This is a genomic window from Pseudomonas sp. St290, from assembly GCF_018325805.1.
Lineage (GTDB): Bacteria > Pseudomonadota > Gammaproteobacteria > Pseudomonadales > Pseudomonadaceae > Aquipseudomonas > Aquipseudomonas bijieensis.
The window spans coordinates 6,062,205-6,118,546 of record NZ_AP014703.1; the positions used below are offsets into that span (position 1 = coordinate 6,062,205).

Annotated in this window: 61 protein-coding genes and 4 tRNA genes (2 of these 65 cut by a window edge); 9 read left to right on the forward strand and 56 right to left on the reverse strand. The window is 58.1% G+C overall.

The annotated features are described in order from the left end of the window. Positions 1-361, reverse strand: partial view of a mechanosensitive ion channel family protein gene (locus tag PBDP_RS26555; protein WP_109756424.1) — the beginning only. 1,730 nt of this gene lie to the left of the window's left edge; the window shows 361 of its 2,091 coding nt (coding positions 1-361); its start codon is at positions 359-361; its stop codon lies beyond the left edge, outside the window. 276 nt (positions 362-637) lie between these two features. On the opposite strand from PBDP_RS26555, the gene PBDP_RS26560 reads away from it, so the two are divergent. The 4 genes from PBDP_RS26560 to PBDP_RS26575 are packed head-to-tail and all read left to right on the forward strand — an operon-like array spanning position 638 to position 4,656. Continuing rightward, a complete protein-coding gene (locus PBDP_RS26560) occupies positions 638-1,564 on the forward strand; it encodes a DUF72 domain-containing protein (protein ID WP_212801533.1) in 927 nt (308 codons plus the stop codon). Continuing rightward, positions 1,561-2,373 carry an endonuclease/exonuclease/phosphatase family protein gene (locus PBDP_RS26565; protein ID WP_109756422.1) on the forward strand — a complete coding sequence of 271 codons (813 nt, stop codon included), beginning with the start codon at positions 1,561-1,563 and terminating at the stop codon, positions 2,371-2,373. Before PBDP_RS26560 ends, PBDP_RS26565 begins: the two co-directional genes overlap by 4 nt. Then, positions 2,370-3,668 (forward strand): cardiolipin synthase ClsB, encoded by a 1,299-nt coding sequence (gene clsB / locus PBDP_RS26570; protein WP_116833581.1) that lies wholly within the window; start codon positions 2,370-2,372, stop codon positions 3,666-3,668. The genes PBDP_RS26565 and clsB overlap by 4 nt, the downstream gene beginning before the upstream one ends. Then, positions 3,655-4,656, forward strand: a complete 1,002-nt coding sequence (locus PBDP_RS26575) for a lysylphosphatidylglycerol synthase domain-containing protein (protein WP_212801534.1) — start codon at positions 3,655-3,657, stop codon at positions 4,654-4,656. The genes clsB and PBDP_RS26575 overlap by 14 nt, the downstream gene beginning before the upstream one ends. A gap of 138 nt (positions 4,657-4,794) precedes the next feature. Here PBDP_RS26575 and PBDP_RS26580 read toward each other — a convergent pair whose 3' ends face one another. The 3 genes from PBDP_RS26580 to PBDP_RS26590 all read right to left on the reverse strand — a co-directional run bounded on the left by PBDP_RS26580 (position 4,795) and on the right by PBDP_RS26590 (position 7,978). Continuing rightward, complete coding sequence (locus tag PBDP_RS26580; protein WP_109756419.1) at positions 4,795-5,553, reverse strand: alpha/beta hydrolase family protein; 759 nt, start codon at positions 5,551-5,553, stop codon at positions 4,795-4,797. After that, positions 5,543-6,646, reverse strand: coding sequence for a DUF3182 family protein (locus tag PBDP_RS26585; protein ID WP_212801535.1), 1,104 nt, complete (start codon positions 6,644-6,646; stop codon positions 5,543-5,545). Before PBDP_RS26585 ends, PBDP_RS26580 begins: the two co-directional genes overlap by 11 nt. A 333-nt stretch (positions 6,647-6,979) precedes the next feature. Then, positions 6,980-7,978, reverse strand: a complete 999-nt coding sequence (locus PBDP_RS26590; RefSeq protein ID WP_109756417.1) for a GlxA family transcriptional regulator — start codon at positions 7,976-7,978, stop codon at positions 6,980-6,982. Positions 7,979-8,076: 98 nt separating this feature from the next. Here PBDP_RS26590 and PBDP_RS26595 point away from each other — a divergent pair, with 98 nt between their 5' ends. After that, a complete protein-coding gene (locus tag PBDP_RS26595) occupies positions 8,077-8,631 on the forward strand; it encodes a cysteine hydrolase family protein (RefSeq protein WP_109756416.1) in 555 nt (184 codons plus the stop codon). Between the two features lie 90 nt (positions 8,632-8,721). On the opposite strand, the gene PBDP_RS26600 is transcribed toward PBDP_RS26595, so the two are convergent. Further along, positions 8,722-12,021, reverse strand: a complete 3,300-nt coding sequence (locus PBDP_RS26600; protein WP_212801536.1) for an AAA family ATPase — start codon at positions 12,019-12,021, stop codon at positions 8,722-8,724. 210 nt (positions 12,022-12,231) lie between these two features. Here PBDP_RS26600 and PBDP_RS26605 point away from each other — a divergent pair, with 210 nt between their 5' ends. The 3 genes from PBDP_RS26605 (at position 12,232) to PBDP_RS26615 (ending at position 15,953) form a co-directional block, all read left to right on the forward strand. Next, a complete protein-coding gene (locus PBDP_RS26605; RefSeq protein WP_212801537.1) occupies positions 12,232-14,157 on the forward strand; it encodes an MAC/perforin domain-containing protein in 1,926 nt (641 codons plus the stop codon). 186 nt (positions 14,158-14,343) lie between these two features. Beyond that, positions 14,344-15,198: a hypothetical protein gene (locus tag PBDP_RS26610; protein ID WP_212801538.1), complete on the forward strand. Its 855-nt coding sequence runs from the start codon at positions 14,344-14,346 to the stop codon at positions 15,196-15,198. A gap of 128 nt (positions 15,199-15,326) precedes the next feature. Continuing rightward, positions 15,327-15,953 (forward strand): hypothetical protein, encoded by a 627-nt coding sequence (locus PBDP_RS26615; protein ID WP_176689036.1) that lies wholly within the window; start codon positions 15,327-15,329, stop codon positions 15,951-15,953. 127 nt (positions 15,954-16,080) lie between these two features. On the opposite strand, the gene PBDP_RS26620 is transcribed toward PBDP_RS26615, so the two are convergent. Continuing rightward, entirely contained in the window at positions 16,081-16,596 is a 516-nt protein-coding gene (locus PBDP_RS26620) for a single-stranded DNA-binding protein (protein ID WP_024778338.1), read from the reverse strand. A gap of 9 nt (positions 16,597-16,605) precedes the next feature. Then, on the reverse strand, positions 16,606-18,003 hold the full coding sequence (locus PBDP_RS26625) for an MFS transporter (protein WP_109756411.1): 1,398 nt from the start codon (positions 18,001-18,003) through the stop codon (positions 16,606-16,608). 179 nt (positions 18,004-18,182) lie between these two features. Between PBDP_RS26625 and uvrA the strand changes: the two genes are divergently transcribed. After that, entirely contained in the window at positions 18,183-21,017 is a 2,835-nt protein-coding gene (uvrA, locus tag PBDP_RS26630; protein ID WP_109756410.1) for an excinuclease ABC subunit UvrA, read from the forward strand. Between the two features lie 71 nt (positions 21,018-21,088). Here uvrA and bfr read toward each other — a convergent pair whose 3' ends face one another. From bfr to PBDP_RS26875, 49 genes are all read right to left on the reverse strand, one after another. Next, a complete protein-coding gene (gene bfr / locus PBDP_RS26635; protein ID WP_014340470.1) occupies positions 21,089-21,553 on the reverse strand; it encodes a bacterioferritin in 465 nt (154 codons plus the stop codon). A gap of 158 nt (positions 21,554-21,711) precedes the next feature. Next, complete coding sequence (locus PBDP_RS26640; RefSeq protein WP_109756409.1) at positions 21,712-23,160, reverse strand: catalase; 1,449 nt, start codon at positions 23,158-23,160, stop codon at positions 21,712-21,714. A gap of 225 nt (positions 23,161-23,385) precedes the next feature. Then, on the reverse strand, positions 23,386-23,772 hold the full coding sequence (rplQ, locus tag PBDP_RS26645) for a 50S ribosomal protein L17 (RefSeq protein WP_003176402.1): 387 nt from the start codon (positions 23,770-23,772) through the stop codon (positions 23,386-23,388). Between the two features lie 42 nt (positions 23,773-23,814). Then, the gene (locus tag PBDP_RS26650) at positions 23,815-24,816 is read right to left on the reverse strand and encodes a DNA-directed RNA polymerase subunit alpha (RefSeq protein WP_003186012.1); all 1,002 of its coding nucleotides are present in this window, start codon (positions 24,814-24,816) and stop codon (positions 23,815-23,817) included. Positions 24,817-24,838: 22 nt separating this feature from the next. Continuing rightward, positions 24,839-25,459 (reverse strand): 30S ribosomal protein S4, encoded by a 621-nt coding sequence (rpsD, locus tag PBDP_RS26655; RefSeq protein WP_003176404.1) that lies wholly within the window; start codon positions 25,457-25,459, stop codon positions 24,839-24,841. 18 nt (positions 25,460-25,477) lie between these two features. Continuing rightward, entirely contained in the window at positions 25,478-25,867 is a 390-nt protein-coding gene (gene rpsK, locus PBDP_RS26660) for a 30S ribosomal protein S11 (protein ID WP_002555466.1), read from the reverse strand. 30 nt (positions 25,868-25,897) lie between these two features. Beyond that, entirely contained in the window at positions 25,898-26,254 is a 357-nt protein-coding gene (rpsM, locus tag PBDP_RS26665; protein ID WP_003186020.1) for a 30S ribosomal protein S13, read from the reverse strand. Positions 26,255-26,384: 130 nt separating this feature from the next. Next, positions 26,385-26,501, reverse strand: a complete 117-nt coding sequence (gene rpmJ / locus PBDP_RS26670; protein WP_002555468.1) for a 50S ribosomal protein L36 — start codon at positions 26,499-26,501, stop codon at positions 26,385-26,387. A gap of 30 nt (positions 26,502-26,531) precedes the next feature. After that, positions 26,532-27,860: a preprotein translocase subunit SecY gene (gene secY, locus PBDP_RS26675; protein ID WP_003186029.1), complete on the reverse strand. Its 1,329-nt coding sequence runs from the start codon at positions 27,858-27,860 to the stop codon at positions 26,532-26,534. After that, the gene (gene rplO / locus PBDP_RS26680; protein WP_003186032.1) at positions 27,861-28,298 is read right to left on the reverse strand and encodes a 50S ribosomal protein L15; all 438 of its coding nucleotides are present in this window, start codon (positions 28,296-28,298) and stop codon (positions 27,861-27,863) included. A gap of 3 nt (positions 28,299-28,301) precedes the next feature. Next, positions 28,302-28,478, reverse strand: coding sequence for a 50S ribosomal protein L30 (gene rpmD, locus PBDP_RS26685; RefSeq protein WP_003186033.1), 177 nt, complete (start codon positions 28,476-28,478; stop codon positions 28,302-28,304). 2 nt (positions 28,479-28,480) lie between these two features. After that, positions 28,481-28,981 carry a 30S ribosomal protein S5 gene (rpsE, locus tag PBDP_RS26690; RefSeq protein ID WP_003186035.1) on the reverse strand — a complete coding sequence of 167 codons (501 nt, stop codon included), beginning with the start codon at positions 28,979-28,981 and terminating at the stop codon, positions 28,481-28,483. Positions 28,982-28,984: 3 nt separating this feature from the next. Then, positions 28,985-29,335 (reverse strand): 50S ribosomal protein L18, encoded by a 351-nt coding sequence (rplR, locus tag PBDP_RS26695; RefSeq protein ID WP_003186037.1) that lies wholly within the window; start codon positions 29,333-29,335, stop codon positions 28,985-28,987. 10 nt (positions 29,336-29,345) lie between these two features. Then, positions 29,346-29,879: a 50S ribosomal protein L6 gene (gene rplF / locus PBDP_RS26700; RefSeq protein ID WP_053125864.1), complete on the reverse strand. Its 534-nt coding sequence runs from the start codon at positions 29,877-29,879 to the stop codon at positions 29,346-29,348. Positions 29,880-29,891: 12 nt separating this feature from the next. Continuing rightward, positions 29,892-30,284, reverse strand: a complete 393-nt coding sequence (gene rpsH / locus PBDP_RS26705; protein WP_017848802.1) for a 30S ribosomal protein S8 — start codon at positions 30,282-30,284, stop codon at positions 29,892-29,894. A gap of 210 nt (positions 30,285-30,494) precedes the next feature. Continuing rightward, positions 30,495-30,800, reverse strand: coding sequence for a 30S ribosomal protein S14 (rpsN, locus tag PBDP_RS26710; protein ID WP_003186042.1), 306 nt, complete (start codon positions 30,798-30,800; stop codon positions 30,495-30,497). 13 nt (positions 30,801-30,813) lie between these two features. Beyond that, complete coding sequence (rplE, locus tag PBDP_RS26715) at positions 30,814-31,353, reverse strand: 50S ribosomal protein L5 (RefSeq protein WP_003186044.1); 540 nt, start codon at positions 31,351-31,353, stop codon at positions 30,814-30,816. A gap of 20 nt (positions 31,354-31,373) precedes the next feature. After that, positions 31,374-31,688: a 50S ribosomal protein L24 gene (gene rplX, locus PBDP_RS26720; RefSeq protein ID WP_003186046.1), complete on the reverse strand. Its 315-nt coding sequence runs from the start codon at positions 31,686-31,688 to the stop codon at positions 31,374-31,376. An 11-nt stretch (positions 31,689-31,699) separates the two neighbouring features. Then, positions 31,700-32,068 carry a 50S ribosomal protein L14 gene (gene rplN / locus PBDP_RS26725; RefSeq protein WP_002555479.1) on the reverse strand — a complete coding sequence of 123 codons (369 nt, stop codon included), beginning with the start codon at positions 32,066-32,068 and terminating at the stop codon, positions 31,700-31,702. 23 nt (positions 32,069-32,091) lie between these two features. Continuing rightward, complete coding sequence (gene rpsQ / locus PBDP_RS26730) at positions 32,092-32,358, reverse strand: 30S ribosomal protein S17 (RefSeq protein WP_003194644.1); 267 nt, start codon at positions 32,356-32,358, stop codon at positions 32,092-32,094. A gap of 2 nt (positions 32,359-32,360) precedes the next feature. Continuing rightward, entirely contained in the window at positions 32,361-32,552 is a 192-nt protein-coding gene (rpmC, locus tag PBDP_RS26735) for a 50S ribosomal protein L29 (RefSeq protein ID WP_002555481.1), read from the reverse strand. Next, a complete protein-coding gene (gene rplP, locus PBDP_RS26740; protein WP_003186052.1) occupies positions 32,552-32,965 on the reverse strand; it encodes a 50S ribosomal protein L16 in 414 nt (137 codons plus the stop codon). Before rplP ends, rpmC begins: the two co-directional genes overlap by 1 nt. Positions 32,966-32,977: 12 nt before the next feature. Beyond that, positions 32,978-33,664 carry a 30S ribosomal protein S3 gene (gene rpsC, locus PBDP_RS26745; protein ID WP_003176422.1) on the reverse strand — a complete coding sequence of 229 codons (687 nt, stop codon included), beginning with the start codon at positions 33,662-33,664 and terminating at the stop codon, positions 32,978-32,980. Positions 33,665-33,677: 13 nt separating this feature from the next. Then, the gene (rplV, locus tag PBDP_RS26750; protein WP_003103908.1) at positions 33,678-34,010 is read right to left on the reverse strand and encodes a 50S ribosomal protein L22; all 333 of its coding nucleotides are present in this window, start codon (positions 34,008-34,010) and stop codon (positions 33,678-33,680) included. Between the two features lie 11 nt (positions 34,011-34,021). Further along, entirely contained in the window at positions 34,022-34,297 is a 276-nt protein-coding gene (gene rpsS, locus PBDP_RS26755; protein ID WP_002555486.1) for a 30S ribosomal protein S19, read from the reverse strand. 16 nt (positions 34,298-34,313) lie between these two features. Then, positions 34,314-35,138, reverse strand: coding sequence for a 50S ribosomal protein L2 (rplB, locus tag PBDP_RS26760; protein ID WP_003186055.1), 825 nt, complete (start codon positions 35,136-35,138; stop codon positions 34,314-34,316). 14 nt (positions 35,139-35,152) lie between these two features. After that, on the reverse strand, positions 35,153-35,452 hold the full coding sequence (gene rplW, locus PBDP_RS26765; protein WP_002555488.1) for a 50S ribosomal protein L23: 300 nt from the start codon (positions 35,450-35,452) through the stop codon (positions 35,153-35,155). Beyond that, on the reverse strand, positions 35,449-36,051 hold the full coding sequence (gene rplD, locus PBDP_RS26770) for a 50S ribosomal protein L4 (protein ID WP_003186057.1): 603 nt from the start codon (positions 36,049-36,051) through the stop codon (positions 35,449-35,451). The genes rplW and rplD overlap by 4 nt, the downstream gene beginning before the upstream one ends. A gap of 12 nt (positions 36,052-36,063) precedes the next feature. Continuing rightward, complete coding sequence (gene rplC / locus PBDP_RS26775; RefSeq protein ID WP_003186059.1) at positions 36,064-36,699, reverse strand: 50S ribosomal protein L3; 636 nt, start codon at positions 36,697-36,699, stop codon at positions 36,064-36,066. 80 nt (positions 36,700-36,779) lie between these two features. Continuing rightward, positions 36,780-37,091: a 30S ribosomal protein S10 gene (gene rpsJ, locus PBDP_RS26780; RefSeq protein ID WP_003186070.1), complete on the reverse strand. Its 312-nt coding sequence runs from the start codon at positions 37,089-37,091 to the stop codon at positions 36,780-36,782. 158 nt (positions 37,092-37,249) lie between these two features. After that, positions 37,250-38,443, reverse strand: a complete 1,194-nt coding sequence (tuf, locus tag PBDP_RS26785) for an elongation factor Tu (protein ID WP_003186103.1) — start codon at positions 38,441-38,443, stop codon at positions 37,250-37,252. A gap of 31 nt (positions 38,444-38,474) precedes the next feature. Then, the gene (fusA, locus tag PBDP_RS26790) at positions 38,475-40,580 is read right to left on the reverse strand and encodes an elongation factor G (protein WP_109756658.1); all 2,106 of its coding nucleotides are present in this window, start codon (positions 40,578-40,580) and stop codon (positions 38,475-38,477) included. A gap of 30 nt (positions 40,581-40,610) precedes the next feature. After that, positions 40,611-41,081 (reverse strand): 30S ribosomal protein S7, encoded by a 471-nt coding sequence (rpsG, locus tag PBDP_RS26795; RefSeq protein WP_003186074.1) that lies wholly within the window; start codon positions 41,079-41,081, stop codon positions 40,611-40,613. A 102-nt stretch (positions 41,082-41,183) separates the two neighbouring features. Next, positions 41,184-41,555: a 30S ribosomal protein S12 gene (gene rpsL, locus PBDP_RS26800; protein WP_003186084.1), complete on the reverse strand. Its 372-nt coding sequence runs from the start codon at positions 41,553-41,555 to the stop codon at positions 41,184-41,186. A gap of 216 nt (positions 41,556-41,771) precedes the next feature. Continuing rightward, positions 41,772-45,971 carry a DNA-directed RNA polymerase subunit beta' gene (rpoC, locus tag PBDP_RS26805; RefSeq protein ID WP_109756659.1) on the reverse strand — a complete coding sequence of 1,400 codons (4,200 nt, stop codon included), beginning with the start codon at positions 45,969-45,971 and terminating at the stop codon, positions 41,772-41,774. Between the two features lie 63 nt (positions 45,972-46,034). Further along, a complete protein-coding gene (rpoB, locus tag PBDP_RS26810; protein WP_109756660.1) occupies positions 46,035-50,108 on the reverse strand; it encodes a DNA-directed RNA polymerase subunit beta in 4,074 nt (1,357 codons plus the stop codon). A gap of 220 nt (positions 50,109-50,328) precedes the next feature. Further along, positions 50,329-50,694 (reverse strand): 50S ribosomal protein L7/L12, encoded by a 366-nt coding sequence (gene rplL, locus PBDP_RS26815; RefSeq protein ID WP_007970414.1) that lies wholly within the window; start codon positions 50,692-50,694, stop codon positions 50,329-50,331. Between the two features lie 78 nt (positions 50,695-50,772). Further along, on the reverse strand, positions 50,773-51,273 hold the full coding sequence (gene rplJ, locus PBDP_RS26820) for a 50S ribosomal protein L10 (protein WP_003206099.1): 501 nt from the start codon (positions 51,271-51,273) through the stop codon (positions 50,773-50,775). A 198-nt stretch (positions 51,274-51,471) separates the two neighbouring features. Then, on the reverse strand, positions 51,472-52,167 hold the full coding sequence (rplA, locus tag PBDP_RS26825) for a 50S ribosomal protein L1 (protein ID WP_003186095.1): 696 nt from the start codon (positions 52,165-52,167) through the stop codon (positions 51,472-51,474). After that, the gene (gene rplK, locus PBDP_RS26830) at positions 52,167-52,598 is read right to left on the reverse strand and encodes a 50S ribosomal protein L11 (protein ID WP_003176435.1); all 432 of its coding nucleotides are present in this window, start codon (positions 52,596-52,598) and stop codon (positions 52,167-52,169) included. The genes rplA and rplK overlap by 1 nt, the downstream gene beginning before the upstream one ends. 117 nt (positions 52,599-52,715) lie before the next feature. After that, positions 52,716-53,249: a transcription termination/antitermination protein NusG gene (gene nusG / locus PBDP_RS26835; RefSeq protein WP_010443972.1), complete on the reverse strand. Its 534-nt coding sequence runs from the start codon at positions 53,247-53,249 to the stop codon at positions 52,716-52,718. 9 nt (positions 53,250-53,258) lie between these two features. Beyond that, positions 53,259-53,627, reverse strand: a complete 369-nt coding sequence (gene secE, locus PBDP_RS26840) for a preprotein translocase subunit SecE (RefSeq protein WP_003206102.1) — start codon at positions 53,625-53,627, stop codon at positions 53,259-53,261. Positions 53,628-53,672: 45 nt separating this feature from the next. After that, positions 53,673-53,748 (reverse strand) — tRNA-Trp (locus PBDP_RS26845). Positions 53,749-53,801: 53 nt separating this feature from the next. Further along, entirely contained in the window at positions 53,802-54,995 is a 1,194-nt protein-coding gene (gene tuf, locus PBDP_RS26850; RefSeq protein ID WP_003186103.1) for an elongation factor Tu, read from the reverse strand. Positions 54,996-55,079: 84 nt separating this feature from the next. Beyond that, positions 55,080-55,155: transfer RNA gene (locus PBDP_RS26855), tRNA-Thr, on the reverse strand. 26 nt (positions 55,156-55,181) lie between these two features. Further along, a tRNA-Gly gene (locus tag PBDP_RS26860) sits at positions 55,182-55,255 on the reverse strand. Positions 55,256-55,279: 24 nt separating this feature from the next. Then, a tRNA-Tyr gene (locus tag PBDP_RS26865) sits at positions 55,280-55,364 on the reverse strand. A 142-nt stretch (positions 55,365-55,506) separates the two neighbouring features. Further along, positions 55,507-55,962: a hypothetical protein gene (locus PBDP_RS26870; protein WP_109756662.1), complete on the reverse strand. Its 456-nt coding sequence runs from the start codon at positions 55,960-55,962 to the stop codon at positions 55,507-55,509. A 7-nt stretch (positions 55,963-55,969) separates the two neighbouring features. After that, positions 55,970-56,342: the final stretch of a pantothenate kinase gene (locus PBDP_RS26875; RefSeq protein WP_109756661.1), read on the reverse strand. It continues 377 nt past the right edge of the window; 373 of the gene's 750 nt are visible here — the last part of the coding sequence; the start codon falls outside the window, past its right edge; its stop codon occupies positions 55,970-55,972.

Here is a 56,342-nt window from a genome sequence, read left to right on the forward strand (position 1 = left end):
GCCGCGCCCCCGACCAGATCAACGCAAAAACGCCGATCCAGACGCCCGACAACAACAGGAAATCCCCCGCCACGCGCCAGGAGGAACGGGACGTCTGGTCTACCAGCCGGTCCATCTCATCCGCCGCCCGATCCGCCCGCAAACGCCAGGCGTCCACCAGGCTCTGGTTGAGGTCGAGCTTGTCCTGGACGTCATCGATGCTCGAGCTGATCGCCCCCAGCAAACCGCCCTGTACCAGCGGCGCGGGCTCGGCGGGCGGTTCGTCGGGCTTGGAGGTGCCGGGGACAGCGGCGGTCCCGTAGGCGCTGGTGCCGCTCATCGCCAGCAAGAACAGCAGCAATACAGTGCTCAATCGAGACAAAACGCGAGGCTCCTTCACACGGGATCGGTAAGGAACTGATCAATATTGGGCCGGCAAGTTCGCTCCGAAGGTCAATACAAAACCTTGTGGCGAGGGAGCTTGCTCCCGCTGGGCTGCGCAGCAGCCCCAAGACACAGGGCCGCTGCGCGCCCCAGCGGGAGCAAGCTCCCTCGCCACAAGTTCACTGCCGCCGGGCACTCCATCGAAACTTTCCAGCGCGCGCGGCGGTCATCAAAAGACACAGGCTGCACGAGGTCATTGGCACGGGAGGGATACATGACGGCGATCCACATTGGTATTTCCGGCTGGCGCTACACGCCTTGGCGGGGGGACTTCTACCCCAAGGGGCTGACCCAGAAACGGGAATTGCAATTCGCCTCGCGCGCGGTCAACAGCATCGAAATCAATGGATCGTTCTACGCCCTGCAACGTCCCGAACGGTATGCCCAGTGGTACGCCGAAACGCCGCCCGGCTTCGTGTTCAGCGTCAAGGCCCCGCGGTTCATTACCCACATCAAGCGCCTGCGAGATATCCACAAGCCGTTGGCCAATTTCTTCGCCTCCGGCGTGTTGGAGCTCAAGGAAAAACTCGGCGCGATTCTCTGGCAGTTTCCCCCCAGCTTCAAATTCGACCCCGAGCTGTTCGAAGACTTCCTCAAGCAACTGCCCCACGACACCGAAAGCGCCGCCGCCCTGGCCCGCGAGCACGAACCACGCCTGGACGGCCACGCCAGCACCACGACGGACAAAAAGCGCCCGCTGCGCCACGCCGTGGAAATCCGCCACGAGAGCTTCATAGACCCGCACTTCGTCACGTTGCTCAAGCGCTACGACGTGGCCCTGGTGATCGCCGACACCGCCGGCAAATGGCCCTATCGCGAAGACGTCACCAGCGATTTCGTCTACCTGCGCCTGCACGGTGCCGAGGAACTGTACGCCAGTGGCTACACCGACGCAGCGTTGAAACGCTGGGGCGAGCGGATCGCGGCCTGGAGTCATGGCAAACAACCTGCCGACGCCCACTTGATCGACCCAAACAAGAAACCCCGGGCACGCAAGCACCGGGAAGTGTTCTGCTATTTCGACAACGACATCAAAGTCCGCGCGCCCTACGACGCACGGCACTTGCTGGAGCACTTCGATCTGGACAAAGACCTCGCTACCGCGCCCGGCGTGCGCCCGGCCGAGGGAGTATTGCCATGAGCATTCCGGAATCCACCGAAGCGAGCCGCGACCCGATCCAGCACTTGGGCCAGGACCTTGACCGGGTCAGCCGCTTCACCGTCCTGACGGTCAATACCCACAAGGGCTTCACTGCCCTGAATCGCCGCTTCATCCTGCCGGAACTGCGCGAGGCGGTGCGCAGCGTGTCCGCCGACGTGGTGTTTTTGCAGGAAGTGCATGGCACCCACGAACATCACCCCCAGCGCTACAGCAACTGGCCGAGCATGCCGCAGTACGAGTTCCTCGCCGACAGTCTCTGGCCGCAGTTCGCCTATGGGCGCAACGCGGTCTATCCGGCGGGCGACCACGGCAATGCGCTGTTGTCGAAATTCCAGATCATCCGCCACGACAATATCGACGTGTCCATCAGCGGCCACGAAAGCCGCGGCATGCTCCACAGCGTGCTGCGCCTGCCGGGCGCCGACGGCCCGCAAGTCCACGCCATTTGCGTCCACCTGGGGCTGCGCGAAGGGCATCGGGTCGAGCAATTGCAACTGCTTTGCCAGCGCTTGAGCGAGCTGCCGCCCGAGGCTCCCGTGATCGTCGCCGGGGACTTCAACGACTGGCGCGGCAAGGCCAGCGAGCTGCTCAAGCCCTGCGGCCTGCGCGAAGTGTTCGCCGAGCGGTTGGGCAAGCCAGCCCGCAGCTTTCCGGCCCGCCTGCCCATCCTGCGCCTGGACCGCATCTATGTGCGTAACCTCAAGGCCCATCATCCCAAGGTGTTGAGCGTACGACCCTGGTCGCACCTCTCCGACCATGCACCGCTGTCGGTGGAGATCGAATTATGAGCGCGACGGTGAACAAGGCGACGGTGGAGCAAATTGAAGTTCCGCCCACCGAGCGCAACCCGGCACTGGCCGATATCGAATACGGCTGGCACGGCAACAATCGCGTCAAGCTGCTGGAAAACGGCGAGGAATATTTCCCCAGGGTTTTCGAGGCCATTCGCCGGGCCGAGAGCGAAATTCTCCTTGAGACCTTCATTCTGTTCGAGGACAAGGTGGGCAATGAACTGCGGGACCTGCTGGTGGAGGCCGCCCAGCGTGGCGTGCGCATCACCGTCAGCCTCGATGGTTTCGGCTGCGGTGAGCTGACCACCGAATTCCTCGCCTCGTTGAGCGATGCCGGGGTGCGCTTGCAGATGTTCGACCCGGCGCCCCGCTACTTGGGAATCCGCACCAACTGGTTCCGCCGCCTGCATCGCAAGATCGTGGTGGTGGATGGGGTAATTGCGTTTATCGGCGGGATCAATTTTTCCGCCGACCACCTGGGCGATTTCGGTCCCGAGGCCAAGCAGGACTATTCCGTGGAGGTCAAAGGCCCGGCGGTGGTGGATATCCATCACTTCGCGCTGTTGCAGAGCGGCCGGCCCGCCCGGGCCAAATACTGGTGGCAACGCCGCCGCAGCCGTCGCAACGAGCTGGCGTTCAGCGACCATGACGGCCAGGTGCGCCTGGTCTATCGGGACAATCACGAACACCAGACCGATATCGAAGAGGTCTACCTGCAAGTGCTGCGCAGTGCCCAGCGGCGGGTGGTGATCGCCAATGCCTATTTCTTCCCCGGCTACCGGTTGCTGCGCGAGATCCGCAACGCGGCGCGGCGTGGCGTGCAGGTGCGGCTGATCCTGCAGGGCCAGCCGGACATGATGATCGCCAAGCTCGCCGCGCGCATGCTCTACAGCTACCTGCTCAAGGCCGGCGTGGTGATCTACGAATATTGCGAGCGACCGCTGCACGGCAAGGTCGCCCTGGTGGATGAGGACTGGAGCACGGTGGGGTCGAGCAACCTCGACCCGCTGAGCCTGTCCCTGAACCTGGAAGCCAATGTGCTGATCCGCGACCGGGCGTTCAACCGCGAGCTGTTCGAGCGCCTCGATTACCTGAGCCGCAACCATTGCACCGTCATGCCGGAAAACCACGCGCCCCGGGGCCTGTTGTGGCGCATGACCATCGGTTTCATGGTGTTCCACTTTTTGCGCCACTTCCCGGCCTGGGCCGGCTGGCTGCCGGCCCATAAACCGCGTCTGAAACCTTTTTCGCCGCCGACGGCGGTCCGGAGCGAACCCCATGAACCACTCTGAAGCGCATGCTGCGCCGAGAGATGCCCATGCGCCGGAGCAGGCCAAGCCCAAATCCCGCTGGAACCGCTGGAAAAGACCGCTGACCCTGGCGTTTTTCCTGCTGTTGATCGTGCTGTTCACCGCCCTGGCCCGGCGTATCGATTGGTCCGAAGTATTCGCCACCCTGGCCGACTTCAAGGTACGCACCTTGATCATTGCCGCCGCGCTGACCATCACCAGCTTCATCACTTATGCCTGCTTCGACCTGATCGGTCGCACTTACATCCGCCAGAAACTGGGTTGGCGGCAGATCTTGCCAGTGGGGGTGATCAGTTACGCGTTCAACCTCAACCTCAGTGCCTGGGTCGGCGGCATCGCCATGCGCTATCGGCTGTATTCGCGGCTGGGGGTCAGCACCGGCAACATCGCCAAGATCCTTGGCCTGAGCCTGGCCACCAACTGGTTCGGCTACATGACCCTGGCCGGGGCGGTGTTCAGCAGCGGCCTGGTGACAATGCCGCCGGGCTGGAAACTCAGCAGCGATGCGCTGCAAGGCGTCGGCGTGCTGTTATTGCTGGCGAGTGCCGGTTACCTGGCGGCCTGTCGGTTTTCCAAGCGTCGGGCCTGGACCGTTCGCGGCATGGAAATCAATCTGCCGTCCCTGCGCATGGCGGTGCTGCAACTGGCGTTGGGCGCGCTGAACTGGTCGTTGATGGCGGCGGTGATTTTCACTTTGCTGCCCAGCAAACTGGATTATCCAATGGTGCTCGGGGTATTGCTGATCAGCAGCATTGCCGGGGTCATCACCCATATTCCGGCGGGGCTTGGGGTACTGGAGGCAGTGTTCATCGCGCTGCTGCAGCACGAGGTGTCGCGGGGTAGTCTGCTGGCGGGGCTGATCGCTTACCGGGCGATCTACTTCATCTTGCCGTTGTTGATCACAGTCGTGATGTACCTGGTGATCGAGGCGAAGGCCAAGGCGTTGCGGGTCAAGCCCGGGCTTAAATGATTGGGTGCCTAGTCGGGCCCCATCGCGAGCAGGCTCGCTCCCACAAGGGATAGGTGGTGATCATCAATTTTGTGCTCACCGCTGATCCAACGTGGGAGCGAGCCTGCTCGCGATGACGCCCGCCTGAACGCCACACATCTACCGTTCCTGGATAATGCTCAACCGCTCTCCCACCACCATTTCCGTGATCCAGCCCACCAGGATCGAGGTGTAGGCCTGTTGTGACACAGGGTCGCTCAGCGCATGGTCGGCGCCGTCGATGATGCGGTGGGTCAGCGAATGGGTCTGCTGGCACGCCGCCCGGTAGCTCATGATCGTGGCATGGGGCACATGGTCGTCGGTCTCCGATTCCACCAGCAACACATCGCCGGTGAACTGCGAACACGCCTGCAAGGCACGATTGGTGCTGGCGTGTACCAGGGTGCTGCGGTAATCGAGCAGGTCGCTCTTGTCCAGGTCGCGCTTGGGCGTGTGCCATTGCTCGTCGCGGTACAGCGCCGGCACCCGCAGGGCCAGCCAGCGCACCGGGCGCAGCGAGGTCAGGATCGAGGCCAGGTAACCGCCATAACTGGTGCCCACCACGGCAATCGCCGAGGTATCCAAGGCTGGGTGGGCGAGCAAGCGGTCGTATGCCGCCAGCAGATCCCGCAGGTTGTCCTCGCGGGTGACCCGTGACAATGGGATCCCCGCCCCGCCGGTGTGCCCGCGCAGGTCGAAGGTCAGGCACACGCAACCGAGGCCGGCGATGCCTTTGGCCCGTTCCAGGTCCCGCTCCTGGCTGCCGCCCCAACCGTGCACGAATAACACGCCAGGGACTTTCGACTTGGGGCTCAGGAACGTCCCGTTCATGCGTTCATCGTCGATCTCGATCTGAATGGTTTCACTTCTAGCCGTCATAGGATTGAACCGTTACATATTTGAGAAGGAAGTCGCTGTTGTGCGCCGCGCCGCGATAGACCTCCCTGGCGCCGGTCGGCAGCGCTTGGTCGAGGTAGGTTTCCACCGAGGACACTCGCACCGCGCTGGTTTCAGGCGTTTCGACGAACACCTGCAACGCCGCCAGTTCGGCGCTGCTGGCGCCGCCCATGCGCCACGACTGCTCCAACACACCGCCACGAGGCTGGCCGGCAGCATCCAGGCCCTGGGCGATGTCGTAATTGCGCCGCGACGCAAAAAAACTCGGATAGGCCTGGTTGGCGGCGTCATCGAACACTTGCGCCAGGCGCACCGCCTCGCGCACATCGTCGGGCAGTTCGAGCCTGAGCAACTCGATATAGCCGCCCTGCACCACTAGCAAATCCGACCCGCCGTACACCTCCAACCCTTCGCTGTCGTGGGTCAGGTGCTGCACGCCGCAATAGCTCAGGACCTTGCCGTTGATGAAGCTCTGGCCGACGCTCTGGGTCTTGACCTCGTTGAGGTGCTGTTCCAGCACCACCCCTTCGCGAAACAGCGCCTGGGCGTCCGGCGCGGCGGCTATTTCATCGAACTGGGCCAGGCTCTTGATCAGCCGTTGGCCACGTCCGGCACAAGCATGGATCGGCTTGAGGCGGATGGGCCCGGTGTACAGCAAGTGCTCAGCGGCCGGGCGCGCATCCTTGAGCGAAAAAACCGTCACGCCATCGAGCACCGCGCCTCGGGTGAGCTTGGCAAACAGAGGCGACCAGCCTTTGGGTGCCACGGCGTCCTTATTCAACAGACCATGGGTAATCGCCTTGGTGCAGATAAAATCGTGCTCGACATACCCACCCCACACATCCTCCGGCCCCTTGACCGCCAGGCGCATCAAGGCCTCGGGCCCGATCAGGGTTTGCGTGGGCAATAGGTATGGATCATGACCGCCATCGGGGTCATGACTGTCGCCATACTCCCACCCCAGGATCTGTGCCAGCCACTGGGCCAGCGCACGATTGGTCTCGACCTCATGGCGCGGCGCTTGTGGATTGACCGAATAGACCACGACTTGTTTGTTGCGATTGACTGATGTCATGCGTTGCCCTTTTTCCTGCGCTCGATGGCTGTAGATAAGGGAGGGTGCAGAGATCAGGCCAACGGGGGCATGGACAGCGGCGGGTCAGCCAAGCGGGCGTATCGTGCGCAGTTGATAGCACCTGGCCCGTTTCATTCTGCACGACATACGGTCGGCATCCCGCAAATTGCACGATGCCCAGCAGCAGACGTCACCCCCTGTGGCAAGGGAATTTATGTGGGAGCAAGGCTTGCCCGCGATGCAGGCGCTGCGGTCTTTCAGAAATTGAGGCGCCTGTTCGCGGGCAAGCCTTGCTCCCACATAGCGGGGATAAATCCCCTCGCCACAAAGGAGTCACTGCTGTTTGGGAGAACCCAGCGGGTTCACCCCAAACCTCGCCCGATAATCACTCGGCGCCAATCCGGTGATTTTCTTGAATGTCGTGCGAAAGGCACTCGGGTCCTGGTAACCGACGGTCCAGGCAATGTGGTCGATGGTGCCATTGGTGAACTCGAGCATTTCCCGGGCCTTGCCGACTCGAAGGTGCTGGCAGTATTCGGTGGGCTTGAGCCCGGTGGCGGCGCGGAACCTGCGCAGGAAGGTACGTTCCTCCAGCCCGGCCCGCTCGGCCATCGCCCCGAGGGAAACCTCTACCGCGCCGCTGCTTTGCAGCCAATGCTGGACCTTGAGAATCGCCCCGTCGCCATGGCCGAGGATAGGCGCAAAGTTGCTGCCGCACTGGCTCGCACTGTCGCTGTGCTCGATCACCAGGAACTGCGCCGTACGCGTGGCGATGCTGGGCCCGAGCAGGCGGTCCACCAGGCGTAGCCCCAGTTCCGACCAGGCCATCAGCCCGGCGGTGGTGATCAGGTCGCCGTCGTCGACGATGGGTTTGTCGGCGTTGAGCTTGATCTTCGGGTAACGAGCGGCGAAGGACTTGGCCGAGGTCCAGTGGGTGGTGGCGCTGCGCCCATCGAGCAGGCCGCTTTCGGCCAGCAGGATCGAGCCGACGCACACCCCGCCCAGCACGGTGCCGCCCGCATGCTGCGCCCGCAGCCAATCCATCAGCGTTGGCGATGCCAGGTCGTCGTCGAAACCAGCGATGGAGGGCGGAATCAGCAACGCCACCAACGGACCCGCCGGGCCGGTTTCGCTGTCGAAGACCCGCCGCGGCGCCTCGTCGCTGCCGGCCTGCCAATGACTGACCCGCAGCCGCGGCAACTGCACGCTGGCGTGCTCGGCCGCGATCCGCTGGGCCACACCGAACAGATCGGTCAAGCCATGCACCGCCGCCAGTTGGGCGCCGGGGTAGATGAGCACCCCAAGTTCGGCAACTGCCCTTTGCTGCGTCATTGTCAGTTTTCCCTCGCTTATTGTCGTTGCGGCCAATCCTCGAAGCGGCGACAAAAGCCAATACTGGCCTCACACCCAATCTGATCGAGGAAGCCCCCATGTCCAAGCAAGCGCTCATCGTAGTCGATATCCAGAATGACTACTTCCCCCAGGGCAAATGGCCGTTGGTCGGTGCCCAAGCCGCCGCCGATAACGCCGCCCGCCTGATTGAAGCCTTTCGCCAGACCGGCGACAGCGTGGTGCACATTCGCCACGAATTCACCTCCGACGACGCGCCATTCTTCACCCCTGGCTCCGAAGGTGCACAGTTGCACCCCAAGGTGCTCAACCGCGCCGACGAGCCGGTGGTGCTCAAACATTTCGTCAATTCGTTTCGCGAAACCGAACTGCAAGCCATCCTCGATCATCAGGGCATCGAGCAACTGGTGGTGGTCGGCAGCATGAGCCACATGTGCGTCGATGGCGTGGTTCGGGCGGCGGCGGACCTGGGCTACGGCGTCACCGTGATCCATGATGCCTGCGCCACCCTCGACCTGGAGTTCAACGGCGTCGTCGTGCCTGCGGCCCAGGTGCATGCGGCGTTCATGGCCGCGCTGGGGTTTGCCTACGCGAGTGTGGTGAGCACCGAGCAATTCCTGGCGGCCAATGGCTAAACACACGGCCCCTCTAAGAAATCGCAAAAAAACCGCGCTTCGACGAAGTGCGGTTTTTGTCTCGAGTCTCTACGGTGTGCAGGGAAACGATCAAACATCCAGTGCCTGCAACAACCTCGGCATCGTCGCCACGAATCCCATCTGCTGCGCTTCGCGCGCCACCCCTTTCAACTTCTCGCCGCTGGCTCGATCGGCGCTGCGCAGCCACTGCCCCGCCACATCGATCAACCGCACGTGATGGTTGATCCAGGCGCACGACGCCGACTCGGGCAACGCCGCCATCTGTTGCCCATGCCAGATCGCTTGTTCGGTATTGCCCGCCAACAGGCAGGTTTCAGCAGCGGCCACCCGAAAGCGCAAGGCATTATGGGCCAGGCAGGCCAGGGTGAGTTGGGCTTCGCCCGTCGCCAAGGCCTGTTGGCTGAGCTGCACATCCTCGCTGATCATCGCCAGGCTGCCGTAGACCCAGGGCCCGATGTAACGCTGCAGCTCGAAGCGTTCCACCAGGCTCGCCGCCTCCATGATCAAAGTCTGCGCCAGCCCGCGTTCGCCCTGGCGCAACGCCACCCGCGCCAACCCTTCCAGCAGGATCGCTTCGAAACGGCTGGCACCAAGGTTGCGCGCCAGCGCCAAAGCGCAGGTCAGCTCTTGTTCCGCCAAGGCATCCTGGCCGCCCGCCACCAGCACCCAGGCCGCAGTGAGTCGCGAGAACACCTGTGCCCGATGATTGCCCAGGCGGGTGCTGCATTCGATGGCCTCCATGGCATCGCGCAAGGCTTGCTCCGGCTGGCCCAGGTAGAGCTGCGCCGAGCCACGGGCGCTGCGATTGCCCGCCTCCACGTGTGCCCAGCCATTGCGCTCGCAAAGGCGTACGCATTGATCGAAAACCTCGTAGGCGGTCTGCATGCGCCCTTGTGCGTAATAGGAGTCGCCAATGCCACTCAAGGCCTTGGCCTCGGTTTGCAGGTCCCGGCCGATGCGGGCAAAGGACAAGGCCTCTTCATGGAGCCGGCGACATTCGGCGTAATCGCCCCGTGGAAAATAGATGTTCCCGCGCAAGTGATTCAGCCGCGCCAGCGCTGTATGGGCCTGCATGGCTTGGGCGATGGGCAGCATGGCCTCGATCAGGCGCTCCTCCTCGTCCAGGCAATCGAGGGTATTGAGGACAGCTGCCAACCCCAGCGCGGCCTCGATCTGATCCTGTGGTTGCTCGGCCAATGCCAATGCCCGCTGCAAATGCGCCCGTGCCTCCACGGTCTGGCCCAGGCCCGAGCACGCCTGGCCGCATAACAACGCAAAGGAAAAATTGCCCTGGGCACGCTCGGCATACGCCGAGCCTTGCCGGGCCAGGGCAAGAACGCTGTCGTACTGGCAGGCCAAGCGCTTTTCGGCCATGGCGAGCAACAGCGCGTCGAACGCCGCCGGATCGTTGGCTCGCAGCAAATGCTGGGCATAAAGCACCCGATCACGCTCGCGGTAAAGGCTCGCCACCTCACCGTGCAATTGCTCGCGAAGCAGCGTGGGCATCGCGTCGTAGAGACAGTGCATGACCAGGTCGTGAACGAACAGATAGCTGCCTGGCTCGACTTCCCGCAGCAAGCCCTGGCGCATGTCCGTCGTTGGCAGATAACCAGGCTGCCCCAGCGCTTCGCGCCACAGCGTCAGCTCGAAGCGATTGCCCAGCACGGCGGCGTAATGCAGGGCGCGACGTTGCTCGGGGGCCAGTTTGTCAAAGCGGGTCTGGACCAGATGCCGCAGACTGTCGGGAAAAACACCTTGCTGGCTGGATAACAGTTGCGTCAGGTACAGCGGATTGCCTTGGGCGCGGGCGACACATTCGGCCCGGTAGCACGGCTCGACCTCGGTGAATTGCTCCGCCAGGAGCGTGGCCTCCCGCGCCCGGATCGGCGCGATGTCGAGCAGGCTCATGGGGCTGGAGGAATGCGCACGAATCTCACCGTCCAGCGGATCACCTTCAGGGCGGGACGTCAGCAGCCAGACGACCGGTGCTTCGTCAGTAGCATCGAGCAGCTTGCCCAACAGCGTAAACAGCGCGGTATCGCCCCAGTGCAAGTCTTCGAGGCAGATCAACAAGGGCTGTTGCACCGCGACGCGCAGCAACACTTCGAGTAAAGCCTGGAACAGCCCCTGGGTACGGGCCTGGTTGCTCATCGCGCCATACAGGATCGGAGGCTCGACAGACGACACGCCCGTCAGCACTTGCAAGAACATTCGATGTTCGGCGGCCACTTTCAGGCGCGACAAGGCAGCGTCCAACAGTGACGCGCTGATGGGCGGCGCGCTCCCCAGGTTGAGCAGGCTGGCCACCAATTGACCCAAAGGCCACAGGCTGTTGTCCATGCCGAAATCCAGCACATCGCCGCGATGGCAGGCGAAACCACGCTGCCGGGCCATTTCGAAAAACTCGCTGACCAGGCGAGTCTTGCCAATGCCCGCCATGCCGCGCACATAGACGATGTGCCCATCCTGGCATTCCTGGGTGGCCTCGATCACCGCCTTGAACTGCAATAATTCGATGGCCCGTCCCACCAAGGGGCGTGGCGCGTTTTCGTCGAGGCTGCGCGGGCGCAGGCATTTACGATAGGCCCGAAACTCATCGTCACTGGACGAAAACTCAAACCGTGCTGCGAGTTGTTCCAGCAGGTTCTGCGCAACATACACCGGCGCGTGCCCATGACGATCCAGCAGCGGCTTTTGCGCGAGCAAGGCCGGCACGGCCGCAGGCTCCGTGGTTTCGGCACTCAGGCGCACAAGCCGCAGCAACAAGGCATGGCCGGGCGTGACGAAGTGTTCCCGGCTCAGCGCCAACGCGCAGAGCAGGCCCCGCTCGCTATCACTGCGATACGCTTGTGGAGAGCCGAACTGGGCAATCATCACCTCCTGCGTAATCCCCAGTGGAACGCCTCCGAACTGACGCACCAGACGCTCGATTTCCTCCGTCAACGCCGCTGCGGGCAGCCCATCGATCCGAAAGGACAGTTCAAGCACATAGCGGATAACGCTGTCATCGACCTGTTTCAGCGCCTGTTGCGCAAAGGCGGCCTGGTGCAACTCGCTCATCGTCTGTTGGATGTGGGCCAAAGCCGCCGAGGCGGGATCGCCCAGCAGCGCGCTCACATCGACCCCGAAGGCCGTCGCCAGGTGCCGAGCGGTGCGGTAAAGCACTGGCTTGCCGGTTTCGGCGCGTTTGATGGAAGCGATCGAGACGCACAAATGCCGGTTCAGGCACGCCTCGGCCAGGGTTTCCTGGCTCAGGCCATGCTGTTTGCGCAGGCCTTTCAACGACACGCCGTCCAGCAGGACACGACCATCGGATATCGAGGCATCGCGCTTGGGCAGGGCAGCAAAGGTGTTGTGTCGGGTGTCCATGTCGATAGCCCTCTACCCTGGGACAACGGCAGCCGATCGAGTGTACTCCAGCGTCTCCTCCGGATTCACGAAAAGATGGCATTTGGCCTGATACCAAACTGATACCGGACTGACACCGCTCTGGACTGTCCGGTTATCCCTCGCCTCCAGATACTCGCTCCCATCAATTGGCACCCAGTTGACACAAACCTGAACGATGAGAGAAAGGCGATGAACGATGGACTGAAGGGCAACGCAGGCGACGAATTGCGGGATATCGGCGGTTCGCAACTGCTGGGGCGCGGACTGAACCGGCTCGACTGGGCCGACGACAGCAAGGAGTGCCAGAAGGTTGGTGATACCGAGTCAGGCAAACGCGCCGTGCCGTACCGGAAAACGGCCTACAACGTGGGGAAAAACGTCACCATGTCCACGGTCGTGGCCAACGACAATTTCTCGACCGAGACGTTTTCCTCCCGCGACGAATACGAAAAGCATACCCGGACCAGTGTCGAGGCCTCCGGCAAATATGGCGCCTTTTCCGCCGGCTTCAAAGCCACCTTCGGCAGCGACATCAAGACGCTCGAAGAACGCGAAGCCGCGCTCTACAGCCACACGGTGCGGTTATGGAAACTGACCTTCGAAGTCAACCCCGCCAATGCCACTGAAGCGTTCAAGAAGCGTGTCGATGACCTGCCCAAGACCTTCGATCCAGGCAACCCGACGCCGTTCTTCAATTTTCTCGTCGATTTTGGCGTCGATATCGTCAGCGAAGTGACCGTCGGCGGCTCGCTGAACTATGCGATGACCGCCCTCAAGCACTTCCTCAGCCAGGCCAACACCCTCGATGCGATGGTCAAGGCCGAATACGGCGCATTCGTCAGTGGTAGCGCGACGACGTCGATCTCGGAAACGGTCAAGAAAAACATCGCCCATCGCAACGCCAACCTGACCACCCAGGGAGGCACGCACGCTATCGCTTTCAACGCAGTGGCCCCCAGCAATTGCAACGCGGAGTTCGGCAAATGGCGTGAATCGCTGCCCGACGATCCGACGGTGGTGGAGTTGAAAATCGCGCCGGTCTATCGCTTCGTCAAGGAAGGCGAGACCCGTTCAGCCCTGGAGCAAGCCTACCAGTGGTACACCAGCTACAAAGCGGAAATTGAAGGGACTTGGCAAGAGTCGGTGGTTGTCCTCGGCCGCTCCGGACGGCAAACCACCCCCAAGGGCACGGCAACCGGCCCGGCCTTGCGAATGGTGTTCGTCGACAACAAAAGCAAGGAAACCAGCGATAGCTTTCACTACCCACCCGCAGCGACTGCATCTGCCACGGAGTTTGACCAGTTCTGGGATGCACTGGCCCTGCTGCTGAGACAAAAAAGCGGGCATAAATTGCTCCTGGCCACCGAGCGCTGGCCGCGCGACTCACGCTACTACCCGGGGTACGCCATGCGTGAAGCCCTGCTGTCCAATGGCGCCAGTGAGGTTTCACTCAAGCGCTGGGAAACGCTGACCAAGCACATGCAACCCAACCCGTTGTCCGGCCTGACCTATGTACTGGCGGGCAATGACGTCGAGGCGCCCGGTGTCGATGGACTCATTGCCGGTTTTGGCCAGGCGGGCAAGGATCTCAACCCGACGGTGAAGATCAAGGCGCGTCTTGCCCACGACTCGTTCGGCAAGGTCAAGCTGGTCAAAATGGATAAGACCGAGGAAGACCCTCGCACCGCCTTGTACATCGTGCGTAACAATACCGGCGACAAACCGGCACTGGCGGTCGATTCGCAAAACAAAACCCGTATTGCCATGCAAACGCCCGACAGGCACAACCCCGGGCAATTCTGGTACATGCCCGAGCTGGAAAAACCTTATCCGGAAATCAACCACCCGGTCCTGTTGATCAATTACGAGACGGGGGCCTGTTTGCAGGGCATGCACGACCAGGGCGACTGCCGGCTCAAGCCCATCGAGCCGGGTCGCCAACAGGACGATGTCATTTGGGACCGGCGCGGCGATGAGGTGTTTCACCTGTTGATGGTCTACTACTGGATGGACGCTTTGTGCCTGACCCAGGTTGAAAAGCGCGCCGCCGTCCGGCCTTGGCGCCAGCCTCACGGCATGGATTGGTTACGCGAGCCGCATCGTCCGTATAGTTGATAGCCGATAGTTACCCCCTGTAGGAGCGAGCTTGCTCGCGATAGCGGTGGTTCAGCGTGCTTCAATGTTGAATGTGCCGCCGCCATCGCGAGCAAGCTCGCTCCCACGGATTCATGATTTGATTGACTGGTATTGGGCGACAGAACGCCCTTCCTCTAGCCCTCTTGCGTGCGTGGTCCCTATCCGATGCAAGTCTTCAACTGTGTCCCCTTTATCGGCGACGGCGTGGAAACAGCGCTCGATCCCCGTCGCTTCCCCTATCTGTTCAACGATCATGGGTTGGCACAGCCGAGTGCCCAGGTGCGTGGCAACCTGATCCCGCTCAACCCCGAGAACCCGGCCCTGTCCCTGGGCACTCGCTACTCCGGCATCAGTTGGAGGGACCGTGAGGTTCCCACGAGCACCGGTTCCTACTGGATCAAGACGTTCGATTTCCACGCCAGCGAAGTGCACTACGAACCGATCTGGGCAACCCGGGAAACGGCGCAAGCCTTCGGCATGACCCTGCTCGGCAACGGCGAATGCCTGCACTTCGAGTACGACCAACTGATCCTGGGCCAATACACCTACGGCAAATGGGCCGGCCACCAATCGCCCTACCTGGGCCCGGCGCGCCAGCGCGAACTGCTGACCTACAACCCGACCGACCTTGAATACCACAACTTTCCCCACGCGTTTTTTTCCCGCTACGGGCGCTTGCCGCTGGTGATCAGCGTCGCCCGCTGGCGGCCCGCGTCGAGGGAGATTCATTTGGCCGACCTATGGGTCAAGCCCGGCGATGCGCTGGTCCTGCCGCCCAAGCATTACCCTGACATTGCTCCCAGTGACGCCCTTGGCGTCGAAAACTGGCCGACCGTCGTGGACATGCATGGCAATCGAAACTCGGCATTGGCCTGCTGGTTCGGGGACGGTGAGGACTGTTTGCTGACGGAGACGATCCTGGCCAATTCAACCTTGATGAACTCCCCCCAGGGCAAACCGCACTATCACGAAGAGAAGACGCCGACGCGGCATGAGTTGCCAGCCAATTATCGTCCTTGAAAGGCATGGGCATGGGACAAAACAGCCCCCGGGGCTTACGCGCCCTGGGGCCATGGTGATTTTTACTAGGCATATTTGAGCAATAACGATAAGAATGGCCAGGTAGCGTCCCCCCAAGAGCCAGCCGCATGAAACGCACTCCCCCGTCGCGCCTGGTCTGCTCCCCGGGCCCGACCGACACCGTCGCATCGGCACCACCGCATCCCCCCACCTGGGATTACCCAAGCGAAATCCCCAGGACGGGATACCTGGGTACCATGTTGTACACCGTGGCGTTATTGCTTGCCTTGCCGCTCTACGGGTTGGCGGTGTTATCGATCAACCTGTTCTACGACGGACGAGGCCTGCCGAGTATTCATACAAAAGTGCTTGAAGACCCTCTGGTCTTGACGCTCATGTTCGTCAGCGCATTGGTGGCCATGGGCGTCATTCGCTGGCTCGCCGCCGGGCCTGAAGTGCTCGGCTTCTGTTTTGACGAAGACCAGCAATGCCTCACCTTCACCCAACGGCGCCCGGCCCGAGAAGCCAGCGAAGTATGTGTGCCATACAGCGCCATCCACTCCATCAGGCCCTACATGGCGAATGCTTTCGCCAATGGCTGTCACTTTGAGGTGTGCTTCGCCGGGGACAATGGCAAGCCGATCGAACGTCGATTTTGGGTGCATGTACCGGTGCAGGACATGGCGTTCCATGCCGCGTGGTTGAGGCAATCAGTTGGCGAGAGGATGCATGAAGTCGTGGTCTTGGATTTGTGAGCGGCCGAAGTTGCCCATTTCTCAAACCACGAACATACCTGCCTGTGCCAAATGCCCAATAAAAAGCCCCAAGCGCAGAACGCTTGGGGCTTTTCAGGAAACTACCTGGGCAATTCCCAAGTAGGAATCAGAACGGAATATCGTCATCAAAGCTGTCGAAATCCGGAGCCGGTTGCGGCGCGGCCTGTTGTGGGGCCGGGCGTTCGCGTTGTGGCTGTGGAGCGGACTGCGGACGAGGCGCCTGCTGACGCGGAGCCGACTGCTGGTAGTTGTTGCCACCTTGTTGCTGGTCGCCCTGTGGACGGCCACCCAGCAGTTGCATGGTGCCTTGCATGTCGACCACGATTTCGGTGGTGTAGCGCTTGATGCCGTCTTTTTCCCACTCGCGGGTCTGCAGCTTGCCTTCGATGTACACCTGCGAACCCTTGCGCAGGTATTCGCCGGCGATCTCGGCCACCTTGCCGAACATCGACACGCGGTGCCACTCGGTCTTCTCGACCTTCTGGCCGGTCTGCTTGTCGGTCCACTGTTCGCTGGTCGCCAGACTCAGGTTGGTCACGGCGTTGCCGTTGGGCAGGTAGCGAACTTCAGGATCCTGGCCGCAAGTACCGACCAATATGACTTTGTTAACCCCACGGGCCATAACGTTCTCCTAGGCTTCGCACGTGGTCGGGGCCGGGTTGTTCACCAGGCGCTCGAGCGTCGCGCGATCCAATAATTCGGTGTCGAGTTTGATATACACGGCCGCCTCGTCGGCGACCACCACTGCATCGGTTACTCCAACGACGGCCTTCAGACGCTCGGTCAGGCCAGCCTCACGAATCGCCTCGGGCGATAAGGGCAAGCGCAGGCTCGTCACATAGGGAGGTTCGCGCATGGTAACAGCAAAGGCCAGCCAAAGTGCAGCCAGCGCGGCACATCCCAGGAACACAACCGACAAACCGCCATGCTGGAACAGCCAGCCACCGAGGATCCCGCCCAGTGCCGAGCCGAGGAACTGGCTCGTGGAGTAGACCCCCATCGCCGTACCCTTGCCGCCCGCCGGGGAAACCTTGCTGATCAGCGAAGGCAGCGAAGCCTCCAGCAGATTGAACGCGGTGAAGAACACTACGGTGCCAATCACCAGGGCCCGCAGGCTATCGCCGAACTGCCAGAAGAATAGCTCAGTGAGCATCAGCGTCACGACGGCGCCGAGCAAAACTCGTTTCATTTTGCGTCGTTTCTCGCCATAGATGATGAATGGAATCATGGCGAAGAACGAAATCAGCAGCGCGGTCAGGTAGACCCACCAGTGCTGCTCCTTGGGCAGGCCGGCCTTCTCGACCAGGGCCAGCGGCAGGGCTACGAAGCTGGACATCAGCATGGCGTGGAGCACAAAAATACCCAGGTCCAGGCGCAACAGGTCCGGGTGCTTGAGCGTCGGGATCAACGCCTGGCGCGCCACCCCGGACTCACGGTGCTGCAACGGCCCGGTGGCACGCGGCACCATGAACGCGACGATCAGGATCCCTACCAGCGCCATGGCCCCGGTCGCCAGGAACAGGCCCGACAGGCCAAAGGCACGGGTCAGCAAGGGACCGACCACCATGGCCACGGCGAACGACAGGCCGATGGTCATGCCGATCATGGCCATGGCCTTGGTCCGATGTTGTTCGCGGGTCAAGTCTGACAACAGCGCCATGACGGCCGCGGAAATGGCCCCGGCGCCTTGCAGGATTCGTCCGGCGATCACGCCCCAGATCGAATCGGCATTGGCCGCCAGCACACTGCCGAGGGCGAAGACGATCAGCCCCAGGTAGATGACCGGACGTCGGCCGATTCGGTCGGAAATGATCCCGAACGGGATCTGGAAGATCGCCTGGGTCAGGCCATAAGCGCCAATCGCCAACCCGATGAGGGCCGGGGTCGCGCCCGCCAGGTCCATGCCATAGGTCGCCAGCACCGGCAACACCATAAACATGCCCAGCATACGGAAGGCGAACACCAGGGCCAGACCGCTTGCTGCGCGCGTCTCGCCGCTACTCATGCGTTCGCTGTGGGGATCTTGCATGGAAAAACCTCATGTGAACCGGCGGCGATTCTACCAGTCCCATCGATTGAGAGGGTATATGGCGACCGTTTGCCGCGCAGTCTTCATGTATGGCTGCAAACTCACTTTCAATAGTGTGCATCCATCCAGTATTTGCCCGTATACTCCTACGTTTTCGACGCCCGCCGAGCGAGGCCACTTTGGACAAGATCCTGATTCGTGGGGCCCGTACCCACAACCTGAAGAACATCGACCTGACCCTGCCACGGGACAAGCTGATCGTCATCACCGGCCTGTCCGGATCCGGCAAATCATCCCTGGCCTTCGACACCTTGTATGCCGAAGGCCAGCGACGTTATGTCGAATCGCTGTCGGCCTACGCCCGGCAGTTCCTGTCGATGATGGAAAAACCCGACGTCGATACCATCGAAGGCCTGTCGCCGGCGATTTCCATCGAACAGAAGTCGACCTCCCATAACCCCCGGTCGACGGTCGGTACCATCACCGAGATCTACGACTACTTGCGCCTGCTGTATGCGCGCGTCGGTATTCCCCGTTGCCCCGATCACGACATTCCCCTGGAAGCCCAGACCGTCAGCCAGATGGTCGACCTGGTGCTGGCCCAGCCGGAAGGCAGCAAGCTGATGCTGCTGGCCCCGGTGGTTCGCGAGCGCAAGGGCGAACACCTGATGGTCTTCGAAGAACTGCGCGCCCAGGGTTTCGTGCGGGCCCGGGTCAACGGCAAGCTCTGCGAGCTGGACGAACTGCCGAAGCTGGATAAACAGAAGAAGCATTCGATCGATGTGGTGGTCGACCGCTTCAAGGTCCGGGCCGATCTGCAACAGCGGCTGGCTGAGTCCTTCGAGACCGCGTTGAAGCTGGCCGACGGCATCGCCCTGGTCGCACCGATGGACGACGAGCCTGGCGAAGAAATCATCTTCTCCGCACGCTTCGCCTGTCCGATCTGCGGCCACGCCATCAGCGAACTGGAACCCAAGCTGTTCTCCTTCAACAACCCGGCCGGCGCCTGCCCGACCTGCGATGGCCTGGGGGTCAAGCAGTTCTTCGACACCAAGCGGCTGGTCAACGGCGAGCTGACCCTGGCCGAAGGGGCGATTCGCGGCTGGGACAGGCGCAACGTCTATTACTTCCAGATGCTCGGTTCGCTGGCGGCCCACTACAAGTTCAGCCTGGACAAGCCGTTCAACGAGCTGCCCGCCGACCAGCAGAAATTCATCCTGCAGGGCAGCGGCTCGCAGAATGTCGACTTCAAATACCTCAACGACCGCGGCGATATCGTCAAACGCTCCCATCCGTTCGAAGGCATCGTGCCGAACCTGGAACGACGCTACCGCGAGACCGAGTCGGCCAGCGTGCGCGAAGAACTGGCCAAGTTCCTCAGCACCCAGCCCTGCCCCGATTGCCGAGGCACCCGTCTGCGCCGCGAGGCGCGGCATGTGTGGGTCGGTGAAAAGACCCTGCCGGCGGTGACCAACCTGCCGATTGGCGACGCCACCGATTATTTCGGCGGCCTGAAACTGACCGGTCGTCGTGGCGAAATCGCTGACAAGATCCTCAAGGAAATCCGCGAACGCTTGCAGTTCCTGGTGAACGTCGGCCTGGACTACCTGACCCTCGATCGCAGCGCCGACACTTTGTCCGGCGGCGAAGCCCAGCGCATCCGCCTCGCCAGCCAGATCGGCGCCGGCCTGGTGGGGGTGATGTACATCCTCGACGAACCGTCCATCGGCTTGCACCAGCGGGACAACGACCGGCTGCTCGGGACTTTGAAGCACTTGCGGGACATCGGCAACACGGTGATCGTGGTCGAGCACGACGAGGACGCCATCCGCCTGGCCGACTACGTGGTGGACATCGGCCCGGGCGCTGGCGTGCATGGCGGGCATATCGTTGCCCAGGGCACCGCTGCCGAGGTCATGGCGCATCCCGATTCCCTGACCGGTAAATACCTGTCGGGCCGGGTCAAGATCAAGGTCCCGGCCAAGCGCACGCCGCGCAACAAGAAGCTGTCGCTGACCCTCAAGGGTGCTCGCGGCAACAACTTGCGCAATGTCGACCTGGAAATCCCGATCGGCCTGCTGACCTGCGTTACCGGAGTGTCCGGCTCCGGCAAGTCGACACTGATCAACAACACCCTGTTCCCCCTCAGCGCCACGGCCCTGAACGGCGCCACCACCCTGGAAGCTGCCGCCCACGACAGCATCAAGGGCCTGGAGCACCTGGACAAGGTGGTCGACATCGATCAGAGCCCGATTGGCCGCACGCCGCGCTCCAATCCGGCGACCTACACCGGGTTGTTCACGCCGATCCGCGAACTGTTCGCCGGCGTGCCGGAGTCCCGTTCAAGAGGCTACGGGCCGGGGCGGTTCTCGTTCAACGTCAAGGGCGGGCGCTGCGAAGCCTGCCAGGGCGATGGCTTGATCAAGGTGGAAATGCACTTCCTGCCAGACATCTACGTACCGTGCGATGTGTGCAAGAGCAAGCGCTACAACCGCGAAACCCTGGAGATCAAGTACAAGGGCAAGAACATCCACGAAACCCTCGAGATGACCATCGAGGAAGCCCGGGTGTTCTTCGACGCGGTGCCGGCCCTGGCGCGCAAGCTCCAGACGCTGATGGATGTGGGCTTGTCGTACATCAAGCTGGGGCAGTCGGCGACGACGCTGTCTGGCGGCGAGGCCCAGCGGGTCAAGTTGTCCCGCGAGCTGTCCAAGCGCGACACCGGCAAGACCCTGTATATCCTCGATGAGCCGACCACGGGCCTGCACTTCGCCGATATCCAGCAGTTACTCGATGTGCTGCACCGCCTGCGCGACCATGGCAATACCGTGGTGGTGATCGAACACAACCTGGATGTGATCAAGACCGCTGACTGGCTGGTGGACCTGGGACCGGAAGGCGGCTCCAAGGGCGGTCAGATCATCGCCGTAGGAACACCGGAACAAGTGGCCGAGATGAAGCAGTCCCACACCGGGCACTACCTCAAGCCGCTGTTGGAGCGTGATCGGGACTGATTTCACCCGAGCACGAAAAAGCCCCTGTCATCTCACCGATGACAGGGGCTTTTTGTTTTTCGGTGGGAGCGTCAGAACTGCGATTGCAGGTAGTTTTCCAACCCGATCAGCTTGATCAGGCCCAACTGCTTCTCCAGCCAGTAGGTATGGTCTTCTTCGGTGTCGTTGAGCTGGATCCGCAGGATCTCGCGAGTCACGTAGTCATTGTGCTGCTCGCAGAGCTCGATGCCTTTGCACAGCGCAGCGCGGACTTTGTACTCCAGGCGCAGGTCGGCGGCGAGCATGTCGGGCACCGTGGTACCGACATCCAGGTCATCGGCACGCATGCGTGGTGTGCCTTCGAGCATCAGGATCCGACGCATGAGTGCATCGGCGTGTTGGGTTTCTTCTTCCATCTCGTGGTTGATACGTTCGTAGAGCTCGGTAAAACCCCAATCCTCGTACATCCGCGAATGGATGAAATATTGATCACGGGCTGCCAGTTCGCCTGTCAGCAACGTGTTGAGGTAATCGATTACGTCTGGGTGACCTTGCATCGCCCTACATCTCCACAAGCTTTTAAAGGTTGTAGTTTGAACCAAGCTGACCGCAAGGTCACGACCTCAACGCAATAAAAGCAAAGAAAATCCGAGAAAACCGGGCTAAATAACGCAAAAACCGCCCTAATGAGGGCGGTTCTGCTTCTCGTTTAGACTTAGTTCAGCGCTACGCCCAAGGCTTTTGCGATGCCTTCCCCATAGGCGACATCCGCCTTGAAGAAATGCTGCAACTGACGGTCAACGACATCTGCCGATACACCGGCCATCGCACCGGCGATATTGCTGATCAGCAGGGCTTTCTGCTCATCGTTCATCAGGCGGAACAACGCACCGGCGTGGCTGTAGTAATCGGTGTCTTCACGATGATCGTAACGGTCCGCAGCGCCACTGAGGGCCAGTGCCGGCTCCGCGTAACGCGGGGCCTGCTTCGGCGTCTCCACATAGCTATTAGGCTCGTAGTTCGGTGCCGCCCCGCCATTGCTGCCAAACGCCATCGCGCCGTCGCGCTGGTAGGTATTGACCGGGCTGCGCGGCGCATTCACCGGCAATTGCTGGTGATTGGTGCCCACACGGTAGCGGTGCGCATCGGCGTAGGCGAAGACACGACCCTGCAACATGCGATCCGGCGAGAGGCCAACCCCTGGCACCATATTGCTAGGGCCAAACGCCGCCTGCTCGACTTCGGCAAAGTAGTTCAGCGGGTTCCGGTTGAGTTCGAGCTCACCGACTTCGATCAACGGAAACTCTTTCTGCGACCAGGTCTTGGTGACATCGAACGGATTTTCGTAATGCGCAGCGGCTTGGGCCTCTGTCATGACCTGGATGCAGACGCTCCATTTCGGGAAATCGCCGCGCTCGATGGCATTGAACAAGTCACGCTGGGCGTAATCCGGGTCGGTACCCGCCAGGCGTGCCGCTTCAGCCGGAGCCAGGTTCTTGATCCCTTGCTTGGTTTTGTAGTGCCACTTCACCCAGTGGCGCTCACCCTGTGCATTGATCAGGCTGTAGGTGTGACTGCCGAAGCCATGCATGTGGCGGTAGCCATCTGGAATGCCGCGATCGGAGAACAGAATGGTGACCTGATGCAGCGCCTCAGGCGAGTGCGACCAGAAATCCCACATCGCCTGGGCGCTTTTCAGGTTGCTTTGCGGCAGACGTTTCTGGGTATGGATGAAGTCCGGAAACTTCAACGGATCACGGATGAAGAAAACCGGCGTGTTGTTGCCGACGATGTCCCAGTTGCCTTCCTCGGTGTAGAACTTCAGGGCGAAACCGCGCGGATCGCGTTCAGTGTCGGCCGAACCACGCTCGCCACCCACGGTGGAAAACCGCAGGAAGGTGGGTGTCTGCTTGCCGATCGACTCGAACAACTTGGCGCTGGTGTACTGGGTGATGTCCCGGGTAACGGTAAACGTGCCGTAGGCGCCCGATCCCTTGGCGTGTACGCGACGCTCGGGAATGTTCTCGCGGTTGAAGTGAGCAAGCTTCTCGATCAGGTGAAAGTCGTCGAGCAGCAACGGGCCACGCGGGCCGGCGGAACGAGAATTCTGGTTATCGGCGACAGGAGCGCCGCTGGCGGTCGTAAGCGTTTTGGTCTGGCTCATGCTCAATCTTCCTAGGTCGGTCTTCAAACTGCCGGCTAATCGGCTGGAAAGGAGTATTGATCATGTTAGTGACAGTATCCAAATTCATTAAATCATGGACATCGATAGTCATTATCTAATGCTGAATACTTGCTGATAGCCAAGCCAAGCGAAACGGCTGCCTACTTTTCTATCGGGCACAAAAAACCGGGCACTAGGCCCGGTTCTTCGTTACAGACTGTCGTCTTACTCGGCGCTTACAGCTTCGCCAGCAGTAGCACGATCAACCAACTCGACGTACGCCATAGGCGCGTTGTCGCCAGCGCGGAAACCGCACTTGAGGATGCGCAGGTAGCCACCCTCACGGGTAGCGTAGCGCTTGCCCAGGTCGTTGAAGAGCTTACCAACGATAGCTTTCGAACGAGTACGGTCGAAAGCCAGACGGCGGTTAGCCAGGCTATCTGTCTTGGCCAGAGTGATCAGCGGCTCAGCAACGCGACGCAGTTCTTTGGCTTTTGGCAGAGTAGTTTTGATCAGCTCGTGCTCGAACAGCGACACCGCCATGTTTTGGAACATGGCCTTGCGGTGCGAGCTGGTGCGGCTCAGGTGACGACCACTTTTACGATGACGCATGGTTCATTCCTTACCAAACACAACGTTCGGTGATTACGACGATCAGGCAGTCGCCTTGTCGTCCTTCTTAAGACTTGCAGGCGGCCAGTTGTCGAGGCGCATGCCGAGGGACAGACCGCGGGAGGCCAGAACGTCCTTGATTTCAGTCAAGGATTTCTTGCCAAGGTTCGGAGTCTTCAACAGCTCTACTTCGGTACGCTGAATCAGGTCACCGATGTAGTAGATGTTTTCCGCCTTAAGGCAGTTAGCCGAACGTACAGTCAGTTCCAGATCGTCAACCGGGCGAAGCAGGATCGGATCGATCTCGTCTTCCTGCTCGACAACCACTGGCTCACTGTCACCCTTGAGGTCGACGAACGCAGCCAACTGCTGTTGCAGGATGGTTGCAGCGCGGCGAATAGCCTCTTCAGGATCCAGGGTACCGTTGGTTTCCAGATCAATAACCAGCTTGTCCAGGTTGGTACGCTGTTCGACACGGGCGTTTTCCACCACGTATGCGATACGGCGAACCGGGCTGAACGAAGAGTCAAGCTGCAAGCGACCGATGCTGCGGCTTTCGTCTTCATCGCTCTGACGCGAGTCGGCCGGTTCATAACCACGACCACGAGCTACGGTGAGCTTCATGTTCAGGGCGCCGTTAGACGCCAGGTTAGCGATTACGTGATCGGGGTTAACGATCTCGACATCATGATCCAGCTGAATATCGGCAGCGGTAACCACCCCCGAACCCTTCTTCGACAAGGTCAGCGTAACTTCGTCACGACCGTGCAGCTTGATAGCCAGACCTTTAAGGTTCAACAGGATTTCAATTACGTCTTCCTGTACACCTTCGATGGCGCTGTACTCGTGGAGCACACCGTCAATCTCGGCCTCGACTACTGCACAGCCGGGCATTGAGGACAACAGGATGCGGCGCAGCGCGTTGCCCAGGGTGTGGCCGAAACCACGCTCGAGAGGCTCGAGTGTGATCTTGGCGCGGGTTGGACTGACAACCTGCACATCAATATGGCGGGGTGTCAGGAACTCATTTACCGAAATCTGCATGGATGCACCTATTTTCTAGCCCTTACTTGGAGTAGAGCTCGACAATCAGGCTTTCGTTGATGTCGGCGGACAGATCACTGCGAGCAGGAACGTTCTTGAAAACGCCCGACTTCTTCTCAGTGTCTACTTCTACCCATTCTACGCGGCCACGTTGGGCACACAGATCGAGAGCTTGGACAATGCGAAGTTGGTTCTTTGCTTTCTCGCGAACAGCAACCACGTCACCAGCACGAACCTGGTAGGACGGAACGTTTACGGTCTGACCGTTAACGCTGATCGACTTGTGCGATACCAGCTGACGGGATTCGGCACGAGTAGAACCGAAACCCATACGGTATACAACGTTGTCCAGACGGCATTCGAGCAGTTGCAACAGGTTTTCGCCGGTTGCGCCTTTCTTGCCAGCTGCTTCTTTGTAGTAGCCGCTGAATTGACGCTCGAGAACGCCGTAGATACGACGGACCTTCTGCTTTTCACGCAGTTGGGTGCCGTAGTCGGACTGGCGACCGCGGCGTTGGCCGTGGATACCAGGTGCTGCTTCAATGTTGCACTTCGATTCGATCGCGCGCACGCCGCTCTTCAGAAAAAGATCGGTGCCTTCGCGACGAGCGAGTTTGCATTTTGGACCAATGTAACGAGCCATTCTTTACAATCTCCTGGATTACACGCGGCGCTTCTTCGGCGGACGGCACCCGTTGTGCGGGATTGGCGTCACGTCGGTGATGCTGGCGATCTTGTAGCCACAGCCGTTCAAAGCGCGGACTGCGGATTCACGACCTGGACCTGGACCCTTGACGTTAACGTCGAGGTTTTTCAGGCCGTATTCCAGCGCAGCTTGACCAGCACGCTCAGCAGCTACTTGAGCAGCGAACGGGGTGGACTTGCGGGAACCGCGGAAACCCGAACCACCGGAGGTAGCCCAGGAAAGAGCGTTACCTTGACGGTCGGTAATGGTCACGATGGTGTTGTTAAAAGAAGCATGGATGTGGGCGATGCCATCAACCACTGTCTTTTTAACTTTTTTACGAGGACGAGCAGCAGGTTTTGCCATGATTAAATTCCTGTCGATTCGCTGGGGCGATTACTTGCGGATCGGCTTACGCGGACCTTTACGGGTACGCGCGTTGGTCTTGGTACGCTGACCGCGTACTGGCAGACCACGACGATGACGCAGACCGCGATAGCAACCGAGGTCCATCAAGCGCTTGATTTTCATGTTGATTTCGCGACGCAGGTCACCTTCAGTGGTGAACTTCGCCACTTCGCCACGCAGCTGTTCAATTTGCTCGTCGCTCAGATCCTTGATCTTTGCCGCTGGGTTGACCCCAGTCACTGCACAAATTTTCTGTGCAGTAGTGCGACCAACACCATAGATGTAGGTCAGCGAGATAACAGTATGCTTGTTATCTGGAATGTTGACGCCTGCAATACGGGCCATTCAGTGGGACTCCAATTGACAGCTACCTACGCCCCGGAAGCCAAGAAATAGGGCGCGAGATAATATCGCTGTAATAACAAATAATCAACCCGGCAGCGCACTAGCTGCCGGGCTTAAAGCACAATCACACTCAGCCTTGGCGCTGTTTGTGACGCGGTTCCGCGCTGCAAATTACCCGAACAACACCTTCGCGGCGAATAATCTTGCAGTTACGGCACAGCTTTTTCACCGATGCACGAACTTTCATCACCAACTCCTCGAACCTTATGGACGCTACTCAGCGCAACATGCCGCTGCCGTAGCCCTTCAGGTTGGCTTTCTTCATCAGGGATTCGTACTGGTGCGAAACGAGGTGCGATTGTACTTGGGACATGAAGTCCATCACAACCACGACCACGATCAGCAACGAGGTCCCGCCAAGGTAGAACGGTACGTTTGCCGCAACCACCAGGAACTGGGGCAACAGACAGACGGCCGTCATGTAAAGAGCACCGAACATGGTCAAGCGAGTCAGAACGCCATCAATGTAGCGCGCAGACTGCTCACCTGGACGGATGCCCGGAATAAAGGCACCGGACTTCTTCAGGTTTTCCGCTACGTCTTTCGGATTGAACATCAACGCCGTATAGAAGAAGCAGAAGAAAATAATCCCTGCACTAAACAGCAGAATATTCAACGGCTGACCAGGAGCGATCGACTGCGAGATGTCCTGCAACCAGCCCATACCTTCAGACTGGCCGAACCAGGCACCCAACGAAGCCGGGAACAGCAAGATGCTGCTCGCGAAAATAGCCGGAATTACACCGGCCATGTTCACCTTCAACGGCAAGTGGCTGGTCTGCGCAGCAAACACCTTGCGGCCCTGCTGACGCTTGGCGTAGTGAACAGCAATACGACGCTGACCACGCTCGATGAACACCACGAAACCGATAATCGCTACTGCCAGCAGACCGATGGCAACCAGGGCGAAGATATTGATATCACCCTGACGCGCAGACTCGAAAGACTGCCCGATCGCTCTCGGAAGACCGGCGACGATACCTGCGAAGATCAACATCGAGATACCGTTGCCTACACCACGCTCAGTGATCTGCTCACCCAGCCACATCATGAACATCGCGCCCGCCACAAAAGTGGTTACCGCAACGAAATGAAAGCTGAAGTCAGCAGTGAACGAAACGCCCTGCCCCGCCAAACCAATGGACATGCCAATGGCCTGGACGAGAGCGAGGACGACAGTGCCGTAGCGGGTGTACTGGCTGATCTTGCGACGGCCAGCTTCACCTTCCTTCTTCAACTGCTCCAGCTGCGGGCTGACGGCGCTCATCAGTTGCATGATGATCGATGCCGAAATGTACGGCATGATCCCCAGTGCAAAGATGCTCATCCGCTCCAGCGCGCCGCCGGAAAACATGTTGAACAAGCTAAGAATGGTCCCCTCATTCTGTCGAAACAGGTCCGCGAGTCGGTCCGGGTTGATACCTGGAACCGGGATGTGTGCGCCTATTCGGTAGACGATAATCGCCAGGAACAGAAAACGCAGACGAGCCCAGAGTTCAGACATACCGCCTTTGCCGAGCGCAGAGAGAGCACCTTGCTTAGCCATTTATTCCTCGAACTTGCCGCCAGCTGCTTCGATAGCCGCACGCGCACCTTTGGTGGCGCCGATTCCCTTTCCGATGGTGACAGCACGAGCAACTTCGCCCGACAGCATGATTTTCACACGCTGAACGTTCTGGTTGATCACGTTGGCATCCTTCAGGGACTGCACGGTGACGATGTCGCCATCCACTTTGGCCAGCTCGGACAGACGCACTTCTGCACGGTCCATGGCTTTCAGGGAAACGAAACCGAACTTCGGCAGGCGACGATGCAGCGGCTGTTGACCGCCTTCAAAGCCTGGAGCAATAGTGCCACCGGAGCGGGAGGTCTGACCTTTGTGGCCACGGCCACCGGTCTTGCCCAAACCACTACCGATACCACGGCCCGGACGATGCTTTTCGCGACGGGAACCCGGCGCTGGACTCAGATCATTGAGTTTCATCGATTAACCCTCGACACGCAGCATGTAGTAAGCCTTGTTGATCATCCCGCGATTCTCGGGAGTATCCAGGACTTCTACAGTGTGACCGATGCGACGCAGACCCAGACCCTTAACGCACAGTTTGTGGTTAGGGATGCGGCCGGTCATGCTTTTGATCAGCGTAACTTTTACGGTAGCCATGATCAGAAGATCTCCTTGACGCTTTTGCCACGCTTGGCGGCAATGGATTCAGGAGACTGCATTGCCTTCAAACCCTTGAAAGTGGCGTGAACCACGTTTACTGGGTTAGTCGAGCCGTAGCACTTGGCCAGAACGTTCTGAACGCCAGCAACTTCGAGGACAGCACGCATAGCGCCGCCAGCGATGATACCGGTACCTTCAGAAGCAGGCTGCATGTACACCTTCGAAGCGCCATGGGCGGACTTCATTGCGTACTGCAGAGTGGTGCCGTTCAGATCAACCTGGATCATATTGCGGCGAGCAGCTTCCATTGCCTTCTGGATCGCAGCAGGCACTTCACGCGACTTGCCACGGCCGAAGCCAACACGGCCTTTACCATCACCCACTACGGTCAACGCAGTGAAAGTGAAGATACGGCCGCCTTTAACGGTTTTGGCTACGCGGTTAACTTGAACCAGCTTCTCGATGTAGCCTTCGTCGCGCTTTTGGTCGTTATTTGACATAACTTAGAACTCCAGCCCAGCTTCACGAGCAGCATCAGCCAGCGCCTTGACGCGGCCGTGGTACTTGAAGCCAGAGCGGTCGAAAGCCACCTGCGAGACGCCAGCGGCTTTAGCACGCGTAGCGACCAGCTGGCCAACCTTAGTGGCCGCGTCGATGTTGCCAGTGGCGCCATCACGCAGTTCTTTATCCAAAGTCGAGGCACTTGCCAGGACTTTGTTGCCGTCGGCCGAAATGACCTGGGCGTAGATGTGCTGCGACGAGCGGAACACGCAGAGACGCACGACTTCGAGTTCGTGCATTTTCAGGCGTGCTTTGCGAGCGCGACGCAGTCGAGTAACTTTTTTGTCGGTCATTTGCTATGCCCTACTTCTTCTTGGCTTCTTTACGACGGACGACTTCGTCCGCGTAGCGCACACCTTTGCCTTTGTACGGCTCTGGTGGACGGAAGTCGCGGATCTCGGCGGCCACTTGACCTACCAGCTGCTTGTCGATGCCCCGGATCAGGATATCGGTCTGGCTAGGAGTCTCAGCGGTGATGCCTTCCGGCAGTTCATAATCCACTGGGTGCGAGAAGCCAAGAGCCAGGTTCAGCACTGTGCCTTTTGCTTGCGCTTTGTAACCAACACCGACCAGCTGGAGCTTGCGCTCGAAGCCTTGGCTCACGCCTTGGACCATGTTGTTTACCAACGCACGAGTGGTACCAGCCATTGCGCGAGTCTGTTGATCGCCATTGCGAGCAGCGAAACGCAGCTCACCAGCTTCTTCAACGATCTCAACGGACGAATGGATGTTCAGTTGCAGAGTGCCCTTGGCACCCTTCACCGAAAGCTGTTGGCCTGCGAATTTGACTTCGACACCGGCTGGCAGCTTAACGGGGTTCTTAGCGACGCGTGACATGCTTATCCCCCCTTAGAACACAGTGCAAAGAACTTCGCCGCCGACACCGGCAGCGCGCGCAGCACGATCCGTCATCACACCTTTGTTGGTGGAGACGATAGACACGCCCAGGCCGCCACGAACTTTCGGCAGATCCTCAACGGACTTGTACTGACGCAGGCCAGGACGGCTAACGCGCTTCACTTCCTCGATGACCGGACGGCCTTCGAAGTACTTCAGCTCGATGGACAGCAGTGGCTTGATTTCGCTGCTGATCTGATAACCCGCAATGTAACCTTCGTCCTTCAGGACTTTGGCAACAGCTACCTTCAAAGTAGAAGATGGCATGCTTACGACGGACTTTTCAGCCATCTGGGCATTACGGATACGAGTTAGCATGTCCGCTAACGGGTCCTGCATACTCATGGGCTAGACGCTCCTAATACACAAAAAATTAGCCTTTCGGCTAGTACGTGTCGCCGAGCGCATCCGTGCAATAAAAACACGGGCTCAGGCGAGCCGGGTATTCTAGACACACCCCACAAATGAATCAAGCCCCAAAAGGGGCTTGATTCAAGTTCAAGGTCACCGACGGTCAGGATCTTGCGATCCCGAGCGCCGCGACTTTGACAGTGCTTACCAGCTGGCTTTAACCAGACCTGGAACGTCACCACGCATTGCAGCTTGACGCAGCATGTTACGGCCAAGGCCGAACTTGCGGTACACGCCGTGCGGACGACCAGTCAGGCGGCAGCGGTTACGCATGCGCGAGGCACTTGCGTCACGTGGCTGCTTCTGCAGGGCTACGGTAGCTTCCCAACGCGCTTCTGGACTTGCGTTCAGATCAACGATGATAGCTTTCAGCGCTGCACGCTTGGTGGCGTACTTGGCAACGGTGAGCTGACGCTTCAGCTCACGGTTCTTCATGCTCTTCTTGGCCATTTTCCTACTCCAATCAGTTGCGGAACGGGAATTTGAAAGCGCGCAGCAGTGCGCGACCTTCGTCATCCGTCCGAGCAGTGGTGGTCAGGGTAATGTCCAGACCGCGGAGAGCGTCGATCTTGTCGTAATCGATTTCCGGGAAAATGATCTGCTCTTTAACGCCCATGCTGTAGTTACCACGACCATCGAAGGACTTGGCATTCAGGCCGCGGAAGTCGCGAACCCGAGGCAGGGAGATCGACAGCAGACGATCCAGGAACTCGTACATACGCTCACGGCGCAGGGTCACTTTGACGCCGATCGGCCAACCTTCACGGACTTTGAAGCCAGCGATGGATTTCCGAGCGTAAGTCACGACGACTTTCTGACCGGTGATCTTTTCCAGGTCAGCAACAGCGTGCTCGATGACTTTTTTGTCGCCGATCGCTTCGCCCAGACCCATGTTCAGGGTGATTTTGGTAACGCGCGGAACTTCCATCACGTTCGAAAGCTTAAGTTCTTCCTTAAGTTTCGGTGCGATTTCCTTCCGGTAAATCTCTTTTAGTCGTGCCATGGTCTTCTACCTAGCAGTGTTCAAGCATCAACCGCTTTTTGGGTCGACTTGAAGACACGAATTTTCTTACCGTCTTCTACTTTGAAACCAACGCGGTCAGCCTTGTTGGTTTCGCCGTTGAAGATGGCGACGTTGGAAGCGTGCAGTGGCGCTTCTTTCTCGACGATACCGCCCTGTACGCCCGACATCGGGTTAGGCTTGGTATGACGCTTGACCAGGTTCAGACCACCAACAACCAGACGGTTGTCAGCAAGAACCTTCAGCACCTTACCGCGCTTACCTTTGTCTTTGCCGGCGATCACGATGATCTCGTCGTCACGACGAATCTTTTGCATGTCGGATCTCCTTACAGCACTTCTGGGGCGAGCGAGACGATCTTCATGAACTTCTCAGTACGAAGTTCACGGGTCACTGGCCCAAAGATACGGGTGCCGATCGGCTCTTGCTTGTTGTTCAACAGAACAGCAGCGTTGCCATCAAAGCGGATGATGGAGCCGTCAGCACGACGGACGCCATGGCGAGTGCGGACTACGACAGCAGTCATCACTTGGCCTTTTTTCACCTTACCGCGAGGAATTGCTTCCTTGACGGTAACTTTGATGATGTCACCGATACCAGCGTAACGACGATGGGAGCCACCCAGCACCTTGATGCACATAACACGGCGAGCGCCGCTGTTATCGGCCACATCGAGCATGGATTGAGTCTGAATCATATAATTTCTCCGACCCCTAGCCCTTAGACTTCCACAGCGCGTTCGAGAACATCAACCAGCGCCCAAGACTTGGTCTTGGCCATCGGACGAGTTTCACGAATAGTGACTTTGTCGCCGATGTGGCACTGATTGGTTTCGTCGTGCGCGTGCAGCTTAGTCGAACGCTTAACGTATTTACCGTAGATCGGGTGCTTAACGCGACGCTCGATCAGAACGGTGATGGTTTTGTCCATCTTGTCGCTGACAACACGGCCAGTCAGCGTACGGACAGTTTTTTCGGCTTCAGCCATGATTACTTACCTGCCTGCTGGTTGAGCACAGTTTTCACGCGAGCGATGTCACGCTTAACTTGCGAGAGCAGATGAGACTGCCCCAACTGGCCAGTTGCTTTCTGCATACGCAGATTGAACTGGTCGCGCAGCAGGCCGAGCAGTTGCTCGTTCAGCTGCTGTGCTGATTTTTCACGAAGTTCATTCGCTTTCATCACATCACCGTCCGTTTAACAAAGGAGGTGGCGAGCGGCAGCTTTGCAGCAGCCAGGGCGAAAGCCTCACGCGCCAGCTCTTCAGAAACACCCTCGATTTCATACAGGACTTTGCCTGGCTGAATCTGGGCAACCCAGTACTCCACGTTACCCTTACCTTTACCCATCCGAACTTCGAGTGGCTTCTTGGTGACAGGCTTGTCCGGGAATACACGGATCCAGATCTTGCCGCCACGTTTTACGTGACGGGTCAGAGCACGACGCGCTGACTCGATCTGACGAGCGGTGAGACGACCACGAGCAACAGACTTCAGCGCGAACTCGCCGAAGCTGACTTTGCTACCGCGCAATGCCAGGCCACGGTTGTGACCGGTCATTTGCTTGCGGAACTTCGTACGCTTTGGTTGCAACATTTGGCGTACCCCTTACTTAGCAGCTTTTTTACGAGGCGCTGGTGCTTGTGGCTTCAGTTCTTCTTGGCGACCACCAATTACTTCGCCTTTGAAGATCCAAACCTTTACACCGATCACACCGTAGGTGGTGTGAGCTTCGTAGTTGGCATAGTCGATGTCGGCACGCAGGGTGTGCAGTGGCACACGACCTTCGCGATACCATTCAGTACGTGCGATTTCAGCACCGCCGAGACGACCGCTCACTTGGATTTTGATGCCTTTGGCACCAATGCGCATTGCGTTCTGTACAGCGCGCTTCATAGCGCGACGGAACATTACGCGACGCTCCAGCTGCTGAGCTACGCTCTGCGCAACCAGCATACCGTCGAGCTCCGGCTTGCGGATCTCTTCGATATTGATGTGCACAGGCACACCCATTTGCTTGGTCAGGTCCTGACGCAGTTTCTCAACATCTTCACCTTTCTTCCCGATAACGATACCTGGACGAGCGGTGTGGATGGTGATACGTGCAGTCTGCGCCGGACGATGGATATCGATACGGCTTACGGACGCGCTTTTTAGTTTGTCTTGGAGATACTCACGCACCTTCAGATCAGCGAACAAGTAGTCCGCATAAGTCCGACCGTCTGCGTACCAGACGGAGGTGTGCTCCTTGACGATTCCCAGGCGAATGCCAATGGGATGTACTTTCTGACCCATCTCTTCGACTCCGTTACTTGTCAGCAACCTTGACAGTGATATGGCAAGACCGCTTGACGATGCGATCAGCACGGCCTTTGGCACGTGGCATGATGCGCTTCAGCGAACGCCCTTCGTTGACGAAAACGGTGCTGACCTTCAGGTCATCAACGTCTGCGCCTTCGTTATGCTCGGCGTTGGCTACGGCCGACTCCAGCACTTTCTTCATGATCTCGGCGGCTTTCTTACTGCTGAAAGCCAACAGGTTGAGCGCTTCGCCCACCTTCTTCCCGCGGATCTGGTCGGCGACCAAGCGGGCTTTCTGGGCGGAGATTCGAGCGCCCGACAACTTAGCGGCTACTTCCATTTCCTTACCCCTTAACGCTTGGCTTTCTTGTCAGCCACGTGCCCACGGTATGTGCGGGTACCGGCGAACTCGCCCAGTTTGTGGCCGACCATGTCTTCGTTCACGAGAACTGGGACGTGTTGGCGACCGTTGTGTACTGCGATGGTCAGACCGACCATTTGTGGCAGGATCATCGAACGACGCGACCAGGTCTTAACTGGTTTGCGATCGTTCTTTTCCGCCGCCACTTCGATCTTCTTCAGTAGGTGAAGATCAATAAAAGGACCTTTTTTCAGAGAACGTGGCACTGTCGTATCCCTCTATTTACTTGCGACGACGGACGATCATTTTGTCGGTACGCTTATTACCACGAGTCTTCGCGCCCTTAGTCGGGAAGCCCCATGGCGATACCGGATGACGACCACCAGAGGTACGACCTTCACCACCACCATGTGGGTGGTCAACCGGGTTCATGGCAACACCACGAACGGTTGGGCGAACGCCACGCCAGCGCTTGGCACCAGCTTTACCCAACGAACGCAGGCTGTGCTCGGAGTTCGAGACTTCGCCCAGGGTCGCACGGCATTCAGCCAGTACTTTACGCATCTCACCAGAACGCAGACGCAGGGTCACGTAGACACCTTCACGAGCGATCAGCTGAGCCGAAGCACCAGCGGAACGAGCGATCTGTGCGCCTTTACCTGGCTTCAATTCGATGCCGTGTACGGTGCTACCAACTGGAATGTTACGCAGTTGCAGAGCGTTGCCCGGCTTGATCGGTGCCAGGGCACCTGCGATCAGCTGGTCGCCAGCACTCACGCCTTTAGGGGCGATGATGTAGCGGCGCTCGCCATCTGCGTACAGCAGCAGAGCGATGTGAGCAGTACGGTTTGGATCGTATTCGATACGCTCGACGGTGGCAGCGATGCCATCCTTGTCGTTGCGACGGAAGTCGACCAGACGATAATGCTGCTTATGACCACCACCGATGTGACGAGTGGTAATACGGCCATTGTTGTTACGACCACCAGACTTCGATTTTTTCTCGAGCAGCGGTGCGTGAGGAGCGCCTTTATGCAGCTCCTGGTTGACCACCTTGACCACAAAACGGCGGCCAGGGGAAGTCGGTTTGCATTTAACGATTGCCATGATGCACCCCTTCCTTACTCAGCACTGCTGCTGAAATCGAGATCTTGGCCTGGCTGAAGGGAGATAACTGCCTTCTTCCAGTCATTACGCTTGCCCAGACCGCGAGCAGTGCGCTTGCTTTTACCCAGAACGTTCAGGGTAGTCACGCGCTCTACTTTCACGCTGAACAGGCTTTCGACGGCCTTCTTGATTTCCAGCTTGGTTGCGTCGGTCGCAACCTTGAAAACGAACTGGCCTTTCTTGTCTGCCAGAACCGTAGCCTTCTCGGAAACGTGCGGGCCAAGCAGAACTTTAAATACGCGTTCCTGGTTCATCCCAGCAGCTCCTCGAATTTCTTCACGGCCGACACGGTGATCAACACCTTGTCGTATGCGATCAGACTGACCGGATCGGAACCTTGCACGTCACGTACGTCGACGTGTGGCAGGTTGCGAGCAGCCAGGTACAGGTTCTGATCAACAGCGTCAGACACGATCAAGACGTCAGTCAGGCCCATGCCGTTCAGCTTGTTCAGCAGATCTTTGGTTTTCGGTGCTTCAACAGCGAAGTCCTGAACCACGACCAGACGATCAGTACGCACCAGCTCAGCAAGGATGGAACGCATTGCTGCGCGATACATCTTCTTGTTCAGCTTCTGGGAGTGATCCTGAGGACGAGCTGCGAAAGTGGTACCGCCGCCACGCCAGATTGGGCTACGGATAGTACCGGCACGAGCACGGCCAGTACCTTTCTGACGCCATGGGCGCTTGCCGCCACCGGAAACGTCGGAACGGGTCTTTTGCTGCTTGCTACCTTGACGGCCGCCAGCCATGTAGGCCACGACTGCTTGGTGAACCAGCGTCTCGTTGAATTCGCCGCCAAATGTCAGTTCGGAAACTTCGATCGCTTGAGCGTCATTTACATTTAATTGCATGTCAGCTTCCCCTTAACCGCGAGCCTTGGCTGCTGGACGTACAACCAAGTTGCCGCCAGTAGCGCCAGGAACAGCGCCCTTGACCAACAACAGATTGCGTTCAGCGTCCACGCGCACTACTTCGAGGGACTGCACGGTCACGCGCTCAGCGCCCATATGACCGGACATTTTTTTGCCCTTGAATACACGACCAGGAGTCTGGCACTGGCCGATAGAGCCTGGAACGCGGTGGGATACGGAGTTACCGTGGGTGTTATCTTGCCCGCGGAAGTTCCAACGCTTGATCGTACCCTGGAAGCCTTTACCCTTGGACTGACCGGTTACATCAACCAGTTGGCCAGCGGCGAAGATTTCAGCGTTGATCAGATCGCCGGCCTGGTACTCGCCTTCTTCAAGGCGGAATTCCATTACGGTACGACCAGCGGCAACGTTCGCCTTGGCGAAGTGGCCAGCCTGAGCTGCTGTTACACGCGAAGCACGACGCTCGCCGACAGTGACTTGCACTGCACGATAGCCATCGGTCTCTTCAGTTTTGAACTGGGTGACGCGATTCGGCTCGATCTCAATGACCGTGACCGGAATGGAGACACCTTCTTCGGTGAAAATACGGGTCATACCGCATTTACGACCGACTACACCAATAGTCATGTTGTAAACCTCATGAGTGTACGGGGCTTTCACCCGCTATGGCCGCCCATTTCAGAGCGTTACACGACTAAGACCGAGTCTTAGCCGAGGCTGATCTGCACTTCCACACCGGCCGCAAGATCGAGCTTCATAAGTGCATCAACGGTTTTATCCGTTGGCTGGACGATGTCCAGAACGCGCTTATGAGTACGGATCTCGTACTGGTCACGCGCGTCTTTGTTGACGTGCGGGGAGACCAGAACGGTGAACCGCTCTTTACGGGTAGGCAGTGGAATTGGACCACGCACTTGAGCACCAGTACGTTTCGCGGTTTCCACGATTTCCTGGGTGGATTGGTCGATCAGGCGATGGTCAAAAGCCTTCAACCTGATACGGATTTGCTGATTTTGCATTGGATTTCAGACTCCGGCTGCTATTCCCACCGGGCGCAATACGCCCGTTAAAAGGAGGCGCAATTCTATAGACGCCCCTGATAGGTGTCAACCCAATAAAAAAGCCCCCGCTAAGCGGGGGCTTTTTCAACTCATCAAGCTGACTCTATATAAGAGACTTACTCGATGACTTTGGCTACGACGCCGGCGCCGACGGTACGACCGCCTTCACGGATAGCGAAACGCAGACCGTCTTCCATCGCGATGGTCTTGATCAGGGTAACAGTCATCTGAATGTTGTCACCTGGCATTACCATTTCAACGCCTTCTGGCAGCTCGCAGTTACCAGTCACGTCAGTAGTACGGAAGTAGAACTGTGGACGGTAGCCTTTGAAGAACGGAGTGTGACGACCGCCTTCTTCCTTGCTCAGAACGTAAACTTCTGCGGTGAACTTGGTGTGCGGCTTGACGGTGCCTGGCTTGACCAGAACCTGGCCACGCTCAACGTCGTCACGCTTGGTGCCGCGCAGCAGCACGCCGCAGTTCTCGCCAGCACGACCTTCGTCGAGCAGCTTGCGGAACATTTCAACGCCGGTGCAGGTAGTTTTCTGAGTGTCGCGCAGACCGACGATCTCAACTTCTTCCTGGATACGGACGATGCCACGCTCAACACGACCAGTCACAACAGTACCGCGACCGGAGATCGAGAATACGTCTTCGATTGGCATCAGGAACGGCTTGTCGATAGCACGCTCTGGCTCTGGGATGTAGCTGTCCAGAGTTTCCACCAGCTTCTTGACAGCAGTGGTGCCCATTTCGTTGTCGTCTTGGCCGTTCAGAGCCATCAGAGCCGAACCGATGATGATCGGAGTGTCATCACCTGGGAAGTCGTAAGTGCTCAGCAGGTCGCGCACCTCCATCTCAACCAGTTCCAGCAGCTCAGCGTCGTCAACCATGTCAGCCTTGTTCAGGAAGACAACGATGTACGGAACGCCTACCTGACGGGACAGCAGGATGTGCTCACGGGTTTGTGGCATCGGACCATCAGCGGCCGAGCAAACCAGGATCGCGCCGTCCATCTGGGCAGCACCGGTGATCATGTTTTTTACGTAGTCGGCGTGACCTGGGCAGTCAACGTGTGCGTAGTGACGCACGGCCGAATCGTATTCAACGTGAGCGGTGTTGATGGTGATACCACGAGCTTTCTCTTCTGGGGCGCTGTCGATCTTGTCGAAGTCAACCTTGGCCGAACCGAAAACTTCGGAGCAGACACGGGTCAGAGCAGCGGTCAGCGTGGTTTTACCGTGGTCAACGTGACCGATGGTGCCAACGTTGACGTGCGGTTTGTTCCGTTCAAATTTTTCTTTAGCCACGACAATTAACTCCTAGCTTAAAGGGGCTGAATCAGCCTTGCTTTTTGGTAACAGTCTCGACGATATGCGACGGAGCTGTATTGTATTTTTTGAATTCCATAGAGTAGCTTGCGCGACCCTGAGACATGGAACGAACGTCGGTTGCGTAACCGAACATTTCACCCAACGGAACCTCGGCACGAATCACCTTGCCGGAAACCGTATCTTCCATACCCAGAATCATGCCACGACGACGGTTAAGGTCGCCCATGACATCACCCATGTAGTCTTCAGGCGTAACGACCTCTACCGCCATGATCGGCTCAAGCAACTCACCACCACCCTTCTGGGCCAGCTGCTTGGTTGCCATGGAGGCAGCCACCTTAAACGCCATCTCGTTGGAGTCGACGTCATGGTAAGAACCATCGAACACGGTCGCCTTCAGGCCGATCAGCGGATAGCCGGCGACAACGCCGTTCTTCATCTGCTCTTCGATACCCTTCTGGATCGCCGGGATGTATTCCTTAGGAACCACACCACCTACGACTTCGTTCAAGAATTGCAGACCTTCCTGACCTTCGTCAGCTGGTGCAAAACGAATCCAGCAATGACCGAACTGGCCACGACCACCGGACTGGCGAACGAACTTGCCTTCGATTTCGCAGCTCTTCGTGATGCGCTCACGATAGGAAACCTGAGGCTTACCAATGTTGGCTTCGACGTTGAACTCACGGCGCATCCGGTCAACCAGGATGTCCAGGTGCAACTCGCCCATGCCGGAGATGATCGTTTGACCGGTCTCTTCATCAGTCTTGACGCGGAAAGACGGGTCTTCCTGAGCGAGCTTGCCCAGAGCGATACCCATTTTTTCCTGGTCATCCTTGGTCTTAGGCTCAACGGCAACCGAAATAACCGGCTCCGGGAAGTCCATGCGAACCAGGATGATTGGCTTGTCAGCGTTGCACAAGGTTTCACCAGTGGTGACATCCTTCATGCCAATCAAGGCCGCGATGTCGCCAGCGCGCACTTCCTTGATTTCTTCGCGGGCGTTTGCGTGCATTTGCACCATACGACCCACACGCTCTTTCTTGCCTTTTACCGAGTTGATCACGCCGTCGCCGGAAGCCAACACGCCCGAGTAAACTCGAACAAAGGTCAAGGTACCCACGAATGGGTCGGTAGCGATCTTGAACGCCAAGGCCGCGAACGGCTCGTCGTCGCTTGCGTGACGCTCCATTTCCTCTTCCTCGTTATCAGGGTTGGAACCCTTGATAGCAGGAATGTCGGTAGGAGCAGGCAGGAAGTCGATAACGGCGTCGAGAACCAGGGGAACACCCTTGTTCTTGAAGGAAGAACCGCAAACAGCCAGGACGATCTCACCAGCGATGGTACGCTGACGCAGAGCAGCCTTGATTTCCTCGTTGGTGAGCTCTTCACCCTCGAGGTACTTGTTCATCAGCTCTTCGTTGGCTTCGGCCGCAGCCTCAACCATGTTGCCACGCCACTTCTCGGCTTCTTCCAGCAACTCAGCAGGAATGTCCTTGCGAACAGGGACCATACCTTTGTCAGAGTCGTTCCAGTAGACCGCTTGCATGTTGATCAGATCGATCTGACCCTGGAAGTTGTCTTCGGAACCGATAGCCAGCTGGATCGGCACCGGAGTGTGACCCAGACGCTGCTTGATCTGACCGATCACGCGCAGGAAGTTGGCACCAGCACGGTCCATCTTGTTTACGTAAACAAGACGTGGGACACCGTATTTGTTGGCCTGACGCCATACGGTTTCCGACTGAGGCTCAACACCCGAAGTACCGCAGAACACAACGACAGCGCCGTCGAGTACACGCAGGGAACGTTCAACTTCAATGGTGAAGTCTACGTGGCCCGGGGTATCGATAACGTTGAAGCGATGCTCGTGCGGGTACTGCTTCTCGGAACCCTTCCAGAAGGCGGTGATGGCAGCAGAAGTAATGGTAATACCACGCTCCTGCTCCTGGACCATCCAGTCGGTGGTCGCGGCGCCATCATGCACCTCGCCCATCTTGTGACTTTTGCCAGTGTAAAAAAGGACGCGCTCGGTGGTGGTGGTTTTACCAGCATCCACGTGAGCAACGATACCGATGTTACGGTAGCGGTTAATCGGTGTAGTACGAGCCATAAAGCCCTCGCAAATTGAGTGACGCTAAAATTAGAAGCGGTAGTGCGAGAAAGCCTTGTTGGCTTCAGCCATACGGTGCACGTCTTCACGCTTCTTAACTGCAGCACCTTTACCTTCAGCAGCGTCCAACAGTTCGCCAGCCAAACGCAGAGCCATGGACTTCTCGCCGCGCTTGCGGGCGAAGTCTACCAACCAGCGCATTGCCAGGGCGTTACGACGGGACGGACGAACTTCGACCGGAACCTGGTAAGTAGCACCGCCTACACGGCGCGACTTCACTTCGACCAGCGGAGCGATGGCGTCGAGAGCTTTCTCGAAGATTTCCAGGGGATCGCTGTTCTTGCGTTCCTTAACTTTGTCCAGTGCGCCATAAACAATACGCTCGGCAACGGCTTTCTTGCCGCTTTCCATTACGTGGTTCATGAACTTGGCGAGAATCTGGCTTCCGTATTTCGGATCGTCCAGAATCTCACGTTTGGCTGCTACGCGACGTCTTGGCATTGATAAGCCCTCAAACGGTCTTCAGGTTAGCCCGGGACAGCAGATGCGTGCCCGACCTTACTCTTATCGACTCAATAAAATTAAAAACTGCAGAACGGCCGATTATTTCGGACGCTTGGTACCGTACTTCGAACGACCTTGGTTACGACCTTTAACGCCGGAGGTATCCAAAGAGCCGCGAACGGTGTGGTAACGAACACCTGGCAAGTCTTTTACACGACCGCCGCGGATCAGTACCACGCTGTGTTCTTGCAGGTTGTGGCCTTCACCGCCGATGTACGAGGAAACCTCGAAACCGTTGGTCAGACGCACACGGCATACTTTACGCAGTGCCGAGTTAGGTTTTTTCGGCGTAGTGGTATACACACGGGTGCATACGCCACGACGTTGCGGGCAGTTCTGCAGCGCAGGTACGTCGGATTTCTCGACGATACGCTTACGCGGCTGACGTACCAGCTGGTTGATAGTTGCCATCTACTAGCTCCACTGTTGTCTTGCGACGCTATTGTCTTACAAGAAAAGCAAAATGGCAGGAACGAATTCCCGCCAAATTTAGGGGATCAAGAGTCTAAAGAGGATCTTGTCCCCAGTCAAGGCAAGGCCCCGACCTCCCCGCCCGCCGGATCTCGACAATTTGTCTCGATCCGCCGAACGGGGTGACCAGGGCCAGGCACTCAATTACCGCAGAACTCAGTTACCACTCGAGTTCAGTGCTTCGGTCAGTGCAGCTTCCACTTCACTGGCGCTTACGCGCAACGGCTTGTCAGCATCACGGCGACGCTTGCGCTCGCTGTGATAGGCCAAACCGGTACCGGCCGGGATCAGACGACCCACAACCACGTTTTCTTTCAGGCCGCGCAGGTAATCGCGCTTGCCGGTTACCGCCGCTTCGGTCAGTACGCGGGTGGTTTCCTGGAAGGAAGCCGCCGAGATGAACGATTCGGTGGACAACGACGCCTTGGTGATACCCAGCAGCACGCGAGTGAACTTGGAGACGAACTTGTCTTCGGTCGCCAGGCGCTCGTTTTCCACCAGCACGTGAGTCAGTTCCATCTGGTCGCCCTTGATGAAACTCGAGTCGCCGGATTCAGCGATCTCGACCTTACGCAGCATCTGACGCAGGATGGTCTCGATGTGCTTGTCGTTGATCTTCACGCCTTGCAGACGGTAAACGTCCTGGATCTCGTTCACGATGTACTTGGCCAGCGCACTCACACCCAGCAGACGCAGGATGTCGTGTGGATCGCTCGGGCCGTCGGAGATAACTTCGCCGCGGTTTACCTGTTCGCCCTCGAAGACGTTCAGGTGACGCCACTTCGGAATCAGCTCTTCGTACGGATCGCTACCGTCGTTCGGGGTAATGACCAGGCGGCGCTTGCCCTTGGTCTCTTTACCGAACGCGATGGTGCCGCTGACTTCAGCCAGAATCGAGGCTTCTTTCGGACGACGGGCTTCGAACAAGTCGGCAACACGCGGCAGACCACCGGTGATGTCGCGGGTTTTCGAAGTTTCCTGCGGGATACGGGCGATAACATCACCGATCGCGATCCGCGCACCGTCCGCAACACCGACCAGGGCGTTGGCTGGCAGGAAGTACTGAGCGATTACGTCAGTGCCTGGCAGCAACAGATCCTTGCCGTTGTCGTCGACCATCTTCACGGCAGGACGGATGTCCTTGCCGGCAGCTGGACGATCTTTTGCATCGAGTACTTCAATGTTGGTCATACCGGTCAATTCGTCAGTCTGACGCTTGATCGTGATGCCTTCTTCCATGCCCACATAGGTCACGGTACCTTTCATCTCGGTCACGATCGGGTGGGTGTGCGGGTCCCACTTGGCCACGATGGCACCAGCGTCGACCTTGTCACCTTCCTTGACCGAAATCACAGCACCGTAAGGCAGCTTGTAACGCTCGCGCTCACGACCGAAGTCGTCAGCGATCGCCAGCTCACCGGAACGCGATACTGCCACCAGGTGACCGTCCACGCGCTCTACGTGCTTGAGGTTGTGCAGACGGACAGTACCGCCATTCTTCACCTGGACGCTGTCGGCCGCGGAGGTCCGGCTTGCAGCACCACCGATGTGGAACGTACGCATCGTCAGCTGGGTACCCGGCTCACCGATGGACTGGGCAGCGATAACGCCGACCGCTTCACCGATGTTCACCTGGTGACCACGAGCCAGGTCGCGACCGTAGCACTTGGCGCAGATGCCGTAGCGGGTTTCGCAGCTGATCGGCGAACGTACGATCACTTCGTCGATGCTGTTGAGCTCGATGAACTCGACCCACTTCTCGTCAACCAGGGTACCGGCAGGAACAATCACGTCCTCGGTGCCAGGCTTGAATACGTCACGGGCGATGACACGACCCAATACGCGCTCACCCAACGGCTCTACAACGTCACCGCCTTCAATGTGCGGAGTCATTACCAGGCCATGTTCGGTGCCGCAATCGATCTCGGTCACGACCAGATCCTGGGCAACGTCTACCAGACGACGAGTCAGGTAACCGGAGTTCGCCGTTTTCAACGCGGTATCCGCAAGACCCTTACGAGCACCGTGAGTGGAGATGAAGTACTGGAGTACGCTCAAACCTTCACGGAAGTTCGCGGTAATCGGGGTCTCGATGATGGAGCCGTCCGGCTTGGCCATCAGGCCACGCATACCGGCGAGCTGACGGATCTGCGCAGCAGAACCCCGTGCGCCCGAGTCGGCCATCATGTACATCGAGTTGAAGGATTCCTGGTCGACTTCGTTGCCATGACGGTCGATGACTTTCTCTTTCGAGAGGTTGGCCATCATCGCCTTGGATACTTCGTCGTTCGCCTTGGACCAGAGGTCGATCACCTTGTTGTACTTCTCGCCCTGGGTTACCAGGCCGGAGGCGTACTGACTTTCGATCTCTTTCACTTCTTCGGTGGCAGCACCGATGATGCGGGCTTTTTCATCCGGGATAACGAAGTCGTTAACACCGATGGAAACGCCGGAAATGGTCGAATAGGCAAAACCGGTGTACATCAACTGGTCAGCGAAGATCACGGTCTCTTTCAGACCAACCACGCGGTAGCACTGGTTGATCAGCTTGGAGATCGCCTTCTTCTTCATCGGCAGGTTGACGACGTCGTACGACAGACCTTTTGGCACAACCTGGAACAACAGCGCACGGCCGACAGTGGTGTCGACGATACGAGTGTTGGTCACACTGCCGCCATCACGATCGTTGACGGTTTCGGTGATCCGCACCTTGACCTTGGCATGTAGTGCGGCTTCGCCAGCACGGAACACACGGTCAACTTCCTGCAGATCCGCGAACACGCGACCTTCGCCCTTGGCGTTGATCGCTTCACGAGTCATGTAGTACAGACCCAATACAACGTCCTGCGACGGAACGATGATTGGCTCACCGTTGGCTGGCGACAGGATGTTGTTGGTCGACATCATCAACGCACGAGCTTCCAGCTGGGCTTCCAGTGTCAGCGGTACGTGCACGGCCATTTGGTCGCCGTCGAAGTCGGCGTTGTACGCAGCACAGACCAGCGGGTGCAGCTGGATAGCCTTACCTTCGATCAGTACCGGTTCAAACGCCTGGATACCCAGACGGTGAAGGGTCGGTGCACGGTTGAGCAGCACTGGGTGTTCGCGAATCACTTCAGCGAGAACGTCCCAGACCTCTGGCAGCTCGCGCTCGACCATTTTCTTGGCCGCTTTGATGGTGGTCGCCAGACCACGCATTTCCAGCTTGCCGAAAATGAACGGCTTGAACAGTTCCAGAGCCATTTTCTTAGGCAGACCGCACTGGTGCAGACGCAGGGTCGGGCCTACGGTAATTACCGAACGACCGGAGTAGTCAACACGCTTACCGAGCAAGTTCTGACGGAAACGACCCTGCTTACCCTTGATCATGTCAGCCAGGGATTTCAGAGGACGCTTGTTGGAACCGGTGATAGCGCGGCCACGACGACCGTTGTCGAGCAGTGCGTCGACCGCTTCCTGCAACATACGCTTTTCGTTGCGCACGATGATGTCCGGAGCGGACAGATCGAGCAGGCGCTTCAAGCGGTTGTTACGGTTGATCACTCGACGATACAGATCGTTGAGGTCGGAAGTCGCGAAACGACCGCCATCGAGCGGAACCAGTGGACGCAGGTCTGGCGGCAGAACCGGCAGAACGGTCAGCACCATCCACTCTGGCAGGTTGCCGGAGCCCTGGAAGGCTTCCATCAACTTCAGACGCTTGGACAGCTTCTTGATCTTGGTTTCGGAGTTGGTTTGCGGAATTTCTTCGCGCAGGCGGCCAATCTCGTGTTCCAGGTCGATAGCGTGCAGCAGTTCGCGGACAGCTTCGGCACCCATGCGGGCATCGAAATCGTCGCCGAACTCTTCCAGCGCTTCGAAGTACTGCTCGTCGTTGAGCAGCTGACCTTTTTCAAGGGTGGTCATGCCTGGATCGATAACGACATAGCTCTCGAAGTAGAGAACACGTTCGATATCGCGCAGGGTCATGTCCATCAGCAGGCCGATACGGGACGGCAGCGATTTCAGGAACCATATGTGGGCAACTGGCGAGGCCAGTTCGATGTGCGCCATGCGCTCACGACGAACTTTTGCCAGCGCAACTTCAACGCCGCACTTCTCGCAGATCACACCACGATGCTTCAAGCGCTTGTACTTACCGCACAGGCACTCGTAATCCTTTACCGGGCCAAAGATCTTGGCGCAGAACAGGCCGTCACGCTCAGGTTTGAACGTACGGTAGTTGATGGTTTCCGGCTTTTTAACTTCACCGAACGACCACGAACGGATCATCTCAGGCGAGGCCAATCCAATACGGATAGCGTCGAACTCTTCGACTTGACCCTGGTTTTTCAGCAAATTCAGTAGGTCTTTCAAGGCCTTTCCTCCTGGCGGAGCAGAGAGCGGGCAAACAGCCCCGCTCTCGATTCGCGTCACGTGTTATTCGGTTTCCAGATCGATATCGATGCCGAGGGAACGAATTTCCTTGATCAACACGTTGAAAGACTCGGGCATGCCCGGCTCCATACGGTGATCGCCGTCCACGATGTTTTTGTACATCTTGGTCCGGCCGTTCACATCGTCCGACTTCACTGTGAGCATTTCTTGCAGAGTGTATGCAGCACCGTACGCTTCCAGTGCCCAGACCTCCATCTCCCCGAAACGCTGACCACCGAACTGCGCCTTACCACCCAGCGGTTGCTGGGTAACCAGGCTGTAAGAACCGGTAGAACGAGCGTGCATCTTGTCGTCCACCAAGTGGTTCAGCTTCAGCATGTACATGTAGCCAACGGTAACCGGGCGCTCGAACTTGTTGCCGGTACGGCCGTCGAACAGCTGCATCTGGCCGCTTTCCGGCAGGTCTGCCAGTTTCAGCATGGCCTTGATTTCGCTTTCCTTGGCACCGTCGAACACCGGAGTAGCCATTGGAACGCCACCGCGCAGGTTCTTCGCCAGATCCAGGATTTCCTGGTCGGAGAAGGTGTCCAGCTCTTCGTTGCGGCCGCCGATCTCGTTGTAGATCTCGTGCAGGAACTTACGCAGGTCAGCAACCTTGCGCTGCTCTTCGATCATACGGTTGATCTTCTCGCCCAAGCCCTTGGCCGCAAGGCCCAGGTGGGTTTCAAGGATCTGACCGACGTTCATACGCGAAGGTACGCCCAATGGGTTGAGGACCACGTCGACCGGGGTGCCATTGGCATCGTGCGGCATGTCTTCAACCGGCATGATCACAGAGACCACACCCTTGTTACCGTGACGACCGGCCATCTTGTCGCCCGGCTGGATGCGACGACGGATTGCCAGGTAAACCTTGACGATTTTCAGCACGCCTGGAGCCAGGTCATCGCCCTGCTGCAGTTTGCGCTTCTTGTCTTCGAACTTGTCGTCCAGCAGGCGGCGGCGATCAACGATATAGGCCTGGGCCTTCTCGAGCTGCTCGTTCAGAGCATCTTCAGCCATGCGCAGTTTGAACCACTGGCCATGCTCAAGACCGTCGAGGACTTCGTCGGTGATTTCCTGACCTTTCTTCAGGCCGGCGCCGCCTTCGGCTTTGTGGCCGACCAGGGCGGAACGCAGACGCTCGAAAGTTGCGCCTTCGACGATACGGAACTCTTCGTTCAGGTCCTTGCGGATCTCGTCGAGTTGAGTCTTCTCGATCGACAGTGCACGAGCATCACGCTCGACGCCGTCACGGGTGAAGACCTGTACGTCGATGACGGTACCCTTGGTGCCAGTAGGCACGCGCAGGGAGGTGTCTTTAACGTCGCTGGCTTTTTCACCGAAGATGGCACGCAGCAGTTTTTCTTCCGGAGTCAGCTGGGTCTCGCCTTTCGGAGTGACCTTGCCCACCAGGATGTCGCCTGCGCCTACTTCAGCACCTACGTAAACGATACCGGCTTCGTCCAGTTTGTTCAGTGCAGCTTCACCCACGTTCGGGATGTCCGCAGTGATTTCCTCTGGGCCAAGCTTGGTGTCACGGGCCACACAGGTCAGTTCCTGGATGTGGATCGTGGTGAAACGGTCTTCCTGGACCACACGCTCGGACAGGCAGATGGAGTCTTCGAAGTTGAAGCCGTTCCATGCCATGAACGCGATGCGCATGTTCTGACCCAACGCCAGTTCACCCATATCGGTGGACGGACCGTCGGCCATGATGTCGCTACGCTGAACCCGATCACCCTTGCTTACCAGCGGACGCTGGTTGATGCAGGTGTTCTGGTTGGAGCGGGTGTATTTGGTCAGGTTGTAGATGTCGACACCGGCTTCGCCAGTTTCAACTTCGTCATCGGCAACACGAACCACGATACGGCTGGCGTCGACGGAGTCGATCACGCCACCACGACGAGCCACGACGCAAACGCCGGAGTCACGGGCAACGTTACGCTCCATGCCGGTACCTACCAGCGGCTTGTCGGCACGCAGGGTCGGTACAGCTTGACGCTGCATGTTCGAACCCATCAACGCACGGTTGGCGTCGTCGTGCTCGAGGAACGGGATCAGCGACGCTGCAACCGAAACTACCTGCTTCGGCGATACGTCCATCAAGGTGACGTCTTCCGGCGCCTTGACGGTGAACTCGTTCAGGTGACGAACAGCTACCAATTCATCGGTCAGGACTTTCTTGTCGTTCATCGTGGCCGAAGCCTGGGCGATCACGTGATCGGCTTCTTCGATGGCGGACAGGAACACGATCTCGTCGGTGACCAGGGCGTCTTTCACCACACGATACGGGCTCTCGAGGAAACCGTACTGGTTGGTGCGCGCATAGGCAGCCAGGGAGTTGATCAGACCGATGTTCGGACCTTCCGGCGTTTCGATCGGGCATACACGACCGTAGTGCGTCGGGTGCACGTCACGAACTTCGAAGCCTGCACGCTCACGGGTCAGACCGCCTGGGCCCAGTGCGGAAACACGACGCTTGTGGGTGATCTCGGACAGCGGGTTGTTCTGGTCCATGAACTGGGACAGCTGGCTCGAACCGAAGAACTCTTTCACCGCCGCAGCCACAGGCTTGGCGTTGATCAGGTCTTGCGGCATCAGGCCTTCGCTTTCAGCCATCGACAGGCGTTCCTTGACCGCACGCTCTACGCGCACCAGGCCAACACGGAACTGGTTCTCGGCCATTTCGCCTACACAGCGAACACGACGGTTACCCAGGTGGTCGATGTCATCGACGATGCCTTTGCCGTTACGGATGTCGACCAGGGTCTTGAGGACCGCAACGATGTCGTCCTTGTTCAGAACACCCGAACCTTCGATCTCGGTACGACCGATACGACGGTTGAACTTCATCCGGCCGACCGCAGACAGGTCATAGCGCTCAGGGCTGAAGAACAGGTTGTTGAAAAGGGTCTCGGCTGCATCCTTGGTTGGCGGCTCGCCAGGACGCATCATGCGATAGATTTCGACCAAGGCTTCCAGCTGGTTGCCGGTGGAGTCGATCTTCAGCGTGTCGGAGATGAACGGACCGCAGTCGATGTCGTTGGTGTACAACGTTTCGATACGAACGACCTGGGCCTTGGCGATTTTCGCCAGGATCTCGGTGGTCAGCTCGGTATTGCACTCTGCCAGGATTTCGCCAGTGGCCGGATGCACGATGACCTTGGCCGTGGTGCGACCCAGGACGTAGTCGATCGGCACCTGCAGCTCTTTGATCCCGGCTTTTTCCAGCTGGTTGATGTGGCGAGCGGTGATACGGCGACCCTGCTCGACAATAACCTTGCCTTTGTCATCCTGGATATCGAGGACAGCGATTTCACCGCGCAGGCGCTGAGGCACCAGTTCCAGGCTGAGGTTTTCACCTTGCACGTGGAAGACGTTGGTGGTGTAGAACGCGTCCAGCACTTCTTCGGTGGTATAGCCGAGCGCGCGCAGCAGTACCGATGCAGGCAGCTTGCGACGACGGTCGATACGCACGAATACGCAGTCTTTCGGGTCGAACTCGAAGTCCAGCCACGAACCGCGGTAAGGAATGATGCGCGCGGAGTACAGCAGTTTGCCGGAGCTGTGCGTCTTGCCACGGTCGTGGTCGAAGAACACGCCCGGAGAACGGTGCAGCTGGGAAACGATTACACGCTCGGTACCGTTGATTACGAAGGTACCGTTCTCAGTCATCAGGGGGATTTCACCCATGTAGACTTCTTGCTCTTTGATGTCCTTGATCGCTTTGTTCGACGATTCTTTGTCGAAAATGATCAGGCGCACTTTTACCCGCAAAGGTACGGCGTAAGTAACACCGCGCAATACGCATTCTTTGACATCAAATGCCGGTTCGCCCAGGCGATAACCGACGTACTCCAGCGCAGCATTGCCGGAGTAGCTGATGATCGGGAAAACGGATTTGAAGGCCGCATGCAGGCCCACGTCGCGGAACTGATCTTTAGTCGCTCCCGCTTGCAAGAATTCACGATACGAATCCAGCTGGATGGCCAGGAGGTACGGCACATCCATGACGTCCGGCAACTTGCTAAAGTCCTTGCGGATACGTTTTTTCTCAGTATATGAGTAAGCCATCAGCGTTCCCCAGCTTGGTCACCTGCTTGTTTGGCCCCTCCCGACGGGAGCAGCCAGAAAATCGTGCAAACCCCATGGTTTGCGCCACCACATCGGGTGGTTACAGCTCGCTATCGGCACCGACCCAGTCGGCTGCCAATAACGGAAAAAGGCCGGTGGCAAGAGCCACCAGCCATCAGCCTGTCGCTTAACGCTCGGGCTGGAGACGCAAAGTCGATGCTTACTTCAGCTCGACTTTAGCGCCTGCTTCTTCCAGAGCGGCCTTGGCTTTGTCAGCTGCGTCTTTGGCAACAGCTTCCAGAACCATGGCAGGAGCGCCGTCAACTACAGCCTTGGCTTCTTTCAGGCCCAGACCGGTCAGTTCACGTACTGCCTTGATCACGTTTACTTTCTTCTCGCCAGCTTCGGTCAGCATGACGTTGAATTCGGTTTGCTCTTCAGCAACGGCAGCAGCAACAGCTGGACCAGCGGAAGCAGCGGCAGCGGTAACGCCGAATTTTTCTTCGAAAGCTTTGATCAGCTCAACAACTTCCATTACGGACATGTTGCCAACGGCTTCGAGGATATCGTTTTGAGAGATAGACATGACTCTAAATTCCTGGATTGGGGGACGGCCTACGCGACCATCGAAATAAACAAAAAACGCGAAAAGGAGTGTCGAGCCTTAGGCTGCGGCAGCTTCTTTCTGGTCGCGCAGTGCCGCCAGAGTACGAGCCAATTTGCTGGTTGCGCCTTGAATCACGCTCATCAGCTGGGAAATTGCTTCGTCACGGGTCGGCAGAGTTGCCAGTACGTCGATCTGGTTAGCTGCGAGGAACTTGCCCTCGAACGCAGCTGCCTTAATCTCGAACTTGTCCTGACCTTTGGCGAATTCCTTGAACAAACGGGCAGCAGCGCCAGGATGTTGGGTGGAGAACGCGATCAAGGTCGGGCCGGTGAACACGTCGTTGAGGACACTGTATTCAGTGTCAGCAACAGCGCGCTTGAGCAGGGTGTTACGTACAACACGTACGTAAACGCCAGCTTCACGGGCCTCTTTACGGAGTCCGGTCATAGCGCCTACTGTTACGCCACGGGCATCAGCCACGACAGCGGACAGAGCAGCTTTGGCAGCCTCGTTGACTTCAGCGACGATGGCCTTCTTGTCTTCGAGTTTAATTGCCACGGGTTTAACTCCTGCTTGTTACCGTTTCATTCGGTCGAAACCGAATGTCGTTTTGGTGTCTGATTCGGTAAGGAACCGGGAGCACCATCTGCGTAGGCTTGTGGTTTAAGACTTGCGTCGCCTACGGTCTTGGACAGCCCCCGCCAGGCAGGGACCCCAATTTTTTGATTGGCGCAATTACTTGCGCCAACCTGAGTCTTACGCGTCGAGCGAGCTCTGATCGATGACCAGACCTGGGCCCATAGTGGTGCTCAGGGTAACGCGCTTGACGTAGATACCTTTCGAAGAAGCTGGCTTGATACGCTTCAGATCAGCGATCAGGGCTTCAACGTTTTCCTTCAACTTGACGGCGTCGAAGCCAATCTTGCCAACGGAAGTGTGGATGATGCCGTTTTTGTCGGTGCGATAACGAACCTGACCAGCCTTGGCGTTTTTAACCGCGGTGGCTACGTCTGGCGTTACGGTGCCGACTTTAGGGTTAGGCATCAGACCACGTGGACCGAGGATCTGACCCAACTGGCCTACAACGCGCATGGCATCCGGGGATGCGATAACTACGTCATAGTTCAGGTCGCCGCCCTTCATTTCAGCAGCCAGATCGTCCATGCCAACGCGATCAGCACCAGCAGCCAGAGCAGCTTCAGCTGCTGGGCCCTGGGTGAAGACAGCTACACGAACGGTCTTGCCAGTGCCGTGTGGCAGCACGGTAGCGCTACGAACGACCTGGTCGGATTTACGTGGGTCAACGCCCAGGTTTACAGCAACGTCGAACGACTCGCTGAACTTGACAGTCGACAGCTCAGCCAGCAGAGCGGCGGCGTCTACAAAGTTGTAGGCCTTGCCTGCTTCGATTTTGCCGGCGATAGCCTTTTGACGCTTGGTCAGCTTAGCCATTACACACCCTCCACGTTAAGGCCCATGCTACGAGCAGAACCGGCGATAGTACGCACGGCTGCATCCATATCAGCTGCAGTCAGATCCGCGTTTTTGGTTTTCGCGATTTCTTCCAGCTGAGCACGGGTAACGGTGCCAACCTTAACGGTGTTTGGACGAGCGGAACCGCTGGTCAACCCTGCAGCCTTCTTCAGCAGAACCGAAGCTGGGGTGCTTTTTGTTTCGAAGGTGAAGCTACGGTCGCTGTAGACAGTGATGATCACTGGAGTCGGCAGACCTGGCTCAAGACCCTGAGTACGGGCGTTGAAGGCCTTGCAGAATTCCATGATGTTCACGCCGTGCTGACCCAGAGCAGGACCAACGGGTGGGCTTGGGTTAGCCTGAGCGGCCTTCACTTGCAGCTTGATGTAAGCGGTAATTTTCTTGGCCATGAGGCACTCCAATTACGGGTTCGAACGCCTCGAAAGGCTCCCCGGTTACTTGCGCGTTTATCCCAGTGACGACAAAACCCCACAGCCTTGGGCTGCGGGGTTGGGATGCCTGCTCAATCAGACCTTTTCGACCTGACTGAACTCTAGCTCTACCGGAGTAGAGCGACCGAAAATGAGCACTGCCACTTGGATCCGGCTCTTTTCGTAGTTAACTTCTTCAACCGTACCATTGAAATCAGCGAATGGACCGTCGGTGACACGTACAACCTCACCCGGCTCAAACAGTGTCTTCGGTTTCGGCTTGTCGCTACCATCAGCGACGCGACGCAGAATCGCTTCCGCCTCTTTATCCGTGATCGGCGCAGGCTTGTCGGCGGTACCGCCAATGAAGCCCATCACCCGAGGGGTATCCTTGACCAAGTGCCAAGTCCCTTCGTTCATATCCATCTGCACCAGCACGTAGCCTGGAAAGAACTTTCGTTCACTTTTGCGCTTCTGGCCATTACGCATTTCAACCACTTCTTCAGTGGGGACCAGAATCTCGCCAAAGCCATCTTCCATGCCAGCCAGCTTTACGCGCTCTATCAGCGAGCGCATGACATGCTTCTCGTAACCCGAGTAAGCATGCACAACGTACCAACGCTTAGCCACGGGACACCCTTAGCCAACAATCAAGGAAACAAGCCAGCCGAGCAGGGAATCAAGCCCCCACAACAGCAACGCCATTACCAGAACAACAGCCACAACGATCAACGTGGTCTGCGTGGTTTCTTGGCGAGTCGGCCATACGACTTTACGAATCTCGGTGCGAGCTTCCTTAGCGAGTACAAAGAAAGACTTGCCCTTGGCTGTCTGCAGGCCTACAAAGGCAGCAACAGCAGCAATGGCGAGCAATGCAAGTACGCGGTACAGGATCGGCGAAGCAGAATAATACTGATTGCCAACAACGCCAATAACCACCAAAGCGACTACCACTAGCCACTTGAGCAGATCGAAGCGAGAGCCTTGAGCTTCAGCTTTAGGAGTCATCTATGAAGATCCTGTGAAAAGAAAGCCAGACACACTGAGTGAATCTGGCAGGTCAGGAGGGAATCGAACCCCCAACCTACGGTTTTGGAGACCGTCGCTCTGCCAATTGAGCTACTGACCTAAAACAAAATCAGGCCGACCATTATGCCGGCCCGAAAAAGACATTACAACTGTTTACTCGATGACTTTGGCTACGACGCCGGCGCCGACGGTACGACCGCCTTCACGGATAGCGAAACGCAGACCGTCTTCCATCGCGATGGTCTTGATCAGGGTAACAGTCATCTGAATGTTGTCACCTGGCATTACCATTTCAACGCCTTCTGGCAGCTCGCAGTTACCAGTCACGTCAGTAGTACGGAAGTAGAACTGTGGACGGTAGCCTTTGAAGAACGGAGTGTGACGACCGCCTTCTTCCTTGCTCAGAACGTAAACTTCTGCGGTGAACTTGGTGTGCGGCTTGACGGTGCCTGGCTTGACCAGAACCTGGCCACGCTCAACGTCGTCACGCTTGGTGCCGCGCAGCAGCACGCCACAGTTCTCGCCAGCACGACCTTCGTCGAGCAGCTTGCGGAACATTTCAACGCCGGTGCAGGTAGTTTTCTGAGTGTCGCGCAGACCGACGATCTCAACTTCTTCCTGGATACGGACGATGCCACGCTCAACACGACCAGTCACAACAGTACCGCGACCGGAGATCGAGAATACGTCTTCGATTGGCATCAGGAACGGCTTGTCGATAGCACGCTCTGGCTCTGGGATGTAGCTGTCCAGAGTTTCCACCAGCTTCTTGACAGCAGTGGTGCCCATTTCGTTGTCGTCTTGGCCGTTCAGAGCCATCAGAGCCGAACCGATGATGATCGGAGTGTCATCACCTGGGAAGTCGTAAGTGCTCAGCAGGTCGCGCACTTCCATCTCAACCAGTTCCAGCAGCTCAGCGTCGTCAACCATGTCAGCCTTGTTCAGGAAGACAACGATGTACGGAACGCCTACCTGACGGGACAGCAGGATGTGCTCACGGGTTTGTGGCATCGGACCATCAGCGGCCGAGCAAACCAGGATCGCGCCGTCCATCTGGGCAGCACCGGTGATCATGTTTTTTACGTAGTCGGCGTGACCTGGGCAGTCAACGTGTGCGTAGTGACGCACGGCCGAATCGTATTCAACGTGAGCGGTGTTGATGGTGATACCACGAGCTTTCTCTTCCGGGGCGCTGTCGATCTTGTCGAAGTCAACCTTGGCCGAACCGAAAACTTCGGAGCAGACACGGGTCAGAGCAGCGGTCAGCGTGGTTTTACCGTGGTCAACGTGACCAATGGTACCGACGTTGACGTGCGGCTTATTACGTTCGAACTTTTCCTTAGCCATCGAAATCACCCCTAGGAGAAGAATTTAGCGAGTCACACAAGCCATTAAAACAAAGGCAGATATTTTCATATCTGCCTTGTAATATGGAGCTCTTGAGCGGATTTGAACCGCTGACCTCACCCTTACCAAGGGTGTGCTCTACCAACTGAGCTACAAGAGCGAAACACTTTGCACAATCTGCAAACTTGGAGCGGGTAGCGGGAATCGAACCCGCATCATCAGCTTGGAAGGCTGAGGTTCTACCACTAAACTATACCCGCGGAGCTTGCAGCTCACGCTAAAAATGGTGGAGGGGGAAGGATTCGAACCTTCGAAGTCGTAGACGTCAGATTTACAGTCTGATCCCTTTGGCCGCTCGGGAACCCCTCCTAAGCGAGCCGGCATTCTATATCATGCCAGCCTTCTGTCAAGCATTTTCTCATTAAAAACCTGAGGTTAGCTGCGTTGACGTCGCTTCGTATCGCTTACCTTTAAAGGTCTTCGCTGCGAAGCGGGCGCCATTCTATGCAAACTACCCTGCGGGTGCAACCCCTTCGCATGGCATTATTTTATGTTTTAACTCATTGAATTCTTTAGAAAGGTTTTGAAGCAACGATTCATTCACCTTCCCTGCGCTTTCCTGGGAAACCTGAATCCAGAATCCCCCACCCTCAGGGAGATTCGGCGAGCTCGATGCAGCAGGACGACCTACGACGCCCAAGGCAGCCAAACGCAGCTCCAACTGCCTGGTCAGCTCCGGACGAATGAAACCACCCAGGTAAACACAGTTTTTTTGCGCTTCACTCGATTTACCCAAGTCACGCCTGACCAGTGCATCCGCCGTTTCGCTCAAAAGATGAATATCCTGCTGCGAGCCGCGGTACAAACTCAGCGGAGTCACATCCTTGGCACGAAGCGGGGCCTCCTGCTGATGCCAGATGTAATAGAAGACATTCAAAACCAGCAACAACAGGAACAGCCACCGCATAGAAACCTCAAGACAAAGGACAGGCCATCGCCAAACCGACAAAAACCAGGTCGGGCACTACCCTGGCATCAGGAACAACCCCCGAGACCAGATTGGCGTCCCCTCCGGTGAGAAACACCACGAAATCCTTTCCCCAATACTGCTGTGCCAATTCAAGTTGAGTCAGGACAAACCCTCGGAGCATCAGCATGCAACCACGCTCAACCGCCTCGACAGTCGTACGACCTGGAGCGAGACTCTCATGGGCTCGCTCCGCTGCTATATCGTCATAGCGAATTCTTCGCGTATGGGTACGCAATTGGTTACGCATCAGGGGCATGCCTGGGCAAATAAATCCACCGAGATGTTCACCGTCCGCCGCCACAAAATCAGCGGTAATG

Coding starts and splice junctions, on each gene's coding strand:
- PBDP_RS26575 (WP_212801534.1), top strand. CDS start 3,655: ATGAACCACTCTGAAGCGCATGCTGCGCCGAGAGATGCCCATGCGCCG.
- rpsN (WP_003186042.1), bottom strand. CDS start 30,800: ATGGCCAAGAAGAGCATGAAGAACCGTGAGCTGAAGCGTCAGCTCACC.
- rpsE (WP_003186035.1), bottom strand. CDS start 28,981: ATGTCAAATAACGACCAAAAGCGCGACGAAGGCTACATCGAGAAGCTG.
- rplQ (WP_003176402.1), bottom strand. CDS start 23,772: ATGCGTCATCGTAAAAGTGGTCGTCACCTGAGCCGCACCAGCTCGCAC.
- clsB (WP_116833581.1), top strand. CDS start 2,370: ATGAGCGCGACGGTGAACAAGGCGACGGTGGAGCAAATTGAAGTTCCG.
- rpsM (WP_003186020.1), bottom strand. CDS start 26,254: ATGGCCCGTATTGCAGGCGTCAACATTCCAGATAACAAGCATACTGTT.
- rpoB (WP_109756660.1), bottom strand. CDS start 50,108: ATGGCTTACTCATATACTGAGAAAAAACGTATCCGCAAGGACTTTAGC.
- rplC (WP_003186059.1), bottom strand. CDS start 36,699: ATGACTATTGGTGTAGTCGGTCGTAAATGCGGTATGACCCGTATTTTC.
- PBDP_RS26610 (WP_212801538.1), top strand. CDS start 14,344: ATGCAAGTCTTCAACTGTGTCCCCTTTATCGGCGACGGCGTGGAAACA.
- rplL (WP_007970414.1), bottom strand. CDS start 50,694: ATGTCTATCTCTCAAAACGATATCCTCGAAGCCGTTGGCAACATGTCC.
- rplP (WP_003186052.1), bottom strand. CDS start 32,965: ATGTTGCAACCAAAGCGTACGAAGTTCCGCAAGCAAATGACCGGTCAC.
- PBDP_RS26620 (WP_024778338.1), bottom strand. CDS start 16,596: ATGGCCCGTGGGGTTAACAAAGTCATATTGGTCGGTACTTGCGGCCAG.
- rpsD (WP_003176404.1), bottom strand. CDS start 25,459: ATGGCTCGTTACATTGGTCCAAAATGCAAACTCGCTCGTCGCGAAGGC.
- rplX (WP_003186046.1), bottom strand. CDS start 31,688: ATGCAAAAGATTCGTCGTGACGACGAGATCATCGTGATCGCCGGCAAA.
- rpsK (WP_002555466.1), bottom strand. CDS start 25,867: ATGGCAAAACCTGCTGCTCGTCCTCGTAAAAAAGTTAAAAAGACAGTG.
- rpmJ (WP_002555468.1), bottom strand. CDS start 26,501: ATGAAAGTTCGTGCATCGGTGAAAAAGCTGTGCCGTAACTGCAAGATT.
- rplR (WP_003186037.1), bottom strand. CDS start 29,335: ATGACCGACAAAAAAGTTACTCGACTGCGTCGCGCTCGCAAAGCACGC.
- PBDP_RS26625 (WP_109756411.1), bottom strand. CDS start 18,003: ATGCAAGATCCCCACAGCGAACGCATGAGTAGCGGCGAGACGCGCGCA.
- rplE (WP_003186044.1), bottom strand. CDS start 31,353: ATGGCACGACTAAAAGAGATTTACCGGAAGGAAATCGCACCGAAACTT.
- rpmC (WP_002555481.1), bottom strand. CDS start 32,552: ATGAAAGCGAATGAACTTCGTGAAAAATCAGCACAGCAGCTGAACGAG.
- rplB (WP_003186055.1), bottom strand. CDS start 35,138: ATGGCAATCGTTAAATGCAAACCGACTTCCCCTGGCCGCCGTTTTGTG.
- PBDP_RS26580 (WP_109756419.1), bottom strand. CDS start 5,553: ATGACGGCTAGAAGTGAAACCATTCAGATCGAGATCGACGATGAACGC.
- secY (WP_003186029.1), bottom strand. CDS start 27,860: ATGGCTAAGCAAGGTGCTCTCTCTGCGCTCGGCAAAGGCGGTATGTCT.
- rpsJ (WP_003186070.1), bottom strand. CDS start 37,091: ATGCAAAATCAGCAAATCCGTATCAGGTTGAAGGCTTTTGACCATCGC.
- PBDP_RS26595 (WP_109756416.1), top strand. CDS start 8,077: ATGTCCAAGCAAGCGCTCATCGTAGTCGATATCCAGAATGACTACTTC.
- rplD (WP_003186057.1), bottom strand. CDS start 36,051: ATGCAATTAAATGTAAATGACGCTCAAGCGATCGAAGTTTCCGAACTG.
- tuf (WP_003186103.1), bottom strand. CDS start 54,995: ATGGCTAAGGAAAAGTTCGAACGTAATAAGCCGCACGTCAACGTCGGT.
- PBDP_RS26560 (WP_212801533.1), top strand. CDS start 638: ATGACGGCGATCCACATTGGTATTTCCGGCTGGCGCTACACGCCTTGG.
- PBDP_RS26605 (WP_212801537.1), top strand. CDS start 12,232: ATGAACGATGGACTGAAGGGCAACGCAGGCGACGAATTGCGGGATATC.
- PBDP_RS26640 (WP_109756409.1), bottom strand. CDS start 23,160: ATGAGCCAGACCAAAACGCTTACGACCGCCAGCGGCGCTCCTGTCGCC.
- rpsQ (WP_003194644.1), bottom strand. CDS start 32,358: ATGGCTGAAGCCGAAAAAACTGTCCGTACGCTGACTGGCCGTGTTGTC.
- PBDP_RS26565 (WP_109756422.1), top strand. CDS start 1,561: ATGAGCATTCCGGAATCCACCGAAGCGAGCCGCGACCCGATCCAGCAC.
- PBDP_RS26585 (WP_212801535.1), bottom strand. CDS start 6,646: ATGACATCAGTCAATCGCAACAAACAAGTCGTGGTCTATTCGGTCAAT.
- rpsG (WP_003186074.1), bottom strand. CDS start 41,081: ATGCCAAGACGTCGCGTAGCAGCCAAACGTGAGATTCTGGACGATCCG.
- PBDP_RS26600 (WP_212801536.1), bottom strand. CDS start 12,021: ATGGACACCCGACACAACACCTTTGCTGCCCTGCCCAAGCGCGATGCC.
- rplN (WP_002555479.1), bottom strand. CDS start 32,068: ATGATTCAGACTCAATCCATGCTCGATGTGGCCGATAACAGCGGCGCT.
- secE (WP_003206102.1), bottom strand. CDS start 53,627: ATGACTCCTAAAGCTGAAGCTCAAGGCTCTCGCTTCGATCTGCTCAAG.
- fusA (WP_109756658.1), bottom strand. CDS start 40,580: ATGGCTCGTACTACACCGATTAACCGCTACCGTAACATCGGTATCGTT.
- rpsL (WP_003186084.1), bottom strand. CDS start 41,555: ATGGCAACTATCAACCAGCTGGTACGTCAGCCGCGTAAGCGTATCGTC.
- PBDP_RS26590 (WP_109756417.1), bottom strand. CDS start 7,978: ATGACGCAGCAAAGGGCAGTTGCCGAACTTGGGGTGCTCATCTACCCC.
- rplV (WP_003103908.1), bottom strand. CDS start 34,010: ATGGAAGTAGCCGCTAAGTTGTCGGGCGCTCGAATCTCCGCCCAGAAA.
- rpsC (WP_003176422.1), bottom strand. CDS start 33,664: ATGGGTCAGAAAGTACATCCCATTGGCATTCGCCTGGGAATCGTCAAG.
- rpmD (WP_003186033.1), bottom strand. CDS start 28,478: ATGGCTACCGTAAAAGTTACGCTGATCAAAAGCATGACCGGCCGCATC.
- rplO (WP_003186032.1), bottom strand. CDS start 28,298: ATGAAACTCAATGATCTGAGTCCAGCGCCGGGTTCCCGTCGCGAAAAG.
- rplK (WP_003176435.1), bottom strand. CDS start 52,598: ATGGCCAAGAAAATTACCGCTTACATCAAGCTGCAAGTGAAGGCCGCT.
- bfr (WP_014340470.1), bottom strand. CDS start 21,553: ATGCAAGGTCACCCAGACGTAATCGATTACCTCAACACGTTGCTGACA.
- rpsH (WP_017848802.1), bottom strand. CDS start 30,284: ATGAGTATGCAGGACCCGTTAGCGGACATGCTAACTCGTATCCGTAAT.
- PBDP_RS26650 (WP_003186012.1), bottom strand. CDS start 24,816: ATGCAGATTTCGGTAAATGAGTTCCTGACACCCCGCCATATTGATGTG.
- PBDP_RS26870 (WP_109756662.1), bottom strand. CDS start 55,962: ATGCGGTGGCTGTTCCTGTTGTTGCTGGTTTTGAATGTCTTCTATTAC.
- PBDP_RS26615 (WP_176689036.1), top strand. CDS start 15,327: ATGAAACGCACTCCCCCGTCGCGCCTGGTCTGCTCCCCGGGCCCGACC.
- rplW (WP_002555488.1), bottom strand. CDS start 35,452: ATGAACCAGGAACGCGTATTTAAAGTTCTGCTTGGCCCGCACGTTTCC.
- rplA (WP_003186095.1), bottom strand. CDS start 52,167: ATGGCTAAGCTGACCAAGCGTCAAAAGGCTATCGCCGGCAAAATCGAA.
- rplF (WP_053125864.1), bottom strand. CDS start 29,879: ATGTCACGCGTCGCTAAGAACCCCGTTAAGCTGCCAGCCGGTGTCGAA.